The organism is Streptomyces sp. NPDC006643 (genome assembly GCF_042870175.1).
Classification (GTDB): domain Bacteria; phylum Actinomycetota; class Actinomycetes; order Streptomycetales; family Streptomycetaceae; genus Streptomyces.
Genome location: NZ_JBIAHA010000030.1, coordinates 56204 through 112217, shown reverse-complemented (window position 1 = coordinate 112217; position 56014 = coordinate 56204). Strand labels below are relative to the sequence as shown.

Sequence of the window (56014 nt, the reverse complement as noted above, 5' to 3'; positions counted from 1 at the left end):
TCCGGGCGGGACACGGCCCCGACCGGCACCTACGTTGCTGAGGAGCGCCCCGTAGTCACGACGAAGCGATCCGAGGAGCCCCTGATGTCCGAGAACCCTGACGACGCGCGACCGCCGGTCGTCGACCGCGCGGCCTTCGAGCGGCAGGTGGAAGAGCTGCGGGCGAGAGAGAAGGCCCATACCCGCGAAGGCGACGCGATCGCCGCCGCGCGCCGCAGGCTCCCGATGGTCGAGGTGGCCGGGGACACCCCGCTGCTGGGGCCGGACGGCCCCACGACGCTCCTGGCCGCGTTCGAGGGGCGACGCCAGTTGATCGCCTACTACTTCATGTGGTGGCCCGGCCGGCCCGCCGCCGAGCAGTGCGAAGGCTGTACGTGGGTGATGAGCCACGTGGGCGAGCTGGCCTATCTGCACTCCCGCGACATCACCTTCGCCGTGTTCAGTCAGGGGCGGAACACCGCGTACGGCTTCGCGGACGCGCGGACGTCGTACGAGGAGAGCCTGCGCTACCGCGCCTTCATGGGGTGGACGATGCCGTGGTACTCCGCCCAGCCCTCGCTCGACTCGCTGCTCGTCGGCCGGGAGCGCGGCCTCTTCCACCTGGTGTGCTACCTGCGCGACGGCGACCGTGTCTTCGAGACGTACTGGACCAAGCGTCGCGGCTCCGAGGCGGTGGACTACAGCTACGCGCTCATGGATCTCACGGCGTACGGGCGCCAGGAGGACTGGGAGGACTCACCGGCGGGCTGGCGGCGCCTGGGGCACGCCACGCGGACCCGGGGCGGGGCTCCCGACTGGCCGCCGCTGCGGGAGGGTTCGGGTGGACGTCCCACAGCACAGTGGCCGCGCGTCGACGCCGGCCGCTCCGACGACTTGGGCGGCACCGGCACCGGAGCCGGCCCGGCGACGGGGCCCGGACCCAGTCACTGTCACTGACGGGTGGAGCGGGCTCCGGTCACCACTCGCGCGGGGCGTCCGCCGCCGGTCCGGGGCGGGCGGCCGGAGCCGTACCCGCGCCCCCGGGCGGGAGCGAACCCGCCTGCGGGGGCGTCGTGTTGAAGCGCAGCGTCGCCGGGTCGCCGGGGTCGCCCCCGGAGCCCTCCCCCGTCAGGTCGCGGGCCATCAGCGTCGCTCCCGCCACCGCGCCCGGCATCAGGAACACCGCGACGAACGGCACCAGGAAGGCGAGCGTCAGCGGGACCCCGAAGCCCAGCGTGAGCAGCCTGCGGCGGCGCAACAGCGGGAGCCGCTCGGCCAGTTCGATGCCCCGGCGCTGCATCGCGACCGCGGTCAGCTCCTCCGTGAGGAAGAAGCCGGACACACAGAAACCGAGCACGGGGACGACGGTCTGGCCGACGACGGGGATGAAGCCGAGGGCGAAGAGCAGGACGCCGTACAGCACCACCCGTACCAGGATCCGCAGGCTGTCCCGCGCGGAGATCCACAGCTCGCGCCAGAGCGGCAGGCCCGACTCCGGGACGTCGCCGCCCTCCGACCGGTCCACGGCCTCGGAGAGCGATTCGTAGAAGGGCTGGCCGACCAGCAGGGTCACGGCGGTGAAGGTGATCACGGCGATGAACAGCGTCAGCACGAACAGCAACGCGGTGAGGAAACCGCGGAACAGCCCCTGCCACGGCGACGACCAGTCGTCGGCGAACGGTGTCGCCCAGGCCGTGAGGTCGTCGGCGCCGTAGCTCAGGCCGACGAGCGCCGCCGCGTACAGCACGAGTGTCACCAGGCCCGGCAGCAGTCCGAAGCCGAACCATCGGCCGTGCGCGCCGACCCAGCGCTGGCCCTTCACCAAGTAGCCGAAGCCCACACCGAGATCACGCATACGGCCACCCTATCGGGCGTGTTCCACGGCTGTTTCGGGACGGTTCCCGGTGGGTTCCATGAGGCGGGTGGGGCGAACGAGAGTGCGAACACCTCTTGTTGTTGACACGTTCAACCGGTATGACCTGCCTATTGAACCGAACGATCGCCCTCGCACGCCCCGGAGGTACCACCGCATGGCGATACCCAGACCCGTCCTGCTCGCCACCGCCACCGCCACCGCGGCGCTGATGCTCTCGCCGCTGCCGGCGACCGCCGCTCCCGGCGCCGACCGCGCCGACGGCGACCGCGCCTCGCACCCGGTGCGCGACGGCGGCACCACAGACAGCCGCGTCGCCTCCCCCGCGCTGCCGTCGGCCGGTGCCGCCGCGCTCTCCTCGGTGGGCACGGCCTCCCCCGGTCTGCGCAAGGACGGCGGCTACCCGCGCCGCACCGTCCTTCCCACGCTGCCCGAGAACCCGGCCGACAAGGCCATCAAGCTGGGCCTGGCGCCGTACCACGCGCTCGCCCCGCGCCTCAACTCCCTCCAGGAGCAGGGCAACCGGGTCAGCGTCGAGGTCACGGGCCGCTCCTCCGCCGGGCACGACCTCTACCTCGTCACGGTCACGGCCCCGGAGAGCGCGAAGGAGGCCGCCGAGCAGGAGCGGATGCGGGCGCGTATCGAGGACTCCCCCGCCTCGGCCGCCAAGGACAAGAAGATCAAGGAGAGTTACAAGACTCCGGTCTTCATCAACAACAACATCCACGGCAACGAGTGGGAGGGCACCGACGCCGCCCTGAAGCTCATCGAGGAGCTGGCGAAGGCCAAGGACAGCCGGACCAAGAAGCTGCTGTCCACCAGCCGGATCATCCTCAACGTCACGGCCAACCCGGACGGTCGCATCGCCGGAACCCGCGCCAACGGCAACGGCATCGACCTGAACCGTGACTTCATCACCGCCTCGCAGCCGGAGGCGCGCGCGATCCGGCAGATAGCCGTCGACAAGCAGCCCGCGGTCATGCTCGACCTGCACGGGTACGTCAACGGCACGCTCATCGAGCCGACGACGCCGCCGCACGGCGAGAACTACGAGTACGACCTCTTCCTCAAGAACTCCTACGCCAACGCCCTCGGTATGGAGGAGGCGGTCAACGACCTCGGCTACACCTCCGAGAAGGACGGTGTGGAGCCGCCCGTGATCCCCTTCCGGGACCAGGAGGAGGGCTGGGACGACTGGCCGCCGATCTTCACCCCGCAGTACATGGCGTTCCAGGGCGCGGTCGCCTCGCACACCATCGAGATCCCGATGCGGGTCAACAACAACGACTACAACAACCTCCCGGTCGAGGAGCTGCGCCGCAGGTCCACGATCAACACGGCTGTCGCGGGCGCCGCGATGCGCGCCACGCTCGACTTCGCGCTCGACAACCGCAAGACGCTGATCGCCGACCAGATCGAGACGTTCCGGCGCGGCGTCGAGGGCGAGAAGCAGCGGGTCATCTCCGAGGAGACGGTGCCCGGTGTGCCCGGCATCGGCCCCGAGGACATCTACACGACCGACTTCCCGCGCGCGTACGTGATCCCGGCGGGCAGCGGGCAGCGGTCCGCCCCGGCCGCCGCCCGGCTGGTCGACCACCTCATCGCGAACGACGTGAAGGTCGAGCAGGCCCGCAAGGGCTTCACGCTGGCGGGGCGCGGCTACCCGGCCGGTTCGTACGTCGTCGACATGGAGCAGGCCAAGCGCGGTATCGCCAACGTCATCCTGGACGAGGGCCGCGACATCAGCGCCGACGTGTCGTCGATGTACGACATCTCGGGCTGGAGCCTCGGGCTGCTGTGGGGCGCGAACGTCACCAAGGTGCAGCGCGGCGGTCTGAACCTCGTAGGGCGCGAGATCGACGCCGCCTCCCCCGTCGGCTCGGTGGCACGCAGCGGCGATCTGAAGCTGCGGCTGGACGACCCGAGGGAGTTCGCGGCGGTCAACTCCCTGCTCGCGCAGGGGGTGAAGGTGCGCAGGACGGCGGACGGCGCGGCGATCGTGCCGTCGTCGGCCCGCCGGAAGGCCGAGATCCTGGCGGACCGGTACGGGGTCGTCTTCTCCGCCACGAAGGACAAGGGCGTCGCGGCGCTGCGCCGTACGACGGTCGCGGCGGCCGTCAACTCAGGTGAGCTGTTCGCGCTGCGCGAGATGGGCTTCGAGGTGCTGCCCGTCACGACGGCGACGGCGAACGCGGGCTTCGACTGGTCGAAGGCCGACGCGCTGTACGTGTCGACCGGGCTGAGCCACAAGGGGCTGAACGAGACCGCCCGTGCCGCGCTCGGCGCGTTCCTCGCCGGGGGCGCGCCGGTGGTGGCGCTGGGCTCCGGCGGCGCCACGTTCAACGCCGAGGCGGCGCTGCTGAACGCGACGCCGGTGCGGGGCAACGGGAACGCCAACGGTGTGGTGCGGGTGCTCAACACGCCCGGACCGGTCACCGGCGGGACGCAGCCGCACGCGTTCGTCTACTCGCCGATCTGGTACACGGCGCTCGGCTCGGGCGTGCGTACGGAGCAGTCGTACGGCGGCGGCAACCCGCTCGTCTCGGGTCACTGGCGCGCCAACGACGACGGCACGGGCGGTCCGCAGGCCGCGGCCGGGCAGGCGGCGATCGTGAGCGGGGTGTCGGCGGCGGGCGCGCCGGTCACGCTGTTCGGGACGGAGCCGCTGTTCCGTGACCACCCGAAGGGCTCGTTCGCCCAGGTGGGCAGGGCGCTGCTGAACCGCCTTCCGTAGGAGGCGCACACGTGAAGGGCCGCACCCCGCTCATGGGGTGCGGCCCTTCACGTACGCGAGGAGCGGTCGTGCGGCCGGTCAGACGACGGACAGGTCGACCTTGATGTTGCCGCGCGTGGCGTTGGAGTACGGGCACACCTGGTGCGCCTTCTCCAGCAGATCCCGCGCGGTCGCCGCGTCCACGTTGGGGATGGACGCCTCCAGCGCGACCTCGAGTCCGAAGCCGCCGGCCTCGGTCTTGCCGATGCTGACCCTGGCGGTCACGGTCGAGCCGGAGATGTCGGCCTTCTCGCGGCGGGCCACGACGCCGAGCGCGCCCTGGAAGCAGGCGCTGTAACCGGCGGCGAAGAGCTGCTCCGGGTTCGTACCGGCGCCGTTGCCGCCCATCGACTTGGGCGGGTTGACGACGACGTCGAGCTGCCCGTCGTCCGAGGAGACGCGGCCGTCACGGCCGTTCTCCGCGGTGGCGACGGCGGTGTAGAGGGGGTCGATCTTCTGGATGGTCATTCGGGGTTCCTTCTTCTTTGTACGCCGCGGCTCGCGCCCACGGACCGCGACGGCCTGGTACGAGCCTAACGGCTGGGGGGTGGTCGCCGTCGGTCAGTTGAGGGTGACGATCATCTTTCCGGTGTTCTCGCCGCGGAGCAGCCCGAGAAACGCGTCGTGGCCGTTCTCTATGCCTTCCACGAAGGTCTCCCGGTACTTCAGCTCACCGGAGGCGAGCCAGCCGGCCACGTCCTTGACGAACTGCGGCTGGAGCGCCTTGTGGTCGTTCACGAGCATGCCCTGGAGGCGCAGCCGCTTGCCGATGACCACCCCGAGGTTGTGCGGGGCGGGGGTGGCCTCGGTGCTGTTGTACTGCGAGATCATGCCGCAGATGGTGGCGCGGCCGTGCAGGTTGAACGAGGACAGCGCGGCTTCGAGGTGCTCGCCGCCCACGTTGTCGAAGTAGACGTCGATGCCGTCGGGCGCCGCTTCCTTGAGCTGTTCCTTGACCGAGCCGCCGGTCTTGTAGTTGAAGGCGGCGTCGAAGCCGTACTCCTCTTTGAGAAGCTTGACCTTGTCGTCGGAGCCCGCCGAGCCGATGACCCTCGACGCGCCCTTGATCCGGGCGAGTTGGCCCACCTGGCTGCCGACGGCGCCCGCGGCGCCGGAGACGAACACGGCGTCGCCCTCCTTGAAGGAGGCGGTCTCGAAGAGCCCGGCGTAGGCGGTGAGGCCGGTCATGCCGAGGACGCCGAGGTAGGCGCTGAGCGGCGCGAGCGAGGCGTCGACCTTGGTGGCGTACTGGGCCGGCACCCGCGCGTACTCGCGCCAGCCGAGCCCGTGCAGCACCTGGTCGCCGACCGCGAAGCCCTCGGCGTCCGAGGCGACGACCTCACCGACGGCGGCGCCGTCCATGGGGTGGTCGAGCTTGTACGGCGGGGTGTACGACTTCACGTCGTTCATCCGGCCGCGCATGTACGGGTCGACGGAGAAGTGCTTGTTGCGGACGAGGATCCTGCCCTCGCCCGGCTCCGCCACCGCGACCTCGCGCAGGGCGAAGTCCTCGGCCTTCGGCCAGCCCCGCGGACGGGCGACGAGATGCCATTCGCGGCTGGACGCGGGAAGAGCGGTCATGGGTGGGGTGCCTCCTCGGTTAAAGCTTCACCATCTGAAACAACCATGCCTCTGGATATTTCATGTTGTCAAGTAAACGGGTACGCTACCGCGTATGGCTGAGCACACGGACCCCCTGACCCTCGAAGTCGTCGAACTCATCGGTACGGTCGTGGCCCGCTACTACGAGGAGTACGACCAGGCCGCCGCGGAGCACTCCCTCACCGGGGCGCAGGCCCGCGTACTGGGACTGCTCTCCATCCAGCCCATGCCCATGCGCCGGATCGCGAGGAAGTTGAAGTGCGAGCCGTCGAACGTCACGGGGATCGTGGACCGGCTGGAGTCGCGCGGTCTGGTGGAGCGCCGCCCCGACCCCGCCGACCGGCGGGTCAAGCTCGCGGCGCCCACGGAGAAGGGGCGCAGCACGGCGCGGCAGCTGCGGGACGGGCTGAACTTCGCGCGCGAACCGCTGGCGGACCTGTCGGTGGCCGAGCGGACGGTGCTGCGGGATCTGCTGGTACGGATGCTGGGGACCGACGCCGGGCGGTGACCGCCCGCCCCGCCCCTCTCAGAAGCAGAAGATCAGCAGCACGCAGTCGTCGTCATCGTCGTCACCCGCCGGGGGCGAGGTGGAGGTGGAGGCGGAGGGCTGCGGCGGCGGAGGCTGATTCGGCTGACCCGGCGTGCTCGGATCGGCCGTGGGACGTGTGGAGCCCGAGGGGTCGGGCGAGTCGCCGGGCTCCGCGCCGTCGCTCGGGTCGGCCGAGTCCGTCGGCGCCGAGGACTCCTCGCCGGACGACCCCGGTCCCGTGCCCGAGGCCGAGGGATCGGGCGAGCCGCCCCCGCCGGGGCTCGCGGAGCCGGTGGACGTGGCAGGCGCCTCGGTCACGGGGCCCGGATCCTCGGGTTTCTCCGGCCCGCTCGGGGGCGGTCCGCCGTCGATCTCGATGGCCCGGTCCTCCTGGACGGAGGTGGCGTCGCCGTCGTCGCCCCCGGACTCCAGCGCCAGCTCGGCCAGGCTCAGCGCGCCGACCGCCAGGACGAGACCCATCACCGTGAGCAGGACGGCGCGGCCCTTGCGCCGGTGGACACCGCGCTCGGCGCGCATCTCGCGGCGCTCCCGGCGGGACACCTTCCGCTTGCGGGAGCCGCGCTGACGGCGCGGGCCCCCGGGCGGTTCCTGACTGTGTTCGCGCGTGGCGAGGACCACCTCCGCCTCGTGCGGAACGGGGTCGTGGAGCCGTAGCTCCTCGGCGGGCGTACCGCACCCCGCGCACGCCAGGGCGCCGTTGAGGTGCCGCCGGCAGTGATGGCAGTAGTCCATGGCGCCCTGAAGATAATCCGACTGACCACGACACGGGCACCCGTCGTGTGAAGATCTTGTGCGGAATCGGCCCTTCCGCCAATCCGCCGCCCGACCTGCCCCGAAGGTGCACGATGTCGCTATGAATGCCACGACATCGGCCGGAGCCGGTGGAACCTCCCACCCTTTCGGACCACGCGACTTCCAACTCGTCCTGCTGCGCCGAATGGCCGACCACCAGGGCGAATTGGTCGAGGACGCCCGGCGTGAACTGGGCGCGTCGCTCGCCGAGATGCGGGAGGCCAACCGGCGCTGGCAGGCGATGGTCCGCTCACCGCGCGCCCGTGGCACGCTGTCGCGCTACCGCTCGGTGCTGGGCCCGCCGGAGACGGCGTTCCCCCGGCGGATCGGCGATCTGGCGTGCGAGGTGCTGCTGTGGCCCGTACCGCTCTGGCCCACCCTCCGCTTCGAGGTGACGGCGGCGCCGGGCGGCGCCGTGTGGAACGAGTGGCTGGTGCGGGCGCCGGGCGAGCCGGGTCCCGAGCTGCGTACGGCCGGCGATCTGCGGCCCTGGTCCTGCACGGTCGACGAGGTCGCCCGCGCGTTCGCCCCGGCCAGACCGATGGAGGGTACGGCGCCGACCCGCTGGGGTCTCGCGTTCGAGGTGGCGGGGACGGGGCCGTGCGTGGCGGAGTTCACCTGGGGTCTGCTCCAGCGCTGGTCGCCGGTGCCGCGGGCGTCGTGAGCCGTGGAGGTACGCGCGGACGCCGGCGTAGCGCGCGCGTTCCTGGCGCGGCGTCAGCTCCGTACCCCCGTACCCCGACCGGCGCATCCCAGCGCGCGCAGCGCCCCTGCGGCGCCCACGATGCGAAGAGAACCGGCCGCCCGCCGGTGATCCGCCCCAGCGCTCCCGGGAGAAGAACCCGCCGTGACCGTCAGCCTTGAGCAGTTGCGCCGTTGCCATGTCGCCGTCGACCTCGGGGCCGCCAGGACCCGGGTCTTTGTGAAGGGATCGGGGCTCGTCGTGGACGAGCCGAGCGTCGCCGCGGTGAACACCCGGACCGGCGCGCTCATCGCCGTCGGCGCCCTGGCCGAACAGATGACGGGCCGTACGCCCGACTACATCCGCGTCGCCCGCCCCGTCACCGGCGGCACCGTCGTCGACATCGAGATGGCCCAGCGGATGCTCCGTCACCTCCTCGGTGAGAAGCTCCGCCGCCAGCTGCGCCGCAAGCCCCGGCTGCGGGCCGCCGCGTGCACCCCCCACGACAGCGATCCGCTCGCCCAGCGCGCCGCGATCGAGACCCTGGTCGGCCTCGGCGCCCGCCGGGTCGAGCTGGTCGACACGCTCATCGCCGCGGCCGTGGGCTGCGGGCTGCCCGTGGAGAAGCCGACCGCCACCATGATCATGGTGTGCGGGGCGGCGACCACGCAGGTCGCGGTGCTCTCGCTCGGTTCGATCGTGACCGCCCAGCGGATCCCCGTCGGGGGCAACGCCATCGACCACGCGGTCATCCAGCATCTGCGCCACCAGCACGAGTTGATGCTGCCGAGCCAGTCCGTCCGGCCGCTCCAGCTGGCGCTGCGCGGCAACGGCATCACGCCCGAGGGGCCCACCTCCACGGAGATCCACGGCCGTGACGTGGCGACCGGACTCGCCCGGTCGGTGGTCGTGGACACCGCCGCCGTACGGCAGGCGATCCACACGCCGCTCACCGCCGTGCTCGACGGCATCGGCAAGGTCCTGCGCGACTGCCCGCCGGATCTGGTGGCGGACCTCGCCGACACGGGAATCATGATGGTCGGCGGCAGCGCGCTGCTCCCGGGCCTCGACCAGATGCTGCGTGACGCGACGGGCATGCCGGTGCACATCGCCGAGCGCCCCGACGTCTGCGCGATCCTCGGGCTCGGGGCGATGCTGGACGGGAAGATCCAGCCGCTGGTGCTCAACCCGCTGGCACACGCCGAGTGACATGACGGCGGGCGGGGAGACCGGAAGCCCCGGTTCCGGCGGGCCCCGGGACAGCGGCACGGGCGCTCACCGGGAGGGCCCGGCCGCCCGCTCCGCCACCCCCCGGCTGCCCATGCTGCTCGACGCCGTTCTCAACGTCGGGACCGAGGTCGAGCTGGCCTCCACCCTTCAGCACGTCGTCGACAGCGCCGCCGATCTCACCGAGGCGCGTTACGGCGCGCTCGCGCTCGCCGGGCCCGCCCACGGACGGGGACGCAGCCGTATCGCCGAGCTGTTCTCCGTCGGGCTCAGCGAGGACGAGCGGCGGCGGATCACCCGGCTCCCCACCGGGCACACCGGCCTCCTCGGCCACCCCGGCTCCACCCTCAGCCTCGGTGTCCCCGTCCGTGTCAACAACGACGTGCTCGGCCATCTCTGTCTGGCCCGCAAGCGCCACGGGCCCTTCACCGAGGAGGACCTGGCCCTGTTGCGCGTCCTCGCCTCGCAGGCGGGCATCGCGATCGGCAACGCGCGCCTGTACGGGACCGCCCGCCAGCGTGAGCGGTGGATCGAGGGCGCCGCCGCCGTCACCACGGCGCTGCTCAGCGGCGAGAGCGCGGAGGACGCGCTGACGACGCTCGCGAAGGCCGCGCGGATCCTGGCCGGCGCCGCCGCCGGGGTGGTGCTCCAGCCCACCGACGAGGGCGGCATGGAGATCGTCGCCGCCTCCGCGCTGGACGACCCCGGCGACATCGTCGGTACGAGCATCGCGCCCGGCTCGCCCGTCCTGACCCAGCTCCTCGGCGGCGAACCGGTCTACATCGACGACTCCGCGACCGACCCCCGGATGACCACCCATGTACGCAGCCGCTTCGGGCCCAGCATGATGCTGCCGCTCCAGAGCGGCGGCCGGCTGATCGGCACGCTCGCCCTGCCGCGTAAGCGCGGCGGACGCCCGTACACCTCCGTGGACCGGATGCTGGCCACGCAGTTCGCCTCCCAGGCCGCGCTCGCGCTGGTGCTGGCCGACGCGCAGCACAACCGGGAGCGCCTCGCGGTCTTCGAGGACCGTGACCGGATCGCCCGTGACCTGCACGATCTGGTCGTGCAGCGGCTGTTCGCCACCGAGATGATGCTGGAGTCGACCCGGCGGCGCACGGGCGAGGGCGAGTTGGCCGATCTGCTCGGCCACGCCGTGGACGAGCTGGACTCCACGATCCAGGAGGTGCGGACCACGATCTTCGCCCTCCAGCAGCCGCCCGCCGACGCCCCGACGAGCCTGCGCGGCAAGGTGCTTCGGGAGACGGCGGGCGCGGCCGTCCTCCTCGGGTTCCAGCCGTCCGTGCACTTCACCGGGGCGGTGGACACCCTCGTACGGGACGAACTGCACCCCGGGCTGCTGGCCGCCCTGCGCGGGGCGCTGGCCGCCGCGCACCGGCGGGCCGGGGTGACGTCGATCGAGGTGGAGGTCGACGCGACCGCGCGGCTGCCCGGTGGCCGGGACGGGGTGCGGCTGATGGTCACGGACGACGGTACCGGCGGCGGACCGCCGGTGGTGTGGGAGAACGAGCGGTGACCGGCCGCGCGCCCGACAGAAGGCCCGGCACGGCAGGTTCGCCGTACCGGGCCCGCTGCTCCGTCGCCCGGACCGGGGGTGATCTGTCACCCGGCACGGGCCGCTCTCACCGCAGCTTGGCCGCTCGCGCCGCCTCGAACTGGTTCACCCAGTGCTGCGTCCGGTCGAGATACGCCGTCTCGGCTTCGGCCCCGGTCTTCCCGTACGCGCCCGAGAAGGTCTGGTAGCCGTGCCCGGCGGGCGGGTTGCCCGACGCGGGTTCGATCGAGCTTCCCTCGTGCCATTCGTTGAAGGAGGTGACGGAGACCCAGGTGGGTGATCCGCCGATGGCCGGGTCCAGCGCGTTGTTCCACTGCTTGTCGTACGCCGCGCCGTTGTCCCTGCCCAGGGTGGGCGTGGTGTTGCCGGGTACGGCCCGGTCGTCGATGTAGCCCGGGGCCACGGACGGCGCCCAGACAAGATCGTTGGCCGCCGCGTAGTCCCCGGCGTTCTTCCAGCCGGGGGCGGTGGCACCGGCGATGCCGTCGTAGGTGTAGAGACCGTTGAAGTGCGCGATCTTCGACGTGTCGGTGGTCTGGGCCAGCACGATGTTGTTGTCCGTGACCTGGTCCAGGGCCGACCAGTCGGGCACGTCGAGACTCTGGAAGACGTAGAACGCGTTGCTGTTGCCCCGCTCCGCGTCCCTGAAGTACGCCGGGTGGTCGCCGTAGTTGTCGTTGATGTAGTTGATGTCGTCCACCGTGGACGCACCGCTGCGACCGCTGTACGGCTCCAGATGCCAGGCGACCTTGATGCCGTGGCGCTGGGCCGCGTCCATCACACCGTCGACCAGGCCGTCCTCGTAACTGCCCTGGCCCCACCAGCTGTAGACCAGGACGTTGGCGCCGGACTGCTTGATCCACTTCATGTGCTGTTCGACGGCGCCGGTGAAGTCACCGGAGTCGTACGCGCCCAGCTTGGGGTACAGGTCGGCGCCGACGTCCTCGGGCGGGTTCTGGCCGCCCTGCTGCCAGTGCCGCCAGCTCCCGTTGATCTCGGGGCTGCCGTACCACGGGTAGTAGAAGAGGTGCACGTTCTGGGAGGTGACGGCCTTGGGCTCCTCGGCCGCGCCGGAGAGGGTGAAGCTGTCGATGTCGAACAGCGCGCCCGCTCCCCCGGTGAAGCGCAGGAACAGTGCGCCCGTCCCGGTGGCGGTCAGTGTCGTGGAGACCTCGGTGAAGGTGTCCCAACTGCCCGTCGGCGCAACGTCGACGGACCCGAGCAGCGTGCCGGTGGCCGAGCCGCCGCGGATCTCGACCGTGCCGCCCGCTCCCGCCGACGAGACGTCGGCGGTGAACGTCGTGGCACCGGCGGTGTCGACCTGCGAGTAGCCGGCCCAGTCACCGTTCTCGATATGGCCGAGGGTCTGGCCGCCGCTGGCGGAGCCGTGGTTCGCGCGCTCCACCCCCGACCCGGAGGTGTACGACTCCCCCTCGACCGTCCCGGTCCCCGGACCCGGGTCCTCGCCGCCGGACGAGCAGTCGGCGTCGACGGCGCCGGCCGCGTACTGGATGCCGCCGAGCAGGACCTGCCGGAAAGCGGGATCGGCGTACGACTCCTGGGTGTGGCCGAGCCCGGTGTAGAACGACCGGCCCGCGGCCTGCTCGTCGCACCAGGTGATCGGGTGGTCGCCGCCCATCTCCCCACCGCTGTAGGTGGATTCGTCCAGGCTCTGGAGCACATGGACGCTGTCGCGGGGATTGGTGCGGTAGTTGTACCACTCGTCGGTCCTGGACCAGGTCGGGTCCAGGTGCGAGGTGGCGGGGTGGCTACGGTCCTCGTTCTCCACCGTCGCCTGCTGGATCGCGGGGTGGCTCTTGAACCAGGCACCGACCAGGCCCTCGTACTCGGGCCACTCGTACTCGGTGTCGGCGGCGGCGTGGACGCCGACATAGCCGCCGCCCCCGTCGACGTACGACTTCAGCGCCGTCTGCTGCGCGTCGTCGAGCACGTCGCCGGTGGTGCTGAGGAAGACCACCGCCTCGTAGTTCGCGAGGTTGGCCGTGGTGAAGGCGCCGCTGTCCTCGGTCGCGGTGACGGTGAACTCGTTGTCCGCGCCCAGACTCTGGATGGTCTGGATGCCGACGGGGATCGAATCGTGCCTGAATCCGGCCGTCTTGGAGAAGACGAGGACCTCGTAGGGATCGGCCGCGGCGTCCGCCGAGGCCCCGGTCGGCGCCAGGAACGCGGCACCGAGGGCGACGGCCAGCACGCACGACACGTGCCGTATGCGCCGGACGAGTCGACGTCTCATCGGCCGGCCCCCTTGGCCGCCTTGGCCGCCGCACCGGTCGAGAAGGTGAAGGCGTCCAGGTCGAAGAGGTTGCCCTGGCCGGTCGCGCCCTTGAAGACGAGGAACAACTCGGTCGTCCCGGCAGGCGCGTTGGACACGTCCCCCGTGACGTCCACGAAGTTCTCCCAGCCGCCGGTCGGTGCGACGGTCAGTGTGCTGAGCAGCGTGCCGGTCGCGGATCCCGCCCGTACTTCGAGCGTGCCGCCGACGCCGCCGGAGGCGACGCGCGCCGAGACGCTGGTCGCGTTGTCCACCGCGTACGGCTTGAAGGAGACCCAGTCGCCGTTGTCGGTGAAGCCGACCGTGGCACCGCCCTCGGCGTTGCCGTGGGCCGCGACCTCGATGCCGGACATGGCGCCGAAGTGCTCGCCCTGCCGGTGCCGGGGCTGGAGGATGCTGTCGCTGTGCGTGGTCAGGCCGCCCGCGTCGGTGTACTCGGCGTCGAAGACCCCGTAGATGTTGGCGGCGGTATCGTGCTCACCGTCGACGGGCACGTCGATGGTGCCGGAGCAGCCGTTCTTCGAGGTGATCTGGTGCCGGTGCTCGTCGTGGCCCAGCAGATACGTCACCTTGACCTTGGAGCAGTCGACGGCGCCGTCCTCGGGGTCACTGGCCGTCACGGTGAACGGGACACTGTCGCCCCAGGAGAACAGCTCGCCGTCGGCGGGGGTGTTCAGGGTGACGGTGGGCGCGCTGTTGCCGGCCGTCACGACGAGGCTGGCGGAGCCGGTCAGGCCCTCGGGGTCGGTGACCGTGAGGGTCGGCTGGAACGTACCGGCCTCGGTGTAGGTGTGGCTCGGGTTGGCGTCGGTGGACGTCGAACCGTCACCGAAGTCCCAGGCGTAGCTGAGCGCTCCGCCCTCGGGGTCGGCGCTGCCGGCGGAGGAGAAGGAGACCTCGAGCGGTGTCGGTCCTGACGTCTTGTCGGCGGCGGCCTTGGCGACCGGGCTGCGGTTGCTGCCGGCCAGATACTCGACCCGGTACAGCGCCGAGTTGTTGGAGCCGGTGCCGTAGTCCAGGACGTACAGCGCGCCGTCGGGGCCGAACGCCTGGTCCATGACCTGGGTGCCGGTCCACGGGAAGTTCTCGATGACGCCGGGGGAACCGTCGGCCTTGACCTCGATGGCCTTGATCCACTTACGGCCGTACTCACCGGCGAAGAAGCGGCCGTCGAGCGACTCGGGGAACTTCACGGCGGAGTCGAGGCCCGCGTCGTAGTTGTAGACGGGTCCGCCCATGGGCGACTCGGAGCCGCTGCCGAACTCGGGCGGGGAGCCCGCGTCGCCGGAGTAGCGGATCCAGGCGGCCTTGGCCGGCGGGAGCTTGCTCTGGCCGGTGTTGTGGAGGGAGTTGTTGGTGGCGCCGCCCGCGCAGTCGTACTTGCCCGCGGAGGGCCCGTCCGGGAACGCCCACTCGCCGTACGTCTCGGTGGCGGTGTTGGTGCCGGTGCAGTACGGCCAGCCGAAGTTGCCGGCCTCGGTGATGCGGTTGAACTCGACCTGGCCGCTGGGGCCCCGGTCGGCGCTGGTGCCGCCGGCGTCGGGTCCGTAGTCACCGAGGTAGACGATGCCGGTGGCCTTGTCGACGGACATCCGGAACGGGTTGCGGAAGCCCATCGCGTAGATCTCGGGGCGCGTCTGGGCCGTGCCCGGGGCGAAGAGGTTGCCGGACGGGACGGTGTAGCCGCCGTCGGCCGTGGGCTTGATACGGAGCACCTTGCCGCGCAGGTCGTTGGTGTTGCCCGAGGAGCGCTGGGCGTCGAACTGCGGGTTGCGGTTGGCGCGTTCGTCGATCGGCGAGTAGCCGGCCGACTCGAACGGGTTCGTGTCGTCGCCCGTCGTGAGGTAGAGGTTGCCCTGCGCGTCGAAGTCGATGTCACCGCCGACGTGGCAGCACTGGCCACGGTCGTTGGGGACTTCGAGCACGACCTTCTCGCTCGCGGCGTCGAGGGTGCCGTCGGCCTTGAGCGTGAACCGGGAGAGGTTCAGATGTCCCTTCCACGGCTCGAAGTCGGCCGCGCTGCCGGTCACCGGGGCGTCGCCGCCGGGGGTGTCGAGCTTGGGCGAGTAGTAGAGGTACAGATACCGGTTGGTCGCGAAGTCGGGGTCGGCCGCGACTCCTTGGAGACCTTCCTCGTCGTGCGTGTAGACATCGAGCTTGCCCGACGTCTTGGTGTTGCCGGCGGCGTCCGTGAGGCGGACCGTTCCGTCCCTCGCGGTGTGCACGACCGAGCGGTCGGGCAGGACGGCCAGCGACATGGCCTCGCCCATCTCGGCGCTGCCGAGGGCGAGTTGGACCTGCTGGTAGTCCGCTGCCGGGATATCGGCCGCCTCGTGTTCCGGGTGACCGGGGTGGGCGACGGCGGCGGGGGCGGCGGTGAGACCCGCCGAGAGTACGAGCGCGAGCGCCGCGAAAATTCTGGACCACGCTGGTGGGCGTCGTGACATCAAAATTCCTTCCTGACCAGAGGTGGGGTGTGTCAGGCAAGGCGCGCGCCGTCGCGCTTTGCAGCCGAGCGGTGGGGGCGGTGCGGGTGGTGCGGTCTGCGGTGGTGCGTTGGTGCGATATGCGGTGGTGCGGGTGGTGCGGGGGGTTCGTCGTGGGGGGTTCTGGAGGACGTCGTGTGTTGGCCCGGCGGCCATGTCCGTACCCCGGGCGAGTTGCATGCTGGCAACGCCGAATTAATTTGTCAAGGTCGTGTCAAAATTGACTCCGGCCATCCCGGCGGCCTCCCCAGCACGCGCGCGAGAGCGAACTTGCCCCGCGTAGACCGGCCTTGGCCTGCCGTGTTTCCAGGACGATCTCCCGGCGTACGGCACCGGCAACTACCCACGATTCGGACACTGTTGTGTGACTGAACAAATTCGCCGAGGTTACGGGAAACACCCCCGTAACCTCGGCGGGTCCCGGCGTGCGTCGCCCTGGCCGGCCCCGGTGAGCGCGGAACGTGCCGCGGGGTCGCCGCCCGCCGAACGGCGCCAGGTTTGCCGGGCGGGGAGAGACTGTGCGACTCTCCGATGTCATCTCTCCGAAAGGGCTGATCGTGACACTCGGCATGGTTCTCGGCGATCTCTCCTCTCGCGCTTCGACGCGGGAGCGGTAGACCGGCCCCACCACCTGCCCTCTCATTCGCGCCTGTGCCGTAGCACGCGGTACCGGCCGTTTCTCACGCTCCTCGTCGAAGTGCTCTTCGTGCCCCCGCACGTTCGATCACGAGGAGTCCGTGATGCCCACGATCAGCTGGACCGAAGGCCGCCGGGCCGACAGGTCCGACCGCACCGATCACACCGACCGCACCGCCGAATGGCACTCCGAGAGCGGGTCGCCGACGCCGGAGCGCGTCGTCGTCGCCGACGACCGGATGAAGGCGGACACCGCCTACCGACTGGCCCGTAAGGGCACCGCCCTGCTCTGGCGGGGCGACTTCCACAACGCGCGGCAACTGCTCACCGCGATGAGCCGCCGGGTCGAGAGCGAACCGCCCCGGCCGGGCGCCACCGGCGCCGGCACCCCGGCCGAGTCCTTCCGTACGCACCGCCGCGCCCGTGGCCATCGGGCGCGCGTGCTGGGCAAGTTGCTCGTGACGCTGGAGGCCGACCACTCCCTCGCGCTGCGCAGAGCGCCCGACGTCCGCCGGGCGTGCGCGGAGGCGTACGGTCCGCCGTCCGGCGTCCGCGTGGTCGCGCTCAGCGAACTTCTCGGCGTCATCGGCGCGCGGCAGTGGCGCGAGAAGGGCGTGGAGGTGCCGGCGCTCGGCTCGCGCGTACACCCTCACTACGGTGTGTTCTCCCCGGTCAGAGGGGAGTACGTGGACCTCGTCGCGCACGCGCCGCTACCGGGTGCCGTTCGGCCCCGTACGGCCTTCGACCTCGGCACGGGCACCGGCGTCCTCGCCGCCGTCCTGGCCGGGCGCGGAATCGACCGCGTCCTCGCCACCGACATCAGCCCGCGCGCCCTCGTCTGCGCCGAGGACAACGTCCGCGCACTGGGTCTCGCGGGGAAGATCGGGATCGTGGGCCCGTGCCTGTACCCGGAGGGCCGCGCCGATCTGATCGTCTGCAACCCGCCGTGGATCCCCGCGCGGCCGACGTCCCCCGTCGAGATGGGCGTCTACGACCCGGACAGCGGCATGCTCCACGGTTTCCTGGACGGGCTGGCGAGCCATCTCGAACCGGGCGGTGAGGGCTGGCTCGTCCTCTCCGACCTGGCCGAACACCTCGGTCTGCGCACACGGGAGGAACTGCTGTCGGGCATCGGGGCGGCCGGCCTGCGGGTGGTGGACAGGTCCGACACGAAACCGCGCCATCCACGGGCGTCGGACTCCACCGACCCGCTGCACGCGGCGCGCGCGGCGGAGGTCACCTCGCTCTGGCGGCTCCGCGCCGCGTAACAGTTGGACGCGGCGTCTCGGACCTGGCTCGGACGACGGCACGGTCCGTCCCTCGATCAGGTCACCTGCTCAGCCGCTCAGCAGCTCACGCAGCGAGACGACCGTCCGCGCGATGAACGCGTCACGGGTCGTCTCGTCCAGCAGTTCCAGCGACAGGAACGGATTCAGGTCCTCCAGCTCCACGAGCAGCAGCTCCCCGTCCGGCGCGCGGCACGCGTCGACGCGCTGGATGCCGTGGTCGAGGGTGTTCCAGTCGATGAACTTACGGGCGAAGTCGAGGTCGACGGCCCTGGCCTCGTACGGTACGAGTTCCCACCGGCGGTCCGGATCGGGTGCGTGGAGCGCGTACTGGAAGTCGTGGTCGACGAAGTAGAAGGAGACCTCGTACAGGAAGGGGACGCGCGGCTGGACGAGAACGTCCCGGAGATGGGTGAGGCCCGCCAGCTGGTCGCGCGGGACGAATCGCATGCCGATGGAGTCCGCCCCGTCCTTGGGCTTCACGACGTACTCGTCGGCGTCCGGCAGCCGGCCCAGGTCCTCGGCCCTGTCGACGGTCGGTATGACGGGCAGCCCGGCGGCGCTCAGCTCCACCAGATACTGCTTGCCCGCCATGTCGCCGCGCCCGGTCAGCGGGTTGTAGACGCGCACGCCGTCGGCGAGCGCGCGTTCGCGGAACGCGTCGTACCGCTCCCGGTAGTGGATGACCGGCCCGCTGTTGCGTACGACGACTCCGTCGAACGCGCCCATGAGGCGGGCGGCGTCGGCCGGATGGCAGGTGGCGACGGTGAAGTCCCGCCGCAGCCGGGAGGAGAACAGGATGTCCTCGTCGCAGTAGCGGCGGCCCTTCGCCTCGTAGGCGAGGTCGGTGACATAGAGGACGCGGGGCGGTACGGCGGCGGACATCGTGCTCCTGAGCGTGACGGGGATGTCCGCAGGCTACGCCGGGGGCCCGGTCACCCCGCCACCACGGTCGCCTCCGTGGCCTTCACGCTCGTCCAGACCGGCACCCCGTCGGCCAGCCCCAGCTCGACGGCGGCCTGCGGGGTGATCTCGGCGACGAGGTCCGGTGCCTGCTCGGAGGTGATCAGCACCCGCAGCCGGCTGCCGCTGGAGGTGATCTCGCGTACGGTGCCGGGCCAGACGTTGCGCGGGCTGCCGCTCGGGCGGTCGCGGTGCACCGACACGGCCTCCGGCGCGATGATCGCCAGCGCGCGCGTACCCGTCGGCGGCGGGTCGGCGACGACGAGCAGGCCGCCGCCGGTGAGCGCGAGACCGTCGGCGGTCGCGGTGCCGGGCCAGGCGTTGCGCCCGAGCATGCGGGCCACCCACGGCGAGCGGGGGCGGCGGGTGACATCGGCGGGCGGGGCGTCCTGGACGACACGGCCCTCGTCCAGGACGAGCACGCGATCGGCCAACGACACGGCCTCCACCGGGTCGTGAGTGACCATCAGACACACCCCGCCGAATCCTTCGAGATGGCTGCGCAGGGTGTGCCGTACCCGCGCCCGGGTGGTCTGGTCGAGCGCGGCCAGCGGTTCGTCGAGGAGCAGCAGCCGGGGGCGGGTCGCCAACGCCCTTGCCAGCGCGACACGTTGGGCCTGCCCGCCGGAGACCTGGGCGGGCCTGCGGTGCGCGAGATGGCCCACCCCGAGCCGGTCGAGCCACAGTTGGGCGGTCCGGCGGGCCTTGGCGCGCGTGACGCCGTGGGCGCGTAGCCCGTACGCCGTGTTGCTCAGGGCGCTCAGGTGCGGGAAGAGCGCGCCGTCCTGGGGCACCCAGGCGACGCCCCGGCGGTGCGGCGGGAGCCCGGTGACGTCGAGCGCGCCGAGGCGCAGCTCGGCGTGGGCGCGTGGGGTCAGGCCGAGGAGGGCGCGCAGGAGGGTGGTCTTGCCGGCGCCGTTGGGACCCACGACGGCGATGGTGGTGCCGGGTTCGGCGTCGAGGGTGAGTCGGGTGAAGCCGGTGACGTCGGCGTGCAGCGCCCAGCGTTCGTCGACGGCCGTCGACGCGGCGCCGTCCTTGGCCAGGTCCACGGCGGCCCCGCCCGCACTGTCGTGCCCCTCTCCGGGATCGTCCGCCGCCGCCTCGTCGTCCGGTGAAGTGGTGTGCTCCCGGCGCCTGTTGGTGGCGTCCTCGGTGTCCCGCGGCGTACCGGTCCAGCGCCCGCGCAGCGCGATCAGTACGCCCATGGCGATGACGAGCAGCAGCAGCGACACGGATGTCGCGGCCTCCGGCGAGCTCTGGAGCAGCAGATACACCTGGAGCGGCAGCGTCTGGGTGGTGCCGGGCAGATTCCCCGCGAAGGTGATGGTCGCGCCGAACTCGCCCAGGGCCCGCGCCCAGGTCAGGGCGGCCCCGGCGAACAGCCCCGGGGCGACCATCGGCAGGGTCACGGTGGCGAACACCCGTACCGGCGAGGCGCCGAGGGACGCGGCGGTCTCCTCGTAACTGGGGCGCAGTCCGCCCAGCGCGCCTTCCAGGCTGATGACGAGGAACGGCATGGCGACGAATGTCGCCGCCACGACCGCGCCCGACGTGTGGAACGGCAGGGTGATGCCGAACGTGTCCTCCAGCCAGGGGCCGAGCAGCCCGCGCCGCCCGAACGCGAGGAGCAGCGCGACGCCGCCGACGGTGGGTGGCAGCACCATCGGCAGCAGGACCAGGGACCGTACGAACGCCTTGCCGGGGAAGTCCACCCGCGCCAGGAGCCAGGCGAGCGGCACCCCGAGGACCAGGGAGAGCGCGAGTGCCCAGAAGGAGACGAGGAGCGAGAGTTCCAGCGCCTCGACGACTCCGGGGCTGGTCAGATGCGTACCGATCTCGCCCCAGGAGGTGCGGGCGAGGATCCCGATGAGCGGCAGCAGCAGGAAGACGACGGCGAGCAGCGCCGGGACGGCGAGCGCGACGGGTGTACGGGGGCGGGTACGGGTACGGGTGCGCGTACGGCCCGGGGCCCGGCGGGTCGGGCTGAGACGGCTCATCGGGCTCCTGCGATTGCGGCGCGTATCGGTGTCCCGCTCGCGCGAGACGGCGGGCGGCGGGCGGCAGACGGGCGGGTGGACAGCCGCCCGGCCGCCCACCCGCCGTCTCACACGGGCGAGTTGACGTCGATCACGGCTGCTGGAAGCCCGCGTCCTGGAGGAGCTTCTGCGCCTCGGGGGTGCTGAGCCACGCCACGAACGCGGCTGCCGCCTCGGCGTGCTCGGACGTCTTGAGCGTGGCGGCCGGGTACTCGGCGACGGCGTTCTGCGCGTCCGGGATCTCGACCGCGTCGACCTTGTCCGTGGCGGTGGCGGCGTCCGTCTTGTAGACGATTCCGGCGTCGGCCTCGCCGAGTTCGACCTTGCTGAGGACGGCGCGGACGTTCGGCTCCTCGGAGACCGGCTTCACGTCGATCTTCTGCGCGTCCAGGACCTGCTCGCTGTAACGGCCGACGGGGACCTCGGGCGCCGCGAGGACGACCTTGAGCTTGGTGTCGGCGAGGTCCTTGAGATTCTCGATCTTCTCCGGGTTGCCCTCGCCGGTGGCGATGACGAGACGGTTCTTGGCGATGACGGTCGGGGTGCCGGTGTCACCCTTGAGACCGTCCATGGTCTTGGTGTCGGCGGTGACCAACGCGTCGGCGGGGGCGCCCTGCTGGACCTGCGCGGCGAGTTCCTGCGAGCCGGCGAAGGAGAAGGTCACCTTGGTGCCGGGGTTCTCCTTCTCGTACGCGGCGCCCGCCGTCGCGAAGACGTCGGTGAGCGAGGAGGCGGCCAGCACGGTCAGGTCGGCCTTCGGCGCGCCGGTGGCGGATTCGGTGGACTTGGCTCCGGTGTCGCTGTCGTCGCTGTCGTTGTCGCTGCCGCACGCGGTCAGGGGGACGAGCAGGGCCGCGGTGAGCGCGGTGGCGGCGGCGCGGCGTACGGCGGTGCTGAGGGTGAAGGACATGAGGGTGAGGACTCCCTGGAAAGCCGGACTCGAAGACGAGAGGAGCGGAAAGGTCGAACGGCGGAGCGGCTGAACGGCGGAGCGACGGAACGGCCGAACACGCCTGACTCGTTCGAACACGTCGGACGCGATCGAACGATCAGGCGCGGTCGATGTGCACGCTGGTCGACTTCACGCGGGCGGTGGCCTGCATGCCGACCTCGAAGCCCAGCTCCTCCACGGCCTCCCTGGTCAGGAGCGAGACGAGCCGGTGCGGCCCGGCCTGGATCTCGACCTGGGCCGCGACGTCGCCGAGCTTGACGGCGGTGACGATGCCGGGGAACGCGTTGCGGGCGGAGGTGTACGAGACCTCCTCCTCACCGCCGTTGCCGCTCTGACCGACCTCGATCGAGAACGCGGCGAGGTCTCGGCCGTCGATGAGCCGTCGCCCGCCCTCGTCGCGATGGGTCGCGACGCGGCCGGCGTCGGCCCACCGGCGGGCAGTGTCGGTGCTGACGCCCAGCAGGCGCGCCGCCTGACCGATTGTGTAGGACTGCATGCGCGGAAAGATAGGCCGCCAACCTCGCATTTGCAAGGTTTGAGTTGATTATCCATAGCAGATGCGCGGCGACTTGGAGGAAACCCCAAGCCCGGAAGCCCTCTCACCCGGGCACGGGCGCCGGACCGGGGACAAGTCGTGCGCCGACCCACACGCTGGTGATCGCGCTGATGTAACGCGCCCCGCAGCGGTCGGTGGGCACGACGAGCTGACTGCCCACCAGATCCAGCGCCTGCCCGTCGAGCGTGGTGGCGAGCAGCGCGGGCACGGCGCCGAAGTCGGGGTCTATCTCGCCCCAGGACAGCACCGTGTGATGCCCGTCCCCGCCGGTGACGGCGAGCAGGAAACGGGACCGGTCCCGCCGGCGCCGTACGTCGAAGTCCGGGTGCGCGTCGGCGACGACCTCGCGCAGCAGGGGCCCCTCGAAGGTGTGGCGCCGGGGCCCGCTGCTCGCGCACTCGAAGACCACCTCGGCGTGGTGCTGCTCCCACCCCCGCCGGAGATCGGCGACGGTCAGCGTGCCGGGCCGCCCCACCTCACCGCGCAGGGCGAAGGCCCCGGTGCGTACGGAAGGAGGGCCGCCGGGTGGTGTCCTGAGTCGGCCCATCGAATTTCCCCCTTCGAACGGCGCCCCTGCGACAACTGCCACGGGGTGATGCCCGCTGGGCGACCGCGAGAACCCTAGATGCGAGGCCCATGGCCACTTTGCCTCGCTTCTGCCAGCGCTACGGCCGCCACCTCCCCGCGAATGCGTCGGCACCGGACGGCCAGGCGCCGCCGCCCACTCGGCAGACTGGTGGACATGCTGCGTCTGCGAGTAGTCACGACGAACGACTGGCCCCTGTGGCGCGACGCCCGGCTCGCCGCGCTGGCGGAGGCCCCGTACGCCTTCAAGTCCCGTCTCGGGGACTGGCGCCGGGGCGGGGAGGAGCGATGGCGGGCGCGCCTGGAGATGCCCGGCGCGTACAACGTCCTCGCGTCGCTGGACGGCCGGACCGCGGGAATGGCGAGCGGGCTGCCCGGGGACGGCGGCGTGTGCGAGCTGAGGTCGGTGTGGGTGGGCCCCGACGCGCGGGGGCGCGGCGTCGCGGACCAGTTGATCGCCGCCGTCGAGACCTGGGCCCGGCGGTCGGGCGCCACGACGCTGAGGCTCGCGGTGATCCCGGGCAACGATCCGGCGGTCGCGGTGTACTCCCGTAACGGCTTCGTCCTCACGGTGGAGCGCGGAGAGCTGCTGGCCGACGGTGTGACGAGGGAGCAGGTGATGGCGAAGGCGCTTCGCTGAAGCGGCCGGGCGCGAGCGGAGACACCTACCCGCGGCGGCGTTCGACCGGGACGGTCGGCGGCGCGCACGCTGGGGCGTGAGCGGGCTGAGGCAGTGACCCCTTCGGTACTCCGCGCGCCCTGCCGGGCGTCACACGACCCCGAAATGATGAGCCGACCGTACGTGATCCAGGCGACTCCGCATCCCTGCCCCTTCGGCAGCGGGACATGCGGCGGAAGGAATCCACGGTGTTGCTTCTCATCTCTCCCGACAGTCTCGAAGAAGCCCTCGACTGTGTGAAAGCGGCGGAACATCTCGACATCGTCGATGTCAAAAGACCCGCCGAGGGATCGCTCGGCGCGAACTTCCCCTGGGTCATCAGGGAGATCCGCGCCGCGGTCCCGGCGGACAAGCCGGTGTCCGCCACCGTGGGCGACGTGCCCTACAAGCCCGGCACGGTGGCCCAGGCGGCGCTCGGCGCGGTGGTCTCCGGAGCCACGTACATCAAGGTCGGCCTCTACGGATGCACGACGGCCGACCAGGCCGTCGAGGTGATGCGAGGCGTCGTCCGGGCGGTCAAGGACCACCGGCCGGACGCGTTCGTCGTCGCCTCGGGGTACGCGGACGCGCACCGCGTCGGCTGCGTCAACCCGCTGTCGCTGCCCGACATCGCCCGCCGGTCCGGTTCCGACGCGGCGATGCTCGACACCGCGGTCAAGGACGGCACTCGGCTCTTCGACCATCTGCCGCCGGAGGTCTGCGCGGAGTTCGTCAGGCTGTCCCACGAGGCCGGTCTGCTCGCCGCCCTCGCGGGCAGCGTCAAGGTGGGCGACCTCGGTGTGCTGACCGGCATCGGCACGGACATCGTGGGGGTGCGCGGGGCGGTCTGCGAGGGAGGCGACCGCGACGCGGGAAGGATCCGGCCGGAGCTGGTGGCCGCCTTCCGGGCGGAGATGGACCGGCATGCCCGGGACCACGCCGCCACCGTCGCCGCCGCGAGCTGACCGCCGGCATGCCGACGAGCCGGCCCGGCCGCGTGCCGGCCACGCGCGGTGAGCGCTTCGCCGTCCTCGATCCGGCGACGGGCGCGGCCTTCGACGAGGCTCCCGACCAGCGGCCGGAGGAGCTGGACGACGCCGTCGGGCGGGCGCGGGCGGCCTGGCCCGGCTGGCGGTCCGACTCCGCCGCCCGCGCCAAGGCGCTGCTCGGCGCCGCCGACGCCGTGGAGGCGGCCGGGGCCGGCCTCGCTCCCCTGCTCACCCGTGAACAGGGCAAACCCCTCTCGGAGTCGTACGCGGAGGTCGCCCGGGTGGCGGCCCGGCTGCGCTACTTCGCCGAGTTGGCCCCCCGGCCCCGGCTGATCGCGGACGGCCGGCCGGTGCGCAGCGAGGTCCGCTGGCGACCGCTCGGGCCGGTCGCCGCGATCGTCCCGTGGAACTTCCCCCTCCAACTCGCGTCGGCGAAGTTCGCGCCGGCGCTCGCCGCCGGCAACACGGTGGTGCTCAAGCCCTCCCCGTACACGCCTCTCGCCACCCGGCTGCTGGGCTCCGTCCTGTCCACCGCCCTCCCCGAGGGCGTCCTGACCGTCGTCACCGGTCACGAACCCCTCGGGGCCCGCCTCGCGTCCCATCCGGGGATCCGTCATGTGACCTTCACCGGTTCGCCTGCCACCGGACGGGCCGTCGCGGCGGGCGCGGCGGCCTCGCTCGCCCGGGTGACGCTGGAGCTGGGCGGCAACGACGCCGCCGTCCTGTTGGACGACGTGGATGTGGAGCGGATCGCGGAGCGGCTGTTCTGGGCGGCGTTCCGCAACTGCGGGCAGGTCTGCATGGCGGTCAAGCGCGTCTACGCCCCGGCCCGGCTCTACACGCGGGTGGTGGAGGCCCTCGCCCACCACGCCAGGACCGTCGTCGTCGGAGCCGGGCTCGACCCCGGCTCCCAGCTCGGCCCGGTCAACAACGCCCCCCAACTGGCCAGGGTCGAACGCGTCACGGCGCGCGCCCTGGCGTCCGGCGCGCGGGCCGCCGCCGGCGGCCACCGGCTGGACGGGCCGGGCTACTTCTTCGCCCCGACCGTGCTGGCCGATGTCCCGCCCGACGACCCCGTGGTGACGGGCGAGCAGTTCGGCCCGGTCCTGCCGGTGCTGCCGTACGACAGTCTCGACGGGGCCGTGGCGGCGGCCAACGGCACCGGCTTCGGGCTGGGCGGCTCGGTGTGGGGCACCGATCTCGACCGGGCCGAGGCGGTGGCCGACCGGCTGGAGTGCGGCACGGCGTGGATCAACCACCACGCGGAACTCTCCCTCGCCCAGCCCTTCGCGGGCATCAAGGACAGCGGTGTCGGCGTCGCGGGCGGGCCCTGGGGGCTCTACGGAAACCTCAGACCGTTCGTCGTGCACCGTCCGGAGGAGACGTGACGCGGAGATTCGGCGCGGCGGTCCTGCGCGGTTACGAGAACAGTTTCGCCCTGGAGGAGGTGATGCTGAGTTCGGGGCCGGCCGACGGCGAGATCCTGGTCCGGATCGCGGGGTGCGGGATGTGCCGGACGGATCTCGCGGTCCGTCGTTCGGCCGGCCGCTCCCCGTTGCCGGCGGTCCTCGGCCACGAGGGGTCCGGGGTCGTGGTGGAGACGGGCGGCCCGGCCACCGGTCTGGGCGTCGGCGACCATGTCGTGCTGAGCTTCGACTCCTGCGGACACTGCCGCAACTGCCTGGGCGCGGCCCCCGCCTACTGCGACTCCTTCGCCTCGCTCAACCTCTTCGGAGGACGCGAGGAGCACGCCGCCCGGTTCACGGACGCGGCCGGCGACGAACTGGCGCCCCGGTGGTTCGGCCAGTCCTCGTTCGCCGAGTACGCGATGGTCCCGGCCCGCAACGCCGTACGGGTCGATCCGTCGCTGCCGGTCGAACTGCTCGGCCCGCTCGGCTGCGGCTTCCTCACCGGCGCCGGAGCGGTCCTCAACTCCTTCGGCATCGGCCCCGGCGACACCCTGGCCGTCTTCGGCGCGGGAGCGGTGGGCCTGGCCGCGGTGATGGCGGCCACCGCCGCCGGGGCGGTGACCGTGGCCGTCGACCGGCACCCGGACCGGCTGACGCTCGCCGAGCGGCTGGGCGCGATCCCGCTGTACGCCGCGTCGACCGCCCTGCCCGACCGTGTGCGGCGGCTGACGGACGGCGGCGCGCGGTACGCGCTGGACACCACGGGCTCCGCCCGGCTGATCAACGACGCGCTCCGGGCACTGCGCCCGACGGGCCGGCTCGGCCTGGTGGCCCGGCTCCGCACGACGCTGCCGCTCGAACCGGGAACGCTGGACCGGGGCCGCCGGATCTTCCACATCTGCGAGGGCGACGCGGTGCCGGGACTGCTGATCCCGCGGCTGACCGGACTGTGGCGGGCCGGACTGTTCCCCTTCGACCAGCTGATCCGTACGTATCCCCTGGCCGACATCAACGAGGCCGAACGCGACTGCGAGGCGGGCCTCGTGGTCAAACCCGTCCTGATTCCGCGGGACGGGGCGCGCTGACCGCGCGCCCGCCCATCCGACGACTCTCCCCACCACTCGTGACCACGGAGGACGTATGACCGGCACACTGCGGCAACCCACGGACACGGAGGGCGTGGACGGGGGTGTCGGCCTGACCGCGCTCCTGGTCGCGGCGGCCCGCGCGATCGAGACCCACCGCCCCGACAGCCTGGCGCGGGACGTCTACGCGGAGCACTTCGTACGCGCCGCACCGGCGTGCGCGGACTGGCCGGTGCGCCTGGAGGAGGTGCCGGACGGGGACGCGAACCCGCTGTGGGGACGCTTCGCGCGGTACTTCGGTCTGCGGACGCGGGTCCTGGACGACTTCCTGCTCCGGTCGGTGCTCGAGAGCGGCGCCCGCCAAGTGGTGCTGCTCGGTGCCGGGTTGGACGCGCGGGCGTTCCGGCTCGACTGGCCTCCCGGCTGTGTGGTCTTCGAGATCGACCGGGAAGGCGTGCTGGCGTTCAAGCACGAGGTGCTCGGCAAACTGTCGGCGGCCCCGACGGCGGCGCGCGTACCGATCCCGCTCGATCTGCGCGCGGACTGGGCCGGAGCACTGACCGACGCCGGTTTCGACACGGCCGCGCCGAGCGTCTGGCTGGCCGAGGGGCTGCTGTTCTATCTGCCCTTCACCGCCGAGAGGTATCTCATCGACATGGTGGACCGGATGAGCGCGGCGGGCAGCGCGCTGGCGTACGAGGTCAAGCTCGAAAGGGACTTGCGGGAGTACCGCGACAGCCCGCTCTACACCGCGACGAGGCAGCAGATCGGAATCGACCTGCTCACTCTGTTCGTCGCCGAACAGCGGCCGGACTCCGCGGGCGATCTGGCGAGCAAGGGCTGGTCCGCCTCGGTCCGCACCCCCTTCGACTTCACCCGCCATCACGGCCGCGGCCCGCTGCCCGAGCGGAAGAACGATGCCCTGGAGGGCAACCGCTGGGTCTTCGCGCACAAGCCCCGGCCGCGGTGACCCACGCCCGCCCCTCCACCCCGGGGCTCGCGCGGTCAGCGCGTACGGCCCCGCGCCTTGAGCGGGGTGGCCGGCAGTGCGGGGGCGGGCAACGGCGGGCCGTCGTAGCCGTGGACCGTCCCGAAACGGTCGCCCGACATCCACGCCTCACGCCCCTCGGCGATCTCCTCCTGAGTCCGTCCGATGAGGTTCCACCACATGATGATCTTCTCCTCGAACGGCTCTCCCCCGATCAGCAGCAGCCCCGAGTCGCCGAGGGCGCGCAGCGGCAACTCGGTGCGGCCGGAACCCAGATAGAGCATGGAACCGGGATCGAGTCGCACGCCGTCGACCTCCGTGACCCCGGACATGGTCAGTACGGCGTACTCGAAGTCCGGCTCCACCGGCAGCCGTACGTCCGCGCCTTCGGCGAGCGCGAGGTCCGCGCCGACCAGCGGCGTGTACGTCGTGCCGGGCGACACCGCGCCGTCCAGTTGCCCCAGGATGACGGTGGCCGTCAGCCCCGGAGCCGTGACGGCCGGCAGGTCGACGTGGTGCTCGAAGGAGGGCGCGGTGTGCCGGTGGGCGTCGGGCAGCGCGACCCACAACTGCGCGCCGTGCAGCAGCCGGGGATGGGGCACGGTGCTCTGCTCGGCGTGCGCGATGGCCCGCCCCGACGTCATCAGACCGAGCTGACGAGGACGCAGGACCCGCACGCTGCCGACGCTGTCGCGGTGCAGGATGTCGCCCTCGTGCAGCCAACTCACCGTCTGGAGGCCCATGTGCGGGTGGGGCGGTGCCTGCATACCGGACCCGTCGGCGATGTCGTCGGGCCCGTAGTGGTCGACGAAGCACCAGGCGCCCACCATGCGCCGCCCCAGATTCGGCAGCAGTCTGCGCACGACCGTGGCACCGAGGCTCGCCTCGCGGGGGCTGAGCAGCTCCCTGACGGGCTGTCCTGACACATCGGCCCGGCCTCCGCATTCACGGAGACCGGGCAGGAGGTCGAGGTCACTCATGACGACTGTGTCCCTTCTGTCGCGGCGGGCCGGGGTACGGAGTTGGGCCGTCCCGGGCGTTCGGGCGCGGGCACGATCGGCATCTCACCGCGCACCGCACGCGTGACGGGGGTCCGGTCGGCGATCTCCAGCAGCCGGGCGCGCCGCACGTCGTCGAGGTCGCCCGTCAGCTCGACGCGCCGGGTGATGCGACCGGCCCGGTCGGGCCCTTTCTCGTACGCCAGGTGCACCCGGACGTCGGAGAGGGGCCACTGCTTGCGCTGGGCGTACATGCGCAGGGTGATGACCGTGCAGGAGCCCAGGGCCGACAACAGCAGGCCGACGGGGGTGGGCGCCGTGTCGGCCCCACCGACGGACTCCGGCTCATCGGCGGCCAGTGGGTGGCGGCCCGCGCGTATGTCGACCCGGTAGTCCGACCCGGCGCCGGTGGCGACGACGGCCGCGGCTCGTACGTAGCCGGGCTGATCGGCAGCTGCCTGCCCGACCCGCTTCTGCGGCGACACGGCCCGCCTCACAGCCCGAACCGCGCCCGCTGCCCCTGCGGCACCAGGTCGACGTAGTCAGCGTGCTTGCCGATCCAGCCACGGATGAACGGGCAGAAGGGAAGCACCCCGAGCCCCTGTTCCCTGGCCGCGCCGAGGGCCCCGCGGGCGAGCACTCCGCCGAGACCCCGCCCCGCGAACCGCGGATCGATCTCCGTATGGATGAAGGCGATCTCGTCCTGGTACCGGTGGTACTCGGTGAAGCCGGCGAGTTCGTCGCCGTCGAAGACTTCGTAACGCGATCGGCCGGGGTTGTCCGCCACGCGGGATTCCATCGCTCCTCCTTGGGAGGTCGCCGCGCCGTCGTCCCTCCGCACGAGGAGGAGGTTCCGGCGGCGACACGAACATCAGGGTAGTTGATTGGTCAACCTTGCGGTCAACGGGCGTCCAGGGTCAACGGGCGTCCGGGTAGGTGCCGTCTCCCAGATCGGGATCCGGCAGCACGCCCGAGGGGTCGCGAAGGGCGACCCCGCGTCCGTCCAGCCGCAGTCGGCGCAGCCCTTCGAGCGACATGCGGCGGCCGAGATCGGAGAAGGCATGCACCTTGGTGACGTCCAGAACCACGTCGGCCGCGCCGTCCGATTCGGCCATCAGGTCCAACAGCTCCGAGGCGGCGGTGACTTGGACGTTGCCCTGGAGGGCAAAGGTGACCGTGCCCGGTGACTCGCTCACGTCCACGGCGTCGACCCGTCCCCGGTCGGCGGAGAACAGGTGCATCCCCATGTCCTGGGAGAGCCGCTCGAAGGCACGGCGCCCTCTCTGGCTGTTGCCGAAGGAGTCCAGGCGCGGGGAGAACGTCCCGATGCCCACCCTGTCGGGCAGGACGCCGACGATGCCCCCGGCGACGCCGCTCTTGGCGGGGATGCCCACGCGGGTGAGCCAGTCGCCCGCCGCGTCGTACATCCCGGCTGCGGCCATCACGGCCATGACGTGCCGGGCGACGGAGGGGTCCATCACCCGTTCACCGGTGGCGGGTTGAATGCCTCCGGTGGCGAGCGTCGCGGCCATCACGGAGAGGTCCCGGACGCTGACGAGGATCGAGCACTGCCGCGTGTATCCCTCGACGACGGACGGCACGTCCCCGTCGAGGATGCCGTAGGTGCGCAGCATGTAGGCGAGGGCGAGGTTACGGTGCGCGGAGCCGAGCTCCGAGGCGCACACGCGCTCGTCGACCGCCAAGTCCCGGCCCGCGAGGCGGGAGAAGAACGCCACGGCACGTTCGACGCGGTCGTCCTGTCCGGCGTCCGCACCGACCAGGAGCGAATGCACGGTGATGGCACCGGCGTTGATCATGGGGTTCTTGGGCCGGTGGGTGCCCCCTTCGAGGGACAGCTCGTTGAACGCCTCGCCGGACGGCTCGACCCCGACGGCGTCCAGGACTCGGTCGAGGCCGCGGTCGATGATCGCGGCGGCATAGGCGAACGGCTTGGAGATCGACTGGATCGAGAACTCCGTGTCGGCGTCACCGGCGGCGTACGTACGACCGAGCGTCGTGGTCACCGCCATGCCGAAACGCTCCGGATCGGCTTCGGCCAGCTCGGGGATGTAGTCGGCGTTGGCACCGCTGGTGTCATCACGCAGGCTGTCGAGCACTTCTTCCAGGTAGTCGGGGACGGGAGTCTTCATGAGGCAGGTCCTTCTGTCCGGCGGCTTCGGAGCTCGCGCGTCTTAGCCGAGGAAGTCGCGCAGAGCCGAATTGACCTCATCCGCGTGCGTCCAGAGCAACCCGTGCGGGGCGCCCTCGATCTCCACGTACCGCGCGTCCGGCAGATCCCGTCGGAAGCGGCGCGCGGTGGCGTCGATCGGCAGGATCCTGTCGGCCGTGCCGTGCAGGATCAGAGCCGGCTTGCCGCTGGCGCGGACCGCTTCGACGTCGGTGCGGAAGTCTTCGATCCAGGCGGAGACGACCGCGTGGGCCGCCACGGGGGCACTCGACGTCGCCACGTTCCAGCTCGCGGTGACGGCCTCCTGACTGATCCGGCCGCCCAGGTTCTCGTCAAGGTTGTAGAAGTCCGCGAAGAACTGGGTGTACCAGGCGTACCGATCGGCTTTCGCCGCCGCCTCGATTCCGTCGAAGACCTTCCGCGGCACGCCCTCGGGGTTGTCGTCCCGGGCGACGAGGAACGGCTCCAGCGAGGCCAGGAACGCGAGCTTGGCGACCCTTTCGTGCCCGAATCGCGACACGTAACGGGCGACTTCGCCGGTGCCCATCGAGAAGCCCACCAGGACGGCGTCGCGAAGGTCGAGCGTCTCCAGCACGGTGTTCAGGTCCGCGGCGAAGGTGTCGTAGTCGTATCCGGAGTTCACCTTCGACGACTTGCCGAAGCCCCGGCGGTCGTAGGTGATGACGCGATGTCCGGCGTCCAGAAGATCCCGCGTCTGGCGCTCCCAGCTGTGACCGTTCAGCGGATATCCGTGGATGAGAACGACGGGCCGCCCCTCGCCCTGATCCTCGTAGTACAGCTCGACCGGCGTGCTGTTCTCATTCCCTACGGTGATGTACCCCATGCGCTCTCCCTGAGTTCGTACCGCGGCGCACCCGACGGCCGCGCCGCTCGTGCTGTTCAGTCGCTGACTCTGCTGCGGGACTGGTACAGCAGGTCCTGGTACTCGGGATGCCGGGCGATCCACCCCGAGTAGAACGGGCAGGTGGCCAGCACTCGCAGGTTCGCTGCACGCGCCTCGTCGAGGGAGGTGCGCACCAGCGCCGCACCGACTCCCCTGCCCTCGTAGTCCGTCGAGACCTCGGTGTGCACGAAGGCGACCAACTCCTTGGTGCGGATGTACTCCGCGACGCCCGCGACCTCGGCCTCTCCGTCGACCCGGGCCTCGTACCGCTTGGCTCCGGGAGCGTCGTTCACTTCCACTGCCATGTGTTGTCCTCCCTCAAGTCCTGCGCGTGAGTCTGGCCGCACAGTAACCCAATCTGGTTGACACATCAACTTACTCGGCCGCCCTCAAGGCTTGGGCGAACCGACAGCGGGCCGCCGGAGCGTCCGGCGACCCGCTGTTGTCGAGCCGCCGCGGCCGACCCCGTCACTCGTCGGCGAGCGCGGCATCGGGTCCGGGCCGGGCGAGGGACGTGATGTCAGGCGTCGCTTCCGGCGGGCGTGGCCAGGAGCTGCGTCTCCCAGGCGTAGGCCACACCGCTGGCACCGCCGTGCTGCGCCAGCACCTCGACGATGCCCGGCACGGTCTTCTCACGGGTGTAGTCACGCTGCCACTCGGACATCACGGCCATCCAGGTGATCGGCGTCACGCCCGCCTGGATCATGCGCCGCACGGCCATGTCGTGGGCCTCCTTCGAGGCACCGCCCGAAGCGTCGGTGACGACGAAGACGTCGAAGCCCTCGCCCGCCGCCTGTATCGCCGGCATGGCCACACAGACCTCCGTCCAGAGGCCGGCGATGATCAGCTTCTTGCGCCCTGTCGCCTTGACGGCATCCACGACGCGCTCGTCCTGCCAGGTGTTGACCCAGGTCCTGTTGATCGGCTTCTGCTCCGGGAACACATCCTGAATGCCCTGGAGAAGAAGGCCACCGCGCTCCTCCAGAACGGTCGTCAGAATGGTCGGGACGTCGAACACCTTCGCGGCCTTGGCGAGCCCGACGGCGTTGTTGATGACCAGCGTCGGTTCGTGGCTGTTCAGGTTGGCGACCTGGAACGCCTGATGGTCGATCAGTACGACAACACTCTCCTCGGGCGTCAGCAGCGCGTCGAGTCCGGCCTTGTTCTCGGTGCTCATGGGATTCCCTTGCTGGAGATTCGCGTCCACGGGCCTCAGACGGCGCGGCGACCGGCCGACGACCTCAAACCGTTTGGTTGACGCGTCACCTACGATAGATATCGACCGTTGATGCGTCAACTAGCCTCGGCGCGCGCGAATCTGACGGCGGATCCGACAATCAGGCGCGCGGATCCTACCGAGGGCGGCGGTAAGGATGCGTCCGCCAAGCCCGACGATTGACGGGTCGGCGATATTGCCCTGGCGTGGCGGTTGATACATCAACTAGATCTACGCACTCACCGGGCCATGAAGTCGTCGAAACTCTCGGATCGGTTAGTCGGGCTGCGTCTTCATGTGCTCGACGACGCGGTTCGAGATCCGGGCGAGCGTGTCGAGTTCTTCCTGAGTGAGGGCGTCGATGAACAGCCGTCGGACGCGCTCGACATGCAGGGGCGCGGCCTCTTCGATCGCCTCGTACCCGGCCGGGGTGGCGACGATGAACGCGCCGCGTCCGTCATCGGGACAGTCTTCCCTGGCCAGCAGTCCCCGCGTCGTCATCCGCCGGACCTGGTGGGACATCCGGCTCTTCTCCCACTCCACCGACTTGGCCAGATCCAGGAAACGCATCCGCCCGCCGCCCCGCTCGGTGAGGCTCGCCAGCACGAGGTAGTCGGAGGCCGACATGTGGGAGTCGGACTGAACCAGTCGCGACAGACGCCCGATGAGCGTCTCCTGCATGCGGATGAAGCTGTCCCAGGCAACCTTCTGCTCCGAGGTCAGCCACCGAGGCGTTGCATCCATTGAGGGAGTGTAGCGAGGACGTTGACAGCTCATCCATCCCGCTGACGTGGCCGATTCCGGTCGATGCCCGGATTGTCCGGGGCGGATGCGGGGGTCCGGACCGACCGGACTCCGCCGTGTTCGAACCCCGGCCGCACATCCGCCGACCGGTCCGCATCCCCTGATCACGGAACACTCGGGCGAGCAGGGGCCGACCGGGGGCGAGCAGAAAGGCCCCGGCGTGTCCTCCACGCTTGGGGCCCTGGTCCATGCATCCTGTTGTCGCAGGTGAAAACGTTTCGTCACCTGCGCCGCGCGGTGGGGCGGGTGGGACTCGAACCCACGGCCGACGGATTATGAGTCCGCTGCTCTAACCGGCTGAGCTACCGCCCCTAACGGCGCGTCGCGCACATTTGTGCGCGCCGTCTGCCGCAGCATAGCCGCTCATACGATCTCCTGCCTCGGATGGTCGGCAACGCCTGACCATGAGGACTTCGTCGCGCGCCGACCGGTTCCAAGGAACCGTGAAGATCACCCGGAAGACGTTGGTCGAACCGTAGTCGCACCCTCCCCGCACCGGTCGACGGGCCGGCGGTGCGCGGACGCGGACACAAGAAAGAGGACCCCGAGGGGTCCTCTTCCGTGCTTGCTCTCCCGGCTGGACTCGAACCAGCAACCCTCCGGTTAACAGCCGAATGCTCTGCCAATTGAGCTACAGGAGATCGCGCTCCCCCGACTGGACTCGAACCAGTAACCTGCCGGTTAACAGCCGGCTGCTCTGCCAATTGAGCTACAGGGGATTGCTGCGTATGCGTCGAACGCACCCACCCGGCTCTGCCGGGGCGGCGGACGTTCGCTGCGACACATACATTAGCGCAAGCAGGGGGGTGCTCCGCCAATCGGTATCCCGCCGGGTCACACTGGGTGATCTCGGGCCTGGGGGGTAGGCGGACGTCACGGCTCAAGGTCCGATGCCAACGAACTAACGAAGGGTGGCAGGCCATGCGGCGCCTCACGTTCATCGCGGGACTGGCTGTCGGTTATGTACTGGGTACCAGGGCCGGGCGCGAGCGCTACGAGCAGCTCAAGAAGTCGGCAAGCCGGATCTCGCAGAACCCGGCCGTGCGCAACGCCGCCGAGACGGCGGCGCTGTCCGGGCGTGAGTACGCGGGCAAGGCGTACCACTCGGTGAGCGACAAGGTCGGGGACAAGGTCCCCGGGTCCGTCGCCGACCGCGTCCGGTCGCTGCGCTCGCGGAACGGCAACGGTGAGGACGACTGGGGGACCACCAACACCTGACCCGCCCTGCCGGGCGTCCGGCGGCTCGTCCGGCGGCCCCTCGGTCCCGGCAGCCGCCGATGCTTCGCGCGTGCGGCAGAATCGTGCCATGGGAATAGTCGCCGGGTTGGACAGTTCGTCGGATTCCACGCGCATCGTCGTGTGTGACGCGGACACGGGTGCCGTGCTGAAGCAGGGATACGCGGCACATCCCGTCGAGGCCAAGGCCACCGAGGTCGATCCGCAGGTCTGGCTGCTGTCGCTCGGCGAGGCCGCGGGCGGCGGGCTGTTGGAGGGCGTGGAGGCCATCGGCGTGTCCGCGCAGCAGCACGGGCTCGTGCCGCTGGACCGGTCCGGCAATCTCGTGCGGCCCGCGCTGCTCGGCAACGACAAGCGCGCGCAGGTCGCCGCCGCCGATCTGATCGACGCGCTCGGCGGCCGGCAGGCCTGGGCCGAGGCCGTCGGGTCGGTGCCGCAGTCCGGTCAGCCGGTGGCGAAGCTGCGCTGGCTGGCGCGGCACGAGCCGGAGGCGGCGGGGCGTACGGCGATGATCCTCCAGCCGCACGACTGGCTGGTGTGGCAGTTGCTCGGCCGGCCCGCGCGTCGTACGACGGACCGGGGCGCGGCGTCCGGTTCCGGTTTCTGGTCGGCCCGAACGGGTGCGTACCGGCCGGATCTGATAGAGCTGGCGCTGGGGCATCAGGCGGCGCTGCCGGAGGTGCTCGGTCCGGCCGAGGCCGCCGGGACAACCCCTGAGGGTCTGCTTATATCCGCGGGGACGGGCGAGACCATGGCCGCCGCCTTCGGGCTCGGCGTGGGGATCGGTGACGCGGTCGTGTCGCTGGGCGCCTCCGGGTCGGTGATGACCGTGCACCACGAGGCGCTCGCGGACCCCTCCGGGATGATCACGTCGTTCGCCGACGCCACGGGGATGCATCTGCCGGTCGTCCACACGCTCAACGCCGTACGGGCCCTGCGCGGGACGGCGGAGCTGCTGGGGACCGAGGACCTGGAGGAGCTGTCGGCGCTGGCGCTCAAGTCCACGCCCGGGGCGTCCGGTCTGGTGTTCCTGCCCTATCTGGAGGGCGAGAAGACGCCCCAACTGCCGCACACGGCGGGCACGTTGACGGGGCTGCGGCGGGAGTCGATGAAGCCGGAGCATCTGGCGCGGGCCGCGTTCGAGGGGATGCTCTGCTCGCTGGCCGACGCGATGGACGTGGTGCGCGGGCGCGGGGTCGAGGTGCGGCGGGTGTTCCTGCTGGGCGCGGCGGCCGGGCTGCCCGCCGTACAGGCGTCCGCGCCGGGGATCTTCGGGGCGCAGGTCGTGGTGCCGGAGCCGGCGGAGTATGCGGCCCTGGGCGCGGCGCGGCAGGCCGCGTGGGCACTGGGTGTCTCGAAGAACACACTGTCCCCGCACAGCCCGCCGGACTGGCGGGGCGCGGAGGTGCAGGTCTTCCAGCCGGGCGAGGAGGCGGCGGTGGGGGCGGCGGTGCGCCAGCAGTACACCGCGGCCCGTGAGCAGATTCACCCGGGAGCGTTCGCCACGGCGCCGGGGGTGTAGGGACCGAGCGGTCCGGGGCCGGGGGGCCGAGGTGCCTGGGGGCTCGGGGCCGGGGGCTGGAGGCTCGGGACCGGGGGCTCGGGACCGGGGCGGGATCCTTGCGGTACGACAGTAGTTCTTGACCGGGCCTTTGTGGAAAACCTTTGGGTTCCGGCGGTCCGGGTGGCGCAGGATGGGGTCCGACCCCCGATCTTGCCGAGCCCGAGAGACAGCACGTGCTGCTACGACTACTCAGAACCCATCTGGTCCCCTACAGACGAGCCATCGGCCTGCTGGTCGTGCTCCAGCTGCTCCAGACCTGCGCCAGCCTCTATCTGCCCACGCTCAACGCGGACATCATCGACAACGGTGTCGTGAAGGGTGACACGGGCTACATCATCCAGTTCGGCGCTCTCATGATCGCCGTCAGTGTCCTCCAGGTCATCGGCCAGATAGGCGCGGTCTACTACGGTGCGCGCACCGCCTCGGCCCTCGGCCGGGACGTGCGGGCCGCGATCTTCGACCGGGTGCAGAGCTTCTCCGCCCGTGAGGTCGGCCAGTTCGGGGCGCCGTCGCTGATCACGCGTACGACCAACGACGTCCAGCAGGTGCAGATGCTGGTGCTGATGTCGTTCACGCTGATGGTGTCGGCCCCGATCATGTGCGTCGGCGGGATCGTCATGGCGCTCGGCCAGGACGTGCCGCTGTCGGGGGTGCTGCTGGCCGTCGTGCCGGTCCTCGGTGTGTCCGTGAGCCTGATCGTGAAGCGGATGCGCCCGCTGTTCCGCACCATGCAGGAGCGGCTCGACACGGTGAACCGGGTGCTGCGCGAGCAGATCACCGGCAACCGCGTCATCCGGGCGTTCGTACGCGACGAGTACGAGAAGGACCGCTTCAAGAAGGCCAACACCGACCTGACCGAGATGCAGTTGGCGACCGGCCGGCTGATGGCGCTGATGTTCCCGGTCGTGATGACGGTCGTGAACGTGTCGTCGGTCGCCGTCGTCTGGTTCGGCGCGCACCGCATCGACAGCGGCGGGATGCAGATCGGCGCGCTGACCGCGTTCCTCGCGTATCTGATGCAGATCGTGATGGCTGTGATGATGGCCACCTTCATGTTCATGATGGTGCCGCGTGCCGAGGTGTGCGCGGAGCGCATCGAGGAGGTGCTGGACACCAGGTCCAGCGTCGTGCCGCCGAAGGACCCGGTGCGGACGCTGCGCCGGCACGGTCATCTGGAGGTGCGGGGCGCGGAGTTCCGTTACCCGGGGGCCGAGGAGCCGGTGCTGCGGGAGGTGTCGCTGACCGCGCGGCCGGGCGAGACGACCGCCGTCATCGGCTCGACCGGCAGCGGCAAGTCGACCTTGCTGGGGCTGGTGCCCCGGCTGGTGGACGCGACCGCCGGCGAGGTGCTGGTGGACGGTGAGGACGTGCGCGGTCTCGACCCGGACCTGCTGGCCAAGACGGTCAGTCTGGTGCCGCAGAAGCCGTATCTGTTCTCGGGGACGGTGGCGACGAATCTGCGGTACGGGAATCCGGACGCGACCGACGAGGAGCTGTGGTACGCGCTGGACGTCGCGCAGGCGAAGGACTTCGTCACCGAGCTGGAGGGCGGGCTGAACGCGCCGATAGCGCAGGGCGGTACGAACGTCTCCGGCGGGCAGCGCCAGCGTCTGGCGATAGCGCGCACGCTGGTGCAGCGGCCGGAGATATATCTGTTCGACGACTCGTTCTCCGCGCTGGACTACGCGACGGACGCGGCACTGCGCGCCGCCCTGGGCCGGGAGACGGCCGAGGCGACGGTGGTGATCGTCGCCCAGCGTGTGGCGACCATCCGTGACGCCGACCGGATCATCGTCATGGACGAGGGCCGGGTGGTCGGCGAGGGGCGTCATCACGAGCTGATGGACGGGAACGAGACATATCGGGAGATCGTGCTCTCCCAGCTGACCGAGGCGGAGGCGGCCTGATGAGCGGTCCTGGTGGACGCATGATGGCGGCCGGCGCGGGTGCTCCTACGCAGCGGTCGATGGATTTCAAGGGATCCAGCAAGCGGCTGCTGCGGCAGCTGGCGCGCGAGAAGGTCACGCTGTGGTGGATGCTCGGCGCGGGTGTGCTGAGCGTGGCCGCCTCGGTGGTCGGTCCGAAGATTCTCGGCTCGGCGACGGACCTGATCTTCGCGGGGGTCGTCGGCCGTCAGACGCCGGGGGGTGTCAGCAAGGAGGACACCGTCTCGCGGCTGCGGGAGGAGGGCGACGGCGGGCTCGCCGATCTGCTCTCCGGGGTGGACTTCACACCGGGGCAGGGCATCGACTTCGACGCGGTCGGCCGGGTGCTGCTGGTGGCCCTGGCGGTGTATGTCGCGGCGGGGCTGCTGATGCTGGTCTCGACGCGGCTGTCGATCCGGGTCATCAACCTGACCATCTACCGGATGCGTGAGGACGTACAGGCCAAGCTGTCGCGGCTGCCGCTGTCGTACTTCGACCGCCAGCAGCGCGGCGAGGTACTGAGCCGGGCGACGAACGACGTCGACAACATCTCGCAGACGCTCCAGCAGACGATGGGCCAGCTCATCAACTCCCTGCTGACGATCGTCGGTGTGCTGGGGATGATGCTGTGGATCTCGCCGCTGCTGGCGCTGGTCGCGCTGGTGACCGTGCCGCTGTCGGTGCTGGTGGCGACGAAGGTCGGCAAGCGCTCGCAGCCGCACTTCGTGCAGCAGTGGAAGTCCACGGGCACGCTGAACGCGCACGTCGAGGAGATGTACACGGGGCATGCCCTGGTGAAGGTCTTCGGGCGGCAGGACGAGTCGGCGCGGGCGTTCAAGGAGCAGAACGACGCGCTGTACGAGGCGGGCTTCAAGGCGCAGTTCAACAGCGGGATCATGCAGCCGCTGATGTTCTTCATCTCCAACATCAACTATGTGCTGGTGGCGGTCGTCGGCGGGCTGCGGGTCGCGTCGGGCACGCTGTCCATCGGTGACGTGCAGGCGTTCATCCAGTACTCACGGCAGTTCTCGATGCCGCTGACGCAGGTGGCTTCGATGGCCAACCTCGTCCAGTCCGGGGTCGCGTCCGCCGAGCGGATCTTCGAACTGCTGGACGCGGACGAGCAGGAGAAGGACGCCCCGTCGGCGGAGCGCCCGCACGAGCTGCGGGGCCGGGTGGCGCTGGACAACGTGGCGTTCCGCTACGAGCCGGAGAAGCCGCTCATCGACGACCTGTCGCTGTCGGTGGAGCCCGGCCAGACGGTCGCGATCGTCGGCCCGACGGGCGCGGGCAAGACCACGCTGGTCAATCTGCTGATGCGGTTCTACGAGGTGACGGCCGGGCGGATCAGTCTGGACGACATCGACATCGCCACCATGTCGCGTGAGGACCTGCGGTCCCGAATAGGCATGGTCCTTCAGGACACCTGGCTGTTCGGCGGCACGATCGCGGAGAACATCGCGTACGGCGCGGCGCGCGAGGTCACCCAGGAGGAGATCGAGGAGGCGGCACGGGCGGCGCACGCGGACCGGTTCATCCGGACGCTGCCCGACGGGTACGAGACGGTGATCGACGACGAGGGGTCGGGGGTCAGCGCGGGCGAGAAGCAGCTCATCACGATCGCGCGGGCGTTCCTGTCGGACCCGGTGATCCTGGTGCTGGACGAGGCGACCAGCTCGGTGGACACCCGTACCGAGGTGCTGATCCAGAAGGCGATGGCCCAACTGGCGCACGGGCGGACGAGTTTCGTGATCGCGCACCGGCTGTCCACCATCAGGGACGCGGACGTGATCCTGGTGATGGAGAACGGCGCCATCGTGGAACAGGGCACGCACGAGGAGCTGTTGGCGGCGACGGGCGCGTACGCGCGGCTGTACGCGGCGCAGTTCGCACAGGCGGTCGCGGAGGTGGACTAGACGGTCCGGCCGTGGAGTCCGCCCGCCCGGGATGCCCCGGTGCCGGACGGCCGCACGGGTGGTCGTCCGGCACCAGGGGTGCGGCTCAGTCCAGATAGCCGCGCAGTTGGTCCGCGAAGGCGTGGTCGCGGAGTTTGCTGAGGGTCTTGGACTCGATCTGCCGGATCCGCTCGCGTGTCACGCCGAAGATCCGGCCGATCTCCTCCAGCGTGCGCGGGCGGCCGTCCGCCAGGCCGTAACGGAGCTGGACGACCTTGCGTTCGCGCTCGCCGAGGGTGGAGAGGACCGCCTCCAGATGTTCGCGGAGCAGCAGGAACGCGGCGGACTCGACGGGTGAGGCCGCGTCGCCGTCCTCGATCAGGTCGCCGAAGGCGACGTCGTCCTCCTCGCCGACCGGCGCGTGCAGCGAGACGGGTTCCTGGGCGAGTCGCAGGACCTCGCCGACCCGCTCGGGGGTCAGCTCCAGCTGTGCCGCGACCTCTTCGTGGGTCGGTTCGTAGCCGCGCTCCTGGAGCATGCGGCGCTGGACGCGGACGACGCGGTTGATCAGCTCGACCACATGGACGGGGACCCGGATCGTGCGGGCCTGGTCGGCCAGGGCGCGGGACATCGCCTGCCGGATCCACCACGTCGCGTACGTCGAGAACTTGTAGCCGCGCGCGTAGTCGAACTTCTCCACGGCCCGGATCAGACCGAGGTTTCCCTCCTGGACGAGGTCGAGCATCGTCAGTCCCCGGCCGACGTAGCGCTTGGCGACGGAGACGACGAGCCGCAGATTCGCCTCGATCAGCCGGCGTTTGGCCATCCGGCCGAGCACGACGAGCCGGTCGAGGTCGACGGCGAGCTGGGAGTCCAGGTCGGGTGTGGAGCCGAGCTTCTCCTCGGCGAAGAGTCCGGCCTCCACTCGGCGCGCGAGGTCCACCTCCTCGACGGCGGTGAGCAGTTTGATCCGTCCGATCTCGCGCAGATACTGCCGGAAGAGATCGGACGAGGGCCCGCCGTTGTCGGCCTTGCCGCGCGGGCCGACGCGTTCGGGTATCTCGGGGATGTCCACCGGATCCTCGGTGACCGTCTCCGGGGCCGGTTCGGGCATGGCCTCGGGGTGGTACGCGGCGCGGCTCTGCGGTGGAACCGCCGACGCGGGCTCGGTCTCGGTCAGGGTCTGGGTCTGCACGGGCGCGGCCTCCAGGGTGATCGCTGCCGGATCGGGGGCGTGCGGCAGCGGGACGTGGGCGGCCGGGCCGCCGTCAGTCCCGTACACGATGAGCGGATCCGCGGGGGTGAGAGGTCCACCGTGGGAGGACCGGCCGCGCTCCGAGAACACAGGCACCGCTGCCCAGTGTGGCGTACGGCACAGGGCCGCCACGAGGGGTGTGCGGGGACTTTCTGAGTCCCGTGCGTAACCGGGCGGTTACCTAAGGATGTTTAGAACATGGGGAGTTGGGGCGGGTGAGGGGTGGAGTTACGGGAGGCGAGCCGGTCGCTAGAGCGCTGCCGCACCGTTGTTGCGCAGTGACTGGCGGTACTGCTGGAGCACCCACAGCTCGTTCTGCACCGCCTGGTGGCGTTCGTGGTCCGCGCCGTTGCCCAGACGGGCCAGGGTGCTCGTCACGTCGTTGATGCGCAGGTCGACCGCGCGCAGCCGGACGCGGACCAGCTGCTCCCCCGCGTACGCCTCGTCGATCGTCTTGCCGTGGAACACCTCCACCGCCAGCTCCGTGACCAGGGCGCGCACCGCGTCGTTCGGCGCGGCCTCGCGGACCCCCGCCAGATACTCCGGCGCGGAGGCCATGCCCTGCTCGGCGCCGCCCGCGTCCTCGACGGCCCGGCGGACCGCCGCGTACGGCGGGGCGGTGAACTCGTCCACGCCGTACGCGTCGAACGCCGGGGAGACCAGCTCCGGGCGCTGGAGGGCGAGCTTCAGCAGCTCGCGCTCGGTGCGGTGGGCGGGGCTGCGGAGATTGAGCGCGGGGCCGGAGATGGCCGGGGACTGCCCGGAGTCGTACGAGGACCCGGCCGACGCGCGGCCCGCCTGGCCGCCGCGCTCCGAGGACGGACCGGCGGGCCCCCGGCCGCCCCGGTCGCGCGCCCAACGGGCCATCTGCGCGACGCGCTTGACGACGAACTGGGTGTCCAGGATGCCGAGGATGCCGGCGAGCTGGACGGCGACCTCGTGCTGCGACGCGCCGTTCTTGATCCGGGCCACGATCGGGCCCGCCTCGTCCAGCGCGGAGGCGCGGCCCGCCGGGGTCTCCAGGTCGTACCGCGACACGATCTGGCGGATCGCGAACTCGAAGAGCGGCGTGCGCGGCTCCACCAGGTCCTGGACCGCCGCGTCGCCCTTGTTGAGCCGCAGTTCGCAGGGGTCCATGCCGTCGGGCGCGATCGCGATGTAGGTCTCGGCGGCGAACTTCTGGTCGTCCTCGAAGGCGCGCAGCGCGGCCTTCTGGCCGGCCGCGTCACCGTCGAAGGTGAAGATCACCCGGGCGCTGCCGTTGTCCATCAGCAGCCGGCGCAGGATCTTGATGTGGTCGGTGCCGAAGGCCGTGCCGCAGGTGGCGATGGCGGTGGTGATCCCCGCCAGATGGCAGGCCATCACGTCCGTGTATCCCTCGACCACCACCGCCCGGCTGGCCTTGGCGATGTCCTTCTTGGCGAGGTCGACCCCGTAGAGGACCTGGGACTTCTTGTAAATCGCGGTGTCGGGGGTGTTCAGATACTTCGGCCCGTTGTCGTCGTCGCGCAGCTTGCGCGCGCCGAAACCGACGACTTCGCCCGAGATGTCGCGGATCGGCCACATCAGCCGGCCCCGGAACCGGTCGATCGGCCCCCGGCGGCCGTCCTGGGAGAGCCCGGCGAGCAGCAGTTCCTTGTCGCTGAAGCCCTTCCCGCGCAGGAACCGGGTCAGATGGTCCCAGCCCGCCGGGCTGTAACCGACCCCGAAGTGCTCGGCCGCCGACTGGTCGAAGCCCCGCTCGGCGAGGAACTTCCGGCCGATCTCGGCCTCTTCGCCGCCGAGCTGCTCCGCGTAGAAGTCGGCCGCCGCCTTGTGCGCCTCCACGAGCCGGATGCGCTCGCCGCGCTGATGGGTGGGGTTGTACCCACCTTCCTCGTACCGCAGGGTGATGCCCGCCTTGGCGGCGAGGCGCTCGACCGTCTCGGAGAAGGAGAGATGGTCGATCTTCATCACGAAGGCGATGGTGTCCCCGCCCTCCTGGCAGCCGAAGCAGTGGAAGAGACCCTTGCTCGGACTGACCTGGAAGGACGGGGACTTCTCGTCGTGGAAGGGGCAGAGCCCCTTCATGTTGCCGCCGCCGGCCGGGCGCAGTTGCAGATACTCGGACACGACGGTGTCGATCGGGACCGCGTCCCGAACCACCTTCACGTCGTCATCGTTGATCCTGCCTGCCACGCGAGAATTCTACGGGGACCCACCGACAGTCCCTGACGCCCGGTCGCCGGACCGGGGCCGCGGACCGCTCAGCCGCCGAGCGTGTCCAGCGCCGCCGTCGGGTCGGCGAGGGCGTCGAGATCCTGCCGGGCGCCGGAGCGGATGAGCCGCTGGATGTCGCCGGTGACGTCCCACACGTTGACGTTCATGCCCGCGAGCACCCGGCGGTCCTTGAGCCAGAAGGCGATGAACTCCCGCTTCCCGGCGTCGCCGCGCACCACGACCTGGTCGTAACTGCCGGGCGGCGCCCAGCCGGAGTACTCCAGGCCCAGGTCGTACTGGTCGGAGAAGAAGTACGGCACGCGGTCGTACGTCACGTCCTGGCCGAGCATCGAGCGGGCGGCGGCGGGGCCGCCGTTGAGCGCGTTGGCCCAGTGCTCGACGCGCAGCCGGTCGGCCGGAAGCTCGGTGCCGGGCAGCGAGAACGGGACGGAGGCCACGTCGCCCGCCGCATAGATGTCCGGGTCCGAGGTGCGCAGGCCCAGGTCGACGGCGATGCCGCCGCCGCGCCCGGGGTCCACGAGGTCGAGTCCGGCGGCCTCGGCCAGTCCCGTACGGGGCGCGGCGCCGATCGCGGCGAGCACGTCGTGCGCCAGGTGCTCCTCGCCGTCGTCCGTGCGGACGGAGAGGACCATGCCGTCCTGGCCGACGATCTCGGTGAGCCGGGCGCCGAAGTGGAACCGTACGCCGTGCTCACCGTGCAGTTCGGTGAAGAGCTGTCCCAGCTCCGGGCCGATGACCTGGTGCAGGGGGGTGGGGTGCTGCTCGACGACGGTGACCTCGGCGCCGTAACCGCGCGCGGCGGCGGCGACCTCCAGGCCGATCCAGCCGGCGCCCGCGACGACCAGATGGCCGTTGTCGCGGCCCAGTGAGGTCAGGACATGGCGCAGCCGGTCGGCGTGGGCGAGCCTGCGCAGATGGTGGACGCCCGCGAGGTCGGTGCCGGGGATGTCGAGGCGGCGGGGTTCGGAGCCGGTGGTCAGGAGCAGCTTGTCGTAGCGCACGGAGCTGCCGTCGCCGAGGTGGACACAGCGGGACTCTCGGTCGATCTCGGTGACCGTCTGGCCGAGGTGCAGCTCCACCTGGTGCCCGGCGTACCAGGCGGGTTCATGGACGAAGACGCTGTCGCGCTCCTCCTTGCCGGTCAGGAAGCCCTTGGACAGCGGGGGGCGTTCGTAGGGGTGGTCTCCCTCGTCACCGATGACGATCACTCGGCCGGTGAATCCGTCGGAACGGAGGGTTTCCGCGGCCTTCGCCCCGGCCAGCCCACCCCCGACGATGACGAATGTCCGATGTGCGTCGACCACTTGATGCCTCCTCGTTACGCTGCCGCCATCTGTGAGCGTCCCGCACGGAGCGTGATGGCGAAAGAGGGGAGGCTCCACGGGCATGGTTCCGGCTTGATGTGGCTACCTTGCTACACGCGTCACCCCCTGGCGGGGCGGCTCGGCCCGCTTCGGCCGTTGGCTGAATATGACGGGTGCGGGATGCGGGGCGCTCTTGTCGCGGACCACGGCGGTCAGGTGCGTCCCGTGAGCGCCGTGTGGAGGGACCGCGCCGCCGCGTCCGTGAGCGAGGCGATCTGGTCGACAATCACACGCTTGCGCGCGCGGTCGTCGGGCGCCGTCTCGAAGAGCGCGCGGAACTGGGGGTCCAGGCCCTCGGGGGCGCGGGCCGTCAGGGTCCAGGCGAGTTCGGCGAGGACGATGCGCTGGTCCGCGCGGAGGGATTCCTGGTCGGCGCGCTGCATCACATAGCGGTGGGCGACGGCTTTCAGTACGGCGCACTCGTGGCGCGCCTCGCGCGGTACGACGAGGGACGCGCCGTACCGGGTGAGCCGGCCGGTGCCGTACTCCTCCCGGGTCGCGCCCTCGGCGGCGAGCGCGAACCGGCCGATGAGCTGGCTGGTGGCGTCCTTCAGCCCGGCCTGGGCAACGGCCGTCCCGTCGTAGCCGTGCGGCCACCACTCCTCGGCCATGAGGCGGTCGAGCGCGGCGGCCAGCGCCTGCGGGTCGGTGTCGTGCGGTACGTAGCGGCCGATCGCGACCGCCCAGATCTCGTCGCGTTCGGGCCCGGAGCGGAGCATCCTCGGGTCGACGTGGCCGGCGTGCAGGCCGTCCTCGAAGTCGTGCACCGAGTACGCGACGTCGTCGGCCCAGTCCATGACCTGGGCCTCGAAACAGGTGCGGTTCGGCGGGGCGCCGCGCCTGGCCCATTCGAAGACCGGCAGATCGTCCTCGTACACACCGAACTTCACCGAGCCGGGGTCGGTGGGGTGCGCGCCCTGCGGCCAGGGGTACTTCGTGGCGGCGTCGAGGACGGCGCGGGTGAGATTGAGGCCGACGCTGACGAGGCGGGCGCCGGCGCCGGTCTCCGTGCCGGCTTCCACGGCCGACTCGGCGCGCGGTGCGGTGAGCGCCGGGGACACCGAGTCGGCGCGGACGAAACGCTTCGGCTCGATGCGGGTGAGCAGCCGCAGCGACTGGGCGTTGCCCTCGAAGCCGCCGCAGTCCTTGGCGAAGTCGTTCAGCACCTGTTCGCCGTTGTGGCCGAACGGCGGATGGCCCATGTCGTGCGAGAGGCACGCGGTCTCCACGAGGTCCGGGTCGCAGCCGAGCGCGGCGCCGAGTTCGCGGCCCACCTGGGCGCACTCCAGGGAGTGCGTCAGCCGGGTGCGCGGGCTGGCGTCCCACTCCCGGCTCTGCGAGCCGGGTGTCACGACCTGGGTCTTGCCGGCCAGTCTGCGCAGGGCCGAGGAGTGCAGGACGCGGGCGCGGTCGCGCTGGAAGGCGGTGCGGCCGGGGCGCTTGTCGGGTTCGGCCGAATAGCGCGCGGTGTCCGCCTCGTCGTAGGCGCGGTCGTCGTGAGGTGCGGTGATGCCTTCCATGCGTCGAAGGTAACCGGCTCGGGGCCTCGGTATGCCCGCGCCTCCTCGTAGCGGTGCAGCAGGAGACGGGCCAGGTCCGGGTGGTCGCCGAGCGGCGCGGCGGTGATCCACGGCGCGTGGGCGGCCGGGTCCCGTACGGCGTCGGCGGCGGCGCGTGTCGCGAAGTGGCCGGGGGCGGTGAAGTAGGAGGCGAGCGCGATCCGGCTCCGGCCGCGTGCGGCCAGGTCCCGTACGGCGTCGGCGACGGTGGGTGTGGCGGCGGACGCGTACGCGGGGACGACGGGCACTCCGCCGAGCCGCGCGCTCAGCAGCGCGGCCGTACGGCGGGTGGCGGCGGCCGATCGCGGGTCGCGCGATCCGGCGGCGGCGAGCACGACGCCGGTGTCGGTCCGGTGCGGTTCGTCGCGCCAGCCGGCCGCCACCAGGCGCGCGTACAGCGCCCGGACCAGCAGCGGGTGCGGGCCGAGCGGCGCGGCGATCGTGGTGCGCAGACGGGGCACGGCGGCGGCGGCGCGCGGCAGGTCGTACGTGACGTGGTGGCCGGGTCCGAGCAGCAGCGGTACGAGGACGGCCCGGCCGCTTCCCAAGGAGGCGAGTGTGTCGGTGAGGGACGGCTGTTCGATCTCGATGTGACCGAGCCGGACGGTGAGACCGGGCCGCTGCCGCTCGACCCGGCGCAGCAGGGCCCGGACGGTGCGCAGGGCACGGGGGTCACGGCTGCCGTGGGCGACGACGACGAGGGTGGGCGGGGGTGACGGCGCGAAGGCGGGCGGCTCATCCATGGGCCGATCCTGTGGGGCGGACGTTGCCGGCCGGTTGCCGGGTGTGTCGTGAAGGTTTTCCAGGTCCTCACAGGCGGGAGGCGGTCGCGGCGAACTCTTCGGCGGCGCCGATCGTCGTACGGAGTACGTACGGATGATGGGGGCTCATGTTGATGCCGAAGTGGGAGATGACGGCGCGCCTGCGGAAGGCCGTGGCGCGGTTGTCCTCCGTACGGCTGCCGAGGACTCGGCGGGGGCAGCGGCGCGGAGTGCAGGCCGTCATGCTCGGATGCGTGCTGGCGCTGGTGCCGGCGACGTGGCTGTACACGACTGCCGACGCCCATGTCCGCGACATCGCCGACGTACCCGCGCGGGAGGTCGCTGTCGTCTTCGGGGCCGGTCTGCGCGACGGCGCCCCGACGCCGTATCTGGCGCACCGGCTCGACGCCGCCGCCGAGTTGTACGAGGACGGCAAGGTGAAGGTCGTGCTCGTCACCGGGGACAACAGCCGGGAGGAGTACGACGAACCGGACGCCATGCGGACGTATCTGACGGCGCGTGGCGTGCCCGACGACCGGATAGTCAGCGACTTCGCGGGCTTCGACACGTGGGACAGCTGTGTCCGGGCGAAGAAGATCTTCGGGGTCGAGCGGGCGGTGCTGGTGACGCAGGGCTTCCATGTGCGGCGCGCGGTCGCGCTCTGCCGGGCGGCGGGCGTCGATTCGTACGGTGTCGGGGTCGCCGAGCGGCGGGACGCGACCTGGTACTACGGCGGGGTCCGGGAGCTGGCGGCGGCGGGCAAGGCGGCGCTCGACGCGGTGACGCGGCCCGATCCGCACTTTCTCGGTCCGGTCGAGACGGGGGTGCGCGAGGCGCTGGCCGGGTGAGGGCGTCCTCACAGCGGCGGGGCGGCGTGCGGGAGGTGCGCGTGTCGGGGGCGTAACCGCGTACGGGCGGGGGCGTAACACCGCGAACGCACGCTGTGGCCATGACGACCGATGGAGCCGTGACCGGTGTCGCCGTGACCGACGCGGCCGTGACCGACGCAGCCGTGACCGCCGTGACCGCCGCCGTCCCGACGCACTGCCCCTACTGCGCGTTGCAGTGCGGGATGGGTCTGCGGCCGACGCCGGACGACCCCGGTGTGGAGGTCGTGGAGCGCCCCGACTTCCCCGTCAACCGGGGCGCGCTGTGCGGCAAGGGGCGTACGGCGCCGGCGGTGCTGTCCTCGCGGGTACGCCTCACCGAGCCGCTGGTGCGCCGGACGAAGGACGGTCCGCTCGAACCGGCGGGCTGGGACGAGGCGCTGGGCGCCGTCGCCCGCGGGCTCACGGCGGCGCGGGCGGGCCACGGGCCGGACGCGGTGGGCGTCTTCGGCGGGGGCGGGCTGACGAACGAGAAGGCGTACGCGCTCGGCAAGTTCGCCCGTGTCGTGCTCGGCACCTCGCAGATCGACTACAACGGGCGGTTCTGCATGTCGTCGGCCGCAGCCGCGCATCAGCGGGCGTTCGGGCTGGACCGGGGGCTGCCGTTCCCGCTTCAGGACATCCCGCGAACGGGGTGCGTGATCCTGGTCGGTTCGAATCTCGCCGAGACGATGCCGCCCGCGCTGCGGTATCTGACCGAACTGCGCCAGAACGGCGGCGCGTTGATCGTGGTGGACCCGCGAAGGACGAGAACCGCCGAACAGGCGGACCTCCATCTGGCGCCCCGCCCCGGCACCGATCTGGCCCTGGCGCTGGGTCTGACGCACCTGGTGGTGGCGCAGGGCCGGACGGACGAGGAGTTCGTACGGGAGCGGACGACCGGCTGGCCGGCGGCCAGGGCGGCGGTGATGGCGCACTGGCCGGAGCATGTCGAGCGCGTCACGGGGGTCCCGGTGCCCCAACTCCGGGAAGCGGTGCGGCTGTTCTGCGACGCGCCGACGGGCATGGTGCTCACGGCGCGCGGGCCGGAGCAGCACTCCAAGGGCACCGACACCGTGGGCGCCTGGATCAACCTCTGCCTCGCGACGGGGCGGGCGGGCCGGCCGCTGTCCGGCTACGGCTGTCTCACCGGCCAGGGCAACGGCCAGGGCGGGCGCGAACACGGCCAGAAGGCCGACCAGTTGCCCGGCTACCGGAAGCTGACCGACCCCGCCGCGCGGGAGCAGGTGGCGCGGGTGTGGGGCGTGGCGCCGGAGTCGCTGCCGGGTCCGGGGCGCAGCGCGTACGAACTGCTCGACGCCCTCGGCGGGGAGGTGAAGGCGCTGCTGCTGATGGGCTCGAACCCGGTCGTGTCGGCGCCGCGCGCCGCCCATGTCGAGGGGCGGCTGCGGTCGCTGGACTTCCTGGCCGTGGCGGACGTGGTGCTCTCGGAGACGGCGGCGCTCGCGGACGTCGTCCTGCCGGTGGCGCAGTGGGCGGAGGAGACGGGCACGACGACAAGCCTGGAGGGGCGGGTCCTGCTGCGCCGCCGGGCGATCACCCCGCCGGCGGGCGTACGAACCGATCTTCAGGTGCTGCACGGCCTCGCGGGGCTGCTCGGCCATGAGAAGGGCTTCCCGCCGGACCCGGAGGAGGTCTTCGGCGAACTGCGCCGGGCGTCGGCGGGCGGCCCGGCCGACTACGCGGGGATCACCTACCGGCGGATCGCGGCGGAGGACGGGGTGTTCTGGCCGTGTCCCGAGGAGAGCCACCCCGGCACACCGCGGCTGTTCCTCGACCGGTTCGCGACGGACGACGGGCGGGCCCGGTTCGTACCCGTGGTCCACCGCCCGGCCGCCGAGGAGCCGGACGCGGAGTATCCGGTGCTGCTCACGACGGGCCGGGTCGTCTCGCAGTACCAGTCGGGCGCCCAGACCCGGCGCGTGGACGAGCTGAACGCCGCCGCGCCGGGCCCCTTCGTGGAGTTGCACCCGCGTCTCGCCGAGCGGCTCGGGGTGGCCGACGGCGACCGGCTCGCCGTGGTCTCCCGGCGCGGCCGGGCCCTCGCGCCCGCGCGGATCACGACGGCGATCCGCGCGGACACGGTCTTCATGCCGTTCCACTGGCCGGGCGAGGGCCGGGCGAACAGTCTGACCAACCCGGCGCTCGACCCGACGTCCCGGATGCCGGAGTTCAAGGTGTGCGCGGTGCGCGTGGAGCGGGCGGAGCGGGCCAGACGGGACTTTCCGGACCCGGCCTAGGGGATCACCGGCAGCAGCAGGTACGAAGCGTGGTCGCCGCCCGTGTGGACGGTGGTCCGGCCGTCGTACGTTCCCGTCACCCGGTCGTTGTCGTCGTTGTGCAGGAACGGCCCGCAGCCGGTGAGGTCGTTCTTCAGGTTGGACAGCCGGGCGCTGGGGCCGGGGTAGACGTAGTCCTTGCCGCGCACCTGGAGCGCGATCCGGTATCCGGCCGGGACGACCAGACAGGTCGGCAGGATCTCGATGTCCAGCGCGTACACCTCCCCCGGCTCCAGCGGCTCGGCGCGGTCGTGCGGGTGGTACGGGCGGTGGGCGGTGGTCAGTTCGGGGTCGAGGCGGCGGTGCGAGGCCCGGAGCCAGCCCTGGGCGACGGGGGTGTGCGGGTCCAGCGCGCCCTGGAAGACGACCTCGTCGCCGTCCGGTGAGTAGACCCGTACGACGAGGAACAGGTCGGCGTCGGTGGTGCTGCTGGAGACATACAGCCGGGCGGCCAGCGGGCCGGTGATCTCGGTCTCCTCGGTGAGCGGCGGGGTGCTGAACTCCACGCCGTCGCCGAGCGCGGCGAACTCCGCCGTCGCCCCGGCGGGCGCCTCCGTACCGAGGGACGAACCGGCCGCGTCCAGATGGAGCTTGGTCCACCGGGTGGAGGGCAGCGGCCAGGCGTCCTCGCCGCGCTCGGTGAAGGTCGCGTCGACGTGCCGGATCTGGAGCTGCACCGCCGGGCGGTCCTCCCAGCCGTTGGGCTCGTCCTTGAGATAGCGGTCGAAGAACCTCCTTTGGAGGTCGACGCCGTAGTCGGTGTAGAACAGCGGCCAGTGCGCGTGTCCGTGCATCTCCAGCCACTTGGCGCCGGACGCGGCCCGTACGAAGCCCTCCACGTTGCCCCGCAGATGCAGGCCCTGGCCGCCCCAGTTGCCGCAGCTGAGTACGGGCACCTCGATGGCGTCCCAGTCGGCCGACCGGTCCCGGTGGTACGCGTCGAAGAACGGGTGCGCCGCGATGTCGGCGCCCAGGTCGGTGCGGTTCTTGGCCAGTTCCGCGGCGCCGAGGATCTCGTCGCCGCAGATGAGCTGCCCCGTGTTGGGGTTGCGTCCGCCGGTCTCGCCGACGCCGTACTGGACGGTCTTGACCTGCATGTCGTACCAGTGGTCCCAGAAGGTGGAGCGGATGCCTCCTTGGTAGGAGCCGTCGCGGTAGAAGTCAGACGCGCCCTCCCACGGACAGATCGCGGCCAGGTGCGGGGGCCGCAGGGAGGCGACCTGCCACTGGTTCATCGCGTAGTAGGAGATGCCGTTCAGTCCGACGCGTCCGTTGCTCCAGTCACGGGTGCCCGCCCATTCGACGCAGTCGTGGAAGTCGCGGGTCTCGCGCGGCGAGAACGGGTCGACGCGGCCCGGTGAGCGGCCGGTCCCCCGCGAGTCGACGCGCACGCACGCGTAGCCGTGCGGCACCCACTTCTCCGGGTCGACGACCTCCCAGTTCTGGTACGTGTTCGAGGTGCCGGTCACGGTGTCGGGATGGTCCCGCGCCATGGCCTCCCAGGCGCTGGGGTAACCGCGCTCGAAGGGCAGGCCCTTGGCGTACGGGCCGTACGTCATGATCACCGGTACCGGTCCGCCGGTCACCGGGCGGAACACGTCCGCCCGCAGGACGACGCCGTCGTCCATCTCGACGGGCACGTCCCACTCGACGCGCATGCCGTGGACGATCTCGGTCCGCGGCGGCTGTGCGTCGTCGCCGTGGTCGTGGTCGTGGTCGGGCATTTCTCGCTCCTTGCAGATGGGCTGGGGAATGCGGAGGGGTGCGCGCGTCAGCGGTTGACGTGCAGATGCCAGGGCGCGAGGCGGCGCAGCGCCGCCTCGGTCCCGGTGCGCGCGGCGATGCCGAGCACGGCCAGCACGAGGACGGCGACGAACGCGGCGTCCTGGTCGAACGACCGGGCGTGGGTGAGGATGAACGTGCCGAGTCCCGGCAGGCTGGCCAGGAACTCCACCGCCACCGCGCCGACCAGCGCCCGGCCGACGGCGACCTGGATGCCCGCGACGACGAACGGAAGCGTGGCGGGCAGCAGAACGTCGACGACCACCCGGGGCCTGGACAGCCGGAGCATCTGGGCGAGTTCGGACAGCTGGAGCGGGATGTTCCGGGCGCCGTCGCCGGTGCTGACCACGCACGGCAGGAACGCCGAGAGGGCGATGACGGCGAGCCGTGTGTCGCCGGAGTAGCCCAGCCAGATCGTCGCCATCGGGACGATCGCGAGCATCGGCATGGCGTACATGCCGCTGACGTACGGCGAGGTGAGATGGCGCAGCCAGGGCACCCGTCCCACCGCGAGGCCGAGCGCGGTGCCGGCGACACAGCCGATGAGCAGGCCGAGCAGCACCCCGCCCAGGGTCTCGCCCAGCGCCGTACCGAACTCCGACGAGGTGAGGGTCGGCCAGGCCGTGCCGGCGACGCCGGTGGGCGTGGGCAGGTAGTCGGGCAGCCACAGCCGCACCGAGACCTCCCAGACAGCCAGGACCAGGGCGGCGACGGTCAGTTTGCCGAGGATGTCCGCGCGTCGGGAGACGGGGCGGTCGGTGCGGGCGGCGAAGCGGCGCCGGGCGGGCGATTTCGTCAGTGTCCCCTGGGTCATGACGTGGCCTCCCGCCACCGGGCGAAGTAGCCCTCGACGGCGCGCCCGCAGCCCATCAGAGCGACCGCGAGCACCGAGACCAGCAGGGTCAGCCCGAGCACGGTGGCCGAGTCGAACCGGGTGCTCGCGGCGAGCAACAGCCCGCCCACGCCGCTGGCGTTGAGGAAGAACTCGGCGGCGAGGGTGCCGACGAAGGCCATCGCGATGCCCTGCCGTACGCCGGTCATGGCGTACGGCACGGTGTGCGGCAGCAGGACGTCCTTCCAGATCCGCCATTCGCTGCTGCGGAAGGTGCGCGCGACTTCGAGCAGGGTGGCCGGCACGCGGTGTGCTCCTTCGGCGGTGTTGACGGCGATGGGGAACACGGCCGTCAGGAACACCACGAGCGTCTTGGCGGGGAGCCCGAAGCCGAACGCCGAGAGGATCAGCGGGGCCAGGGCGACGATCGGGACGGACTGGAGGGCGAACAGCAGCCAGTCGGTGCTGCTGCGCAGCAGCCGGGCCCGGGAGAGCAGCAGGCCGAAGCCGACCCCGGCGACGATCGCGAGGGCGAGTCCGACGACGAGCAGCCGGCCCGACGAGAGCAGCGCGCTCGGCAGGGTGCCGTCCTCGGTGAGGGTGGCGAGCGCCGAGAGCGAGCGGCCGGGGGTGGCGAACAGGACGGGGTCGCGCTGCCCGGCCCACTGCCAGATCCCGAGTCCGGCGAGCAGTCCGGCGGTGGAGATGGTGAGCGGGATCAGCCGGCGCCTGAGGCGCTGGGCGAGGCGGCGCGGGCGCCTCGGGCCCGCCGGGGACGCGGGCCGGGACGGCGGCGGCCCGGACACGGGCCCGGACGGTGACGCCGCCGAGGGCGTGGCCGGTGGCGCGGAGGTGGCCGGGTGCGCGGCCGGGGACGTACCCATCACTTGCCCGTCGCGTCGGCGAACACGGACGGGTCGACCATGTCGTCGTAGCTCGGCGCCTTCTGCTTGGGGACGTTGCCCGCGGCGACGGCGCCGTCGATCGTGTGCTCGATGGCGGCGCGGTCCAGGCCGTCGCCCGACTTGGGCCAGACGCCGAGCGAGAGGAACTTCGGCAGCGCGGCCTCGGTGACGCTCGCGGGCGCCTTCGTGACACCGGAGGCCACGGCCGCGACCTCCTTGAGGTTGGCCGGGTCGTTCATGTAGGCGACGGACTCGCGGATCGCGGCGACCAGGTCCACCCACTGTTCGCGGGCCGCGCCGTCCAGCGCGTTCTTGGGCGCGACGAGCACCGTGTAGTGCTCCAGCGGGTCGACGCCGGCCAGCGTCATGATCTCCTCGGCCTTCGTGCCGGGCTTGATCTTCTCCCGTACGGTGGCGAGTTCGTCCGGGTGCAGTACGGCGACCTTGACCTGGCCGGCCACCAGCGCGTCGACGGTCGGCGGGCCGCCCACGTTGATGGTGCTGACGTCCTTGGGGCCGAGTCCGCAGCTCTTGAGCATGCCTGCCAGCGCGAGGGCCTTGGGGGCGCCGACCGCGTCCACGGCGACCGTCTTGCCCTTGACCGCCTCACAGGTGCTGACGCCCGGGTCGGTGCTGGCCAGCAGGTACGTCGGCTTGGGGAAGCCCATCACGGAGACGACGGAGCCGCCGGTGGCCCGCAGGGCGACGGCGCCCGGGGTGCCGATGATGCCGCCCTGGATCTCGCCGCTCTGCACCGCGCGGCCGACGTCGGCGCCGGTGGTGAGCGGGCGCAGGGTCACATCGAGACCGCGGTCCTTGAAGAAGCCCTGCTTCTCCCCCACGTACATCACGGTGTTGAGGAAGATGGGCGGGATGCCCGGCACGCCGATGGTCATCTTGTCGCCGCCGCCCGAGGCGGTGCCCGCCGCCGTGTCGGAGCCGCCGTCGCCGCAGCCGGAGAGGACACCGACGAGAGCGAGGACGGTGGCCGCACCGACCAGGGCGGACCTGCGCCGCGGAATGTTCATGAGAGTTGCTCCTTCTTCTTCCGCGCGACGGTGCACGGCACAGCTGCGGGTGGGTGAGGCGGGAGGGGTGAACGGGAGTGCGTAGACGGGATCGGGGGTGTTCGGTCAGCGGCCCGATTCGGCGTTCATGATCAGGGACCAGACGCGCTCACGGATCGCCAGGAACTCCGGCGTCGCGAGTACGGACCGGTCCCGGTCCGGCGGAAGCGTCACGTCGATCAACTCCGCGACGCCGCTGGGCCGGCCGCCCAGCACGGCGATCCGGTTCCCGAAGAGAACGGCCTCGTCGATCGAGTGGGTGACGAACAGCATCGTCACGGGGAGGTCCTGCCAGATACGCAGGAGTTCGAACTGGAGCACCTCGCGGGTCTGCGCGTCGAGCGCGCCGAAGGGCTCGTCCATGAGCAGCAGCCGGGGGCGTACGGCCAGCGCC

At 71.4% G+C, this 56014-nt stretch carries 47 protein-coding genes, 3 tRNA genes and 1 pseudogene (1 of these 51 only partly in view); 18 read left to right on the top strand and 33 right to left on the bottom strand.

The window, feature by feature from the left end; all coding sequences use genetic code 11:
- The first annotated feature begins 84 nt into the window (after positions 1–84).
- Positions 85–936 (top strand): DUF899 family protein, encoded by an 852-nt coding sequence (locus ACFYNU_RS33190; RefSeq protein ID WP_356593408.1) that lies wholly within the window; start codon positions 85–87, stop codon positions 934–936.
- Between the two features lie 19 nt (positions 937–955).
- Here ACFYNU_RS33190 and ACFYNU_RS33185 read toward each other — a convergent pair whose 3' ends face one another.
- A complete protein-coding gene (locus ACFYNU_RS33185; protein WP_356593410.1) occupies positions 956–1834 on the bottom strand; it encodes an EI24 domain-containing protein in 879 nt (292 codons plus the stop codon).
- Positions 1835–2009: 175 nt separating this feature from the next.
- On the opposite strand from ACFYNU_RS33185, the gene ACFYNU_RS33180 reads away from it, so the two are divergent.
- Entirely contained in the window at positions 2010–4586 is a 2577-nt protein-coding gene (locus ACFYNU_RS33180) for a M14 family zinc carboxypeptidase (RefSeq protein WP_356593412.1), read from the top strand.
- A 78-nt stretch (positions 4587–4664) separates the two neighbouring features.
- Here the strand turns inward: ACFYNU_RS33180 and ACFYNU_RS33175 are convergent, their stop codons facing one another.
- Complete coding sequence (locus tag ACFYNU_RS33175; RefSeq protein ID WP_356593414.1) at positions 4665–5093, bottom strand: organic hydroperoxide resistance protein; 429 nt, start codon at positions 5091–5093, stop codon at positions 4665–4667.
- 93 nt (positions 5094–5186) lie between these two features.
- A complete protein-coding gene (locus ACFYNU_RS33170) occupies positions 5187–6206 on the bottom strand; it encodes an NADP-dependent oxidoreductase (RefSeq protein ID WP_356593416.1) in 1020 nt (339 codons plus the stop codon).
- Positions 6207–6300: 94 nt separating this feature from the next.
- Here ACFYNU_RS33170 and ACFYNU_RS33165 point away from each other — a divergent pair, with 94 nt between their 5' ends.
- A complete protein-coding gene (locus ACFYNU_RS33165) occupies positions 6301–6735 on the top strand; it encodes a MarR family transcriptional regulator (RefSeq protein ID WP_356593418.1) in 435 nt (144 codons plus the stop codon).
- A gap of 18 nt (positions 6736–6753) precedes the next feature.
- Here the strand turns inward: ACFYNU_RS33165 and ACFYNU_RS33160 are convergent, their stop codons facing one another.
- Entirely contained in the window at positions 6754–7509 is a 756-nt protein-coding gene (locus ACFYNU_RS33160) for a hypothetical protein (protein ID WP_356593420.1), read from the bottom strand.
- A 121-nt stretch (positions 7510–7630) separates the two neighbouring features.
- On the opposite strand from ACFYNU_RS33160, the gene ACFYNU_RS33155 reads away from it, so the two are divergent.
- The 3 genes from ACFYNU_RS33155 (at position 7631) to ACFYNU_RS33145 (ending at position 11015) form a co-directional block, all read left to right on the top strand.
- Entirely contained in the window at positions 7631–8233 is a 603-nt protein-coding gene (locus tag ACFYNU_RS33155) for a hypothetical protein (RefSeq protein ID WP_356593422.1), read from the top strand.
- Positions 8234–8416: 183 nt separating this feature from the next.
- Positions 8417–9460, top strand: a complete 1044-nt coding sequence (locus tag ACFYNU_RS33150; protein ID WP_356593424.1) for a rod shape-determining protein — start codon at positions 8417–8419, stop codon at positions 9458–9460.
- 1 nt (position 9461) lies between these two features.
- Complete coding sequence (locus ACFYNU_RS33145) at positions 9462–11015, top strand: GAF domain-containing protein (protein ID WP_388768181.1); 1554 nt, start codon at positions 9462–9464, stop codon at positions 11013–11015.
- A gap of 106 nt (positions 11016–11121) precedes the next feature.
- On the opposite strand, the gene ACFYNU_RS33140 is transcribed toward ACFYNU_RS33145, so the two are convergent.
- Both ACFYNU_RS33140 and ACFYNU_RS33135 read right to left on the bottom strand, forming a co-directional pair.
- Complete coding sequence (locus tag ACFYNU_RS33140) at positions 11122–13308, bottom strand: ThuA domain-containing protein (protein WP_356593426.1); 2187 nt, start codon at positions 13306–13308, stop codon at positions 11122–11124.
- Positions 13305–15794 carry a PQQ-dependent sugar dehydrogenase gene (locus ACFYNU_RS33135; protein ID WP_356593428.1) on the bottom strand — a complete coding sequence of 830 codons (2490 nt, stop codon included), beginning with the start codon at positions 15792–15794 and terminating at the stop codon, positions 13305–13307. Before ACFYNU_RS33135 ends, ACFYNU_RS33140 begins: the two co-directional genes overlap by 4 nt.
- Before the next feature lie 779 nt (positions 15795–16573).
- Between ACFYNU_RS33135 and ACFYNU_RS33130 the strand changes: the two genes are divergently transcribed.
- Complete coding sequence (locus ACFYNU_RS33130) at positions 16574–17737, top strand: class I SAM-dependent methyltransferase (RefSeq protein WP_356593430.1); 1164 nt, start codon at positions 16574–16576, stop codon at positions 17735–17737.
- A gap of 69 nt (positions 17738–17806) precedes the next feature.
- Here the strand turns inward: ACFYNU_RS33130 and ACFYNU_RS33125 are convergent, their stop codons facing one another.
- The 5 genes from ACFYNU_RS33125 to ACFYNU_RS33105 all read right to left on the bottom strand — a co-directional run bounded on the left by ACFYNU_RS33125 (position 17807) and on the right by ACFYNU_RS33105 (position 22812).
- Positions 17807–18640, bottom strand: coding sequence for a hypothetical protein (locus tag ACFYNU_RS33125; RefSeq protein WP_356593432.1), 834 nt, complete (start codon positions 18638–18640; stop codon positions 17807–17809).
- Between the two features lie 50 nt (positions 18641–18690).
- A complete protein-coding gene (locus tag ACFYNU_RS33120; protein WP_356593434.1) occupies positions 18691–20718 on the bottom strand; it encodes an ABC transporter permease in 2028 nt (675 codons plus the stop codon).
- 130 nt (positions 20719–20848) lie between these two features.
- Positions 20849–21667: a molybdate ABC transporter substrate-binding protein gene (gene modA, locus ACFYNU_RS33115; RefSeq protein WP_356593436.1), complete on the bottom strand. Its 819-nt coding sequence runs from the start codon at positions 21665–21667 to the stop codon at positions 20849–20851.
- Between the two features lie 139 nt (positions 21668–21806).
- Positions 21807–22205, bottom strand: a complete 399-nt coding sequence (locus ACFYNU_RS33110) for a helix-turn-helix transcriptional regulator (protein ID WP_356593438.1) — start codon at positions 22203–22205, stop codon at positions 21807–21809.
- Positions 22206–22308: 103 nt separating this feature from the next.
- Positions 22309–22812, bottom strand: a complete 504-nt coding sequence (locus tag ACFYNU_RS33105) for a molybdopterin-dependent oxidoreductase (RefSeq protein WP_356593440.1) — start codon at positions 22810–22812, stop codon at positions 22309–22311.
- A 195-nt stretch (positions 22813–23007) separates the two neighbouring features.
- On the opposite strand from ACFYNU_RS33105, the gene ACFYNU_RS33100 reads away from it, so the two are divergent.
- The 5 genes from ACFYNU_RS33100 (at position 23008) to ACFYNU_RS33080 (ending at position 27961) form a co-directional block, all read left to right on the top strand.
- Positions 23008–23490 carry a GNAT family N-acetyltransferase gene (locus ACFYNU_RS33100; protein ID WP_356593442.1) on the top strand — a complete coding sequence of 161 codons (483 nt, stop codon included), beginning with the start codon at positions 23008–23010 and terminating at the stop codon, positions 23488–23490.
- Positions 23491–23696: 206 nt separating this feature from the next.
- Complete coding sequence (locus ACFYNU_RS33095) at positions 23697–24473, top strand: (5-formylfuran-3-yl)methyl phosphate synthase (RefSeq protein ID WP_356593444.1); 777 nt, start codon at positions 23697–23699, stop codon at positions 24471–24473.
- Between the two features lie 8 nt (positions 24474–24481).
- Complete coding sequence (locus ACFYNU_RS33090) at positions 24482–25885, top strand: aldehyde dehydrogenase family protein (protein WP_356593446.1); 1404 nt, start codon at positions 24482–24484, stop codon at positions 25883–25885.
- 62 nt (positions 25886–25947) lie between these two features.
- A complete protein-coding gene (locus ACFYNU_RS33085; RefSeq protein WP_356593589.1) occupies positions 25948–26991 on the top strand; it encodes an NAD(P)-dependent alcohol dehydrogenase in 1044 nt (347 codons plus the stop codon).
- A gap of 55 nt (positions 26992–27046) precedes the next feature.
- Positions 27047–27961 carry a class I SAM-dependent methyltransferase gene (locus tag ACFYNU_RS33080; protein WP_356593448.1) on the top strand — a complete coding sequence of 305 codons (915 nt, stop codon included), beginning with the start codon at positions 27047–27049 and terminating at the stop codon, positions 27959–27961.
- Between the two features lie 35 nt (positions 27962–27996).
- Here ACFYNU_RS33080 and ACFYNU_RS33075 read toward each other — a convergent pair whose 3' ends face one another.
- From ACFYNU_RS33075 to ACFYNU_RS33025, 11 genes are all read right to left on the bottom strand, one after another.
- Positions 27997–28959 carry a pirin family protein gene (locus ACFYNU_RS33075; RefSeq protein WP_356593450.1) on the bottom strand — a complete coding sequence of 321 codons (963 nt, stop codon included), beginning with the start codon at positions 28957–28959 and terminating at the stop codon, positions 27997–27999.
- Positions 28956–29462: an OsmC family protein gene (locus ACFYNU_RS33070; RefSeq protein ID WP_356593452.1), complete on the bottom strand. Its 507-nt coding sequence runs from the start codon at positions 29460–29462 to the stop codon at positions 28956–28958. Before ACFYNU_RS33070 ends, ACFYNU_RS33075 begins: the two co-directional genes overlap by 4 nt.
- Before the next feature lie 8 nt (positions 29463–29470).
- Positions 29471–29776 carry a GNAT family N-acetyltransferase gene (locus tag ACFYNU_RS33065; RefSeq protein WP_356593454.1) on the bottom strand — a complete coding sequence of 102 codons (306 nt, stop codon included), beginning with the start codon at positions 29774–29776 and terminating at the stop codon, positions 29471–29473.
- A gap of 118 nt (positions 29777–29894) precedes the next feature.
- Positions 29895–31127 carry a glutaminase gene (locus ACFYNU_RS33060; RefSeq protein ID WP_356593456.1) on the bottom strand — a complete coding sequence of 411 codons (1233 nt, stop codon included), beginning with the start codon at positions 31125–31127 and terminating at the stop codon, positions 29895–29897.
- A gap of 42 nt (positions 31128–31169) precedes the next feature.
- Positions 31170–32009 carry an alpha/beta hydrolase gene (locus ACFYNU_RS33055; protein WP_356593458.1) on the bottom strand — a complete coding sequence of 280 codons (840 nt, stop codon included), beginning with the start codon at positions 32007–32009 and terminating at the stop codon, positions 31170–31172.
- Between the two features lie 56 nt (positions 32010–32065).
- Positions 32066–32374: a GNAT family N-acetyltransferase gene (locus ACFYNU_RS33050; protein WP_356593460.1), complete on the bottom strand. Its 309-nt coding sequence runs from the start codon at positions 32372–32374 to the stop codon at positions 32066–32068.
- A gap of 215 nt (positions 32375–32589) precedes the next feature.
- Positions 32590–33246, bottom strand: a complete 657-nt coding sequence (locus tag ACFYNU_RS33045; RefSeq protein ID WP_356593462.1) for a hydrolase — start codon at positions 33244–33246, stop codon at positions 32590–32592.
- Between the two features lie 315 nt (positions 33247–33561).
- Positions 33562–34029 carry a MarR family transcriptional regulator gene (locus tag ACFYNU_RS33040; RefSeq protein WP_356593464.1) on the bottom strand — a complete coding sequence of 156 codons (468 nt, stop codon included), beginning with the start codon at positions 34027–34029 and terminating at the stop codon, positions 33562–33564.
- A 298-nt stretch (positions 34030–34327) separates the two neighbouring features.
- A tRNA-Ile gene (locus ACFYNU_RS33035) sits at positions 34328–34401 on the bottom strand.
- Between the two features lie 256 nt (positions 34402–34657).
- A tRNA-Asn gene (locus ACFYNU_RS33030) sits at positions 34658–34730 on the bottom strand.
- A 5-nt stretch (positions 34731–34735) separates the two neighbouring features.
- Positions 34736–34808 (bottom strand) — tRNA-Asn (locus ACFYNU_RS33025).
- Positions 34809–35010: 202 nt separating this feature from the next.
- Here ACFYNU_RS33025 and ACFYNU_RS33020 point away from each other — a divergent pair.
- The 4 genes from ACFYNU_RS33020 to ACFYNU_RS33005 all read left to right on the top strand — a co-directional run bounded on the left by ACFYNU_RS33020 (position 35011) and on the right by ACFYNU_RS33005 (position 40730).
- Positions 35011–35307 (top strand): YtxH domain-containing protein, encoded by a 297-nt coding sequence (locus tag ACFYNU_RS33020; RefSeq protein WP_147872945.1) that lies wholly within the window; start codon positions 35011–35013, stop codon positions 35305–35307.
- Positions 35308–35395: 88 nt separating this feature from the next.
- Positions 35396–36847 (top strand): FGGY family carbohydrate kinase, encoded by a 1452-nt coding sequence (locus tag ACFYNU_RS33015; protein ID WP_356593469.1) that lies wholly within the window; start codon positions 35396–35398, stop codon positions 36845–36847.
- A gap of 215 nt (positions 36848–37062) precedes the next feature.
- Entirely contained in the window at positions 37063–38796 is a 1734-nt protein-coding gene (locus ACFYNU_RS33010) for an ABC transporter ATP-binding protein (RefSeq protein WP_356593471.1), read from the top strand.
- Positions 38796–40730 carry an ABC transporter ATP-binding protein gene (locus ACFYNU_RS33005; RefSeq protein ID WP_356593473.1) on the top strand — a complete coding sequence of 645 codons (1935 nt, stop codon included), beginning with the start codon at positions 38796–38798 and terminating at the stop codon, positions 40728–40730. Before ACFYNU_RS33010 ends, ACFYNU_RS33005 begins: the two co-directional genes overlap by 1 nt.
- Before the next feature lie 85 nt (positions 40731–40815).
- Here the strand turns inward: ACFYNU_RS33005 and ACFYNU_RS33000 are convergent, their stop codons facing one another.
- From ACFYNU_RS33000 to ACFYNU_RS32975, 6 genes and pseudogenes are all read right to left on the bottom strand, one after another.
- Positions 40816–42060 carry a sigma-70 family RNA polymerase sigma factor gene (locus ACFYNU_RS33000; RefSeq protein WP_356593475.1) on the bottom strand — a complete coding sequence of 415 codons (1245 nt, stop codon included), beginning with the start codon at positions 42058–42060 and terminating at the stop codon, positions 40816–40818.
- A gap of 153 nt (positions 42061–42213) precedes the next feature.
- Positions 42214–44142, bottom strand: a complete 1929-nt coding sequence (dnaG, locus tag ACFYNU_RS32995; RefSeq protein WP_356593477.1) for a DNA primase — start codon at positions 44140–44142, stop codon at positions 42214–42216.
- Positions 44143–44210: 68 nt separating this feature from the next.
- Positions 44211–45488 carry an FAD-dependent oxidoreductase gene (locus ACFYNU_RS32990; RefSeq protein WP_356593479.1) on the bottom strand — a complete coding sequence of 426 codons (1278 nt, stop codon included), beginning with the start codon at positions 45486–45488 and terminating at the stop codon, positions 44211–44213.
- 212 nt (positions 45489–45700) lie between these two features.
- The gene (locus ACFYNU_RS32985; protein WP_356593481.1) at positions 45701–47068 is read right to left on the bottom strand and encodes a deoxyguanosinetriphosphate triphosphohydrolase; all 1368 of its coding nucleotides are present in this window, start codon (positions 47066–47068) and stop codon (positions 45701–45703) included.
- A gap of 23 nt (positions 47069–47091) precedes the next feature.
- Positions 47092–47850, bottom strand: a pseudogene (locus ACFYNU_RS32980) (sirohydrochlorin chelatase); the annotation flags it as partial.
- 67 nt (positions 47851–47917) lie between these two features.
- Positions 47918–48112 carry a hypothetical protein gene (locus ACFYNU_RS32975; RefSeq protein ID WP_356593601.1) on the bottom strand — a complete coding sequence of 65 codons (195 nt, stop codon included), beginning with the start codon at positions 48110–48112 and terminating at the stop codon, positions 47918–47920.
- On the opposite strand from ACFYNU_RS32975, the gene ACFYNU_RS32970 reads away from it, so the two are divergent.
- Positions 48018–48716, top strand: a complete 699-nt coding sequence (locus ACFYNU_RS32970; RefSeq protein WP_356593591.1) for an ElyC/SanA/YdcF family protein — start codon at positions 48018–48020, stop codon at positions 48714–48716. The two genes, ACFYNU_RS32975 and ACFYNU_RS32970, sit on opposite strands and share 95 nt — an antisense overlap.
- A gap of 101 nt (positions 48717–48817) precedes the next feature.
- Entirely contained in the window at positions 48818–50995 is a 2178-nt protein-coding gene (locus ACFYNU_RS32965) for a molybdopterin oxidoreductase family protein (RefSeq protein ID WP_356593483.1), read from the top strand.
- Here the strand turns inward: ACFYNU_RS32965 and ACFYNU_RS32960 are convergent.
- The 5 genes from ACFYNU_RS32960 to ACFYNU_RS32940 all read right to left on the bottom strand — a co-directional run.
- On the bottom strand, positions 50992–52758 hold the full coding sequence (locus tag ACFYNU_RS32960) for a CocE/NonD family hydrolase (protein WP_356593485.1): 1767 nt from the start codon (positions 52756–52758) through the stop codon (positions 50992–50994). The genes ACFYNU_RS32965 and ACFYNU_RS32960 overlap by 4 nt on opposite strands.
- 47 nt (positions 52759–52805) lie before the next feature.
- Positions 52806–53630, bottom strand: a complete 825-nt coding sequence (locus tag ACFYNU_RS32955) for an ABC transporter permease subunit (RefSeq protein WP_356593487.1) — start codon at positions 53628–53630, stop codon at positions 52806–52808.
- A complete protein-coding gene (locus tag ACFYNU_RS32950; RefSeq protein ID WP_356593489.1) occupies positions 53627–54532 on the bottom strand; it encodes an ABC transporter permease in 906 nt (301 codons plus the stop codon). Before ACFYNU_RS32950 ends, ACFYNU_RS32955 begins: the two co-directional genes overlap by 4 nt.
- Entirely contained in the window at positions 54532–55581 is a 1050-nt protein-coding gene (locus tag ACFYNU_RS32945) for an ABC transporter substrate-binding protein (RefSeq protein ID WP_356593491.1), read from the bottom strand. Before ACFYNU_RS32945 ends, ACFYNU_RS32950 begins: the two co-directional genes overlap by 1 nt.
- A 105-nt stretch (positions 55582–55686) precedes the next feature.
- Positions 55687–56014: the end of an ABC transporter ATP-binding protein gene (locus ACFYNU_RS32940; RefSeq protein WP_356593493.1), read on the bottom strand. It continues 515 nt past the right edge of the window; the window shows 328 of its 843 coding nt (coding positions 516–843); the start codon falls outside the window, past its right edge; it ends in the stop codon at positions 55687–55689.

Excerpts from the sequence above, each read along its gene's own strand:
- ACFYNU_RS33190 (WP_356593408.1), top strand. The coding sequence starts at position 85 with ATGTCCGAGAACCCTGACGACGCGCGACCGCCGGTCGTCGACCGCGCG.
- ACFYNU_RS33185 (WP_356593410.1), bottom strand. The coding sequence starts at position 1,834 with ATGCGTGATCTCGGTGTGGGCTTCGGCTACTTGGTGAAGGGCCAGCGC.
- ACFYNU_RS33180 (WP_356593412.1), top strand. The coding sequence starts at position 2,010 with ATGGCGATACCCAGACCCGTCCTGCTCGCCACCGCCACCGCCACCGCG.
- ACFYNU_RS33175 (WP_356593414.1), bottom strand. The coding sequence starts at position 5,093 with ATGACCATCCAGAAGATCGACCCCCTCTACACCGCCGTCGCCACCGCG.
- ACFYNU_RS33170 (WP_356593416.1), bottom strand. The coding sequence starts at position 6,206 with ATGACCGCTCTTCCCGCGTCCAGCCGCGAATGGCATCTCGTCGCCCGT.
- ACFYNU_RS33165 (WP_356593418.1), top strand. The coding sequence starts at position 6,301 with ATGGCTGAGCACACGGACCCCCTGACCCTCGAAGTCGTCGAACTCATC.
- ACFYNU_RS33160 (WP_356593420.1), bottom strand. The coding sequence starts at position 7,509 with ATGGACTACTGCCATCACTGCCGGCGGCACCTCAACGGCGCCCTGGCG.
- ACFYNU_RS33155 (WP_356593422.1), top strand. The coding sequence starts at position 7,631 with ATGAATGCCACGACATCGGCCGGAGCCGGTGGAACCTCCCACCCTTTC.
- ACFYNU_RS33145 (WP_388768181.1), top strand. The coding sequence starts at position 9,462 with ATGACGGCGGGCGGGGAGACCGGAAGCCCCGGTTCCGGCGGGCCCCGG.
- ACFYNU_RS33140 (WP_356593426.1), bottom strand. The coding sequence starts at position 13,308 with ATGAGACGTCGACTCGTCCGGCGCATACGGCACGTGTCGTGCGTGCTG.
- ACFYNU_RS33135 (WP_356593428.1), bottom strand. The coding sequence starts at position 15,794 with ATGTCACGACGCCCACCAGCGTGGTCCAGAATTTTCGCGGCGCTCGCG.
- ACFYNU_RS33130 (WP_356593430.1), top strand. The coding sequence starts at position 16,574 with ATGCCCACGATCAGCTGGACCGAAGGCCGCCGGGCCGACAGGTCCGAC.
- ACFYNU_RS33125 (WP_356593432.1), bottom strand. The coding sequence starts at position 18,640 with ATGTCCGCCGCCGTACCGCCCCGCGTCCTCTATGTCACCGACCTCGCC.
- ACFYNU_RS33120 (WP_356593434.1), bottom strand. The coding sequence starts at position 20,718 with ATGAGCCGTCTCAGCCCGACCCGCCGGGCCCCGGGCCGTACGCGCACC.
- modA (WP_356593436.1), bottom strand. The coding sequence starts at position 21,667 with ATGTCCTTCACCCTCAGCACCGCCGTACGCCGCGCCGCCGCCACCGCG.
- ACFYNU_RS33110 (WP_356593438.1), bottom strand. The coding sequence starts at position 22,205 with ATGCAGTCCTACACAATCGGTCAGGCGGCGCGCCTGCTGGGCGTCAGC.
- ACFYNU_RS33105 (WP_356593440.1), bottom strand. The coding sequence starts at position 22,812 with ATGGGCCGACTCAGGACACCACCCGGCGGCCCTCCTTCCGTACGCACC.
- ACFYNU_RS33100 (WP_356593442.1), top strand. The coding sequence starts at position 23,008 with ATGCTGCGTCTGCGAGTAGTCACGACGAACGACTGGCCCCTGTGGCGC.
- ACFYNU_RS33095 (WP_356593444.1), top strand. The coding sequence starts at position 23,697 with ATGCGGCGGAAGGAATCCACGGTGTTGCTTCTCATCTCTCCCGACAGT.
- ACFYNU_RS33090 (WP_356593446.1), top strand. The coding sequence starts at position 24,482 with ATGCCGACGAGCCGGCCCGGCCGCGTGCCGGCCACGCGCGGTGAGCGC.
- ACFYNU_RS33085 (WP_356593589.1), top strand. The coding sequence starts at position 25,948 with ATGCTGAGTTCGGGGCCGGCCGACGGCGAGATCCTGGTCCGGATCGCG.
- ACFYNU_RS33080 (WP_356593448.1), top strand. The coding sequence starts at position 27,047 with ATGACCGGCACACTGCGGCAACCCACGGACACGGAGGGCGTGGACGGG.
- ACFYNU_RS33075 (WP_356593450.1), bottom strand. The coding sequence starts at position 28,959 with ATGAGTGACCTCGACCTCCTGCCCGGTCTCCGTGAATGCGGAGGCCGG.
- ACFYNU_RS33065 (WP_356593454.1), bottom strand. The coding sequence starts at position 29,776 with ATGGAATCCCGCGTGGCGGACAACCCCGGCCGATCGCGTTACGAAGTC.
- ACFYNU_RS33060 (WP_356593456.1), bottom strand. The coding sequence starts at position 31,127 with ATGAAGACTCCCGTCCCCGACTACCTGGAAGAAGTGCTCGACAGCCTG.
- ACFYNU_RS33055 (WP_356593458.1), bottom strand. The coding sequence starts at position 32,009 with ATGGGGTACATCACCGTAGGGAATGAGAACAGCACGCCGGTCGAGCTG.
- ACFYNU_RS33050 (WP_356593460.1), bottom strand. The coding sequence starts at position 32,374 with ATGGCAGTGGAAGTGAACGACGCTCCCGGAGCCAAGCGGTACGAGGCC.
- ACFYNU_RS33045 (WP_356593462.1), bottom strand. The coding sequence starts at position 33,246 with ATGAGCACCGAGAACAAGGCCGGACTCGACGCGCTGCTGACGCCCGAG.
- ACFYNU_RS33040 (WP_356593464.1), bottom strand. The coding sequence starts at position 34,029 with ATGGATGCAACGCCTCGGTGGCTGACCTCGGAGCAGAAGGTTGCCTGG.
- ACFYNU_RS33020 (WP_147872945.1), top strand. The coding sequence starts at position 35,011 with ATGCGGCGCCTCACGTTCATCGCGGGACTGGCTGTCGGTTATGTACTG.
- ACFYNU_RS33015 (WP_356593469.1), top strand. The coding sequence starts at position 35,396 with ATGGGAATAGTCGCCGGGTTGGACAGTTCGTCGGATTCCACGCGCATC.
- ACFYNU_RS33005 (WP_356593473.1), top strand. The coding sequence starts at position 38,796 with ATGAGCGGTCCTGGTGGACGCATGATGGCGGCCGGCGCGGGTGCTCCT.
- ACFYNU_RS32985 (WP_356593481.1), bottom strand. The coding sequence starts at position 47,068 with ATGGAAGGCATCACCGCACCTCACGACGACCGCGCCTACGACGAGGCG.
- ACFYNU_RS32970 (WP_356593591.1), top strand. The coding sequence starts at position 48,018 with ATGACGGCGCGCCTGCGGAAGGCCGTGGCGCGGTTGTCCTCCGTACGG.
- ACFYNU_RS32975 (WP_356593601.1), bottom strand. The coding sequence starts at position 48,112 with ATGACGGCCTGCACTCCGCGCCGCTGCCCCCGCCGAGTCCTCGGCAGC.
- ACFYNU_RS32965 (WP_356593483.1), top strand. The coding sequence starts at position 48,818 with ATGACGACCGATGGAGCCGTGACCGGTGTCGCCGTGACCGACGCGGCC.
- ACFYNU_RS32960 (WP_356593485.1), bottom strand. The coding sequence starts at position 52,758 with ATGCCCGACCACGACCACGACCACGGCGACGACGCACAGCCGCCGCGG.
- ACFYNU_RS32955 (WP_356593487.1), bottom strand. The coding sequence starts at position 53,630 with ATGACCCAGGGGACACTGACGAAATCGCCCGCCCGGCGCCGCTTCGCC.
- ACFYNU_RS32950 (WP_356593489.1), bottom strand. The coding sequence starts at position 54,532 with ATGGGTACGTCCCCGGCCGCGCACCCGGCCACCTCCGCGCCACCGGCC.
- ACFYNU_RS32945 (WP_356593491.1), bottom strand. The coding sequence starts at position 55,581 with ATGAACATTCCGCGGCGCAGGTCCGCCCTGGTCGGTGCGGCCACCGTC.